Source organism: Sphingobium sp. MP9-4 (genome assembly GCF_005281675.1).
In the GTDB taxonomy this organism is placed as follows: Bacteria; Pseudomonadota; Alphaproteobacteria; order Sphingomonadales; family Sphingomonadaceae; genus Sphingobium; species Sphingobium yanoikuyae.
In genome coordinates this window covers 55654-111549 of record NZ_LUFI01000071.1, presented here as the reverse complement: position 1 = coordinate 111549, position 55896 = coordinate 55654, and the positions used below count along the sequence as shown (strand labels likewise).

The 55896-nt window shown below is 64.4% G+C and carries 54 protein-coding genes and 1 riboswitch (1 of these 55 only partly in view); of the genes, 26 read left to right on the top strand and 28 right to left on the bottom strand.

The features are described from left to right. Positions 1 to 2185 carry the 5' portion of a membrane-bound PQQ-dependent dehydrogenase, glucose/quinate/shikimate family gene (locus A0U87_RS21495; protein ID WP_048936987.1) on the bottom strand. 230 nt of this gene lie to the left of the window's left edge, so the window shows 2185 of its 2415 coding nt (coding positions 1-2185); the start codon lies at positions 2183 to 2185; its stop codon lies beyond the left edge, outside the window. Positions 2186 to 2489: 304 nt separating this feature from the next. On the opposite strand from A0U87_RS21495, the gene A0U87_RS21490 reads away from it, so the two are divergent. Next, entirely contained in the window at positions 2490 to 2948 is a 459-nt protein-coding gene (locus tag A0U87_RS21490; RefSeq protein WP_017499923.1) for an Lrp/AsnC ligand binding domain-containing protein, read from the top strand. A 42-nt stretch (positions 2949 to 2990) separates the two neighbouring features. Here the strand turns inward: A0U87_RS21490 and A0U87_RS21485 are convergent, their stop codons facing one another. The 8 genes from A0U87_RS21485 to A0U87_RS21450 all read right to left on the bottom strand — a co-directional run bounded on the left by A0U87_RS21485 (position 2991) and on the right by A0U87_RS21450 (position 13648). Continuing rightward, complete coding sequence (locus tag A0U87_RS21485) at positions 2991 to 4682, bottom strand: amidohydrolase family protein (protein ID WP_048936988.1); 1692 nt, start codon at positions 4680 to 4682, stop codon at positions 2991 to 2993. Positions 4683 to 4721: 39 nt separating this feature from the next. Then, the gene (locus A0U87_RS21480; RefSeq protein ID WP_048936989.1) at positions 4722 to 6371 is read right to left on the bottom strand and encodes an amidohydrolase family protein; all 1650 of its coding nucleotides are present in this window, start codon (positions 6369 to 6371) and stop codon (positions 4722 to 4724) included. A gap of 98 nt (positions 6372 to 6469) precedes the next feature. Next, on the bottom strand, positions 6470 to 8755 hold the full coding sequence (locus tag A0U87_RS21475) for a TonB-dependent receptor (protein ID WP_234415590.1): 2286 nt from the start codon (positions 8753 to 8755) through the stop codon (positions 6470 to 6472). Positions 8756 to 8994: 239 nt separating this feature from the next. Continuing rightward, positions 8995 to 9780: an SDR family oxidoreductase gene (locus tag A0U87_RS21470; RefSeq protein ID WP_048936991.1), complete on the bottom strand. Its 786-nt coding sequence runs from the start codon at positions 9778 to 9780 to the stop codon at positions 8995 to 8997. A gap of 19 nt (positions 9781 to 9799) precedes the next feature. Beyond that, positions 9800 to 10609 carry an NAD(P)-dependent oxidoreductase gene (locus A0U87_RS21465; RefSeq protein ID WP_048936992.1) on the bottom strand — a complete coding sequence of 270 codons (810 nt, stop codon included), beginning with the start codon at positions 10607 to 10609 and terminating at the stop codon, positions 9800 to 9802. Continuing rightward, a complete protein-coding gene (locus A0U87_RS21460) occupies positions 10606 to 11361 on the bottom strand; it encodes an SDR family oxidoreductase (RefSeq protein ID WP_048936993.1) in 756 nt (251 codons plus the stop codon). Before A0U87_RS21460 ends, A0U87_RS21465 begins: the two co-directional genes overlap by 4 nt. Beyond that, positions 11358 to 12164: a carboxymuconolactone decarboxylase family protein gene (locus A0U87_RS21455; protein WP_048936994.1), complete on the bottom strand. Its 807-nt coding sequence runs from the start codon at positions 12162 to 12164 to the stop codon at positions 11358 to 11360. The genes A0U87_RS21460 and A0U87_RS21455 overlap by 4 nt, the downstream gene beginning before the upstream one ends. Beyond that, complete coding sequence (locus A0U87_RS21450) at positions 12161 to 13648, bottom strand: aldehyde dehydrogenase family protein (RefSeq protein WP_048936995.1); 1488 nt, start codon at positions 13646 to 13648, stop codon at positions 12161 to 12163. Before A0U87_RS21450 ends, A0U87_RS21455 begins: the two co-directional genes overlap by 4 nt. Positions 13649 to 13805: 157 nt before the next feature. Between A0U87_RS21450 and A0U87_RS21445 the strand changes: the two genes are divergently transcribed. From A0U87_RS21445 to A0U87_RS21420, 6 genes are all read left to right on the top strand, one after another. Then, positions 13806 to 14528 (top strand): GntR family transcriptional regulator, encoded by a 723-nt coding sequence (locus A0U87_RS21445; RefSeq protein WP_048936996.1) that lies wholly within the window; start codon positions 13806 to 13808, stop codon positions 14526 to 14528. A gap of 230 nt (positions 14529 to 14758) precedes the next feature. Then, positions 14759 to 17158 carry a TonB-dependent receptor gene (locus A0U87_RS21440; RefSeq protein ID WP_137405980.1) on the top strand — a complete coding sequence of 800 codons (2400 nt, stop codon included), beginning with the start codon at positions 14759 to 14761 and terminating at the stop codon, positions 17156 to 17158. A gap of 141 nt (positions 17159 to 17299) precedes the next feature. Next, positions 17300 to 17689 carry a DUF4440 domain-containing protein gene (locus A0U87_RS21435; RefSeq protein WP_048937052.1) on the top strand — a complete coding sequence of 130 codons (390 nt, stop codon included), beginning with the start codon at positions 17300 to 17302 and terminating at the stop codon, positions 17687 to 17689. Positions 17690 to 17910: 221 nt separating this feature from the next. Beyond that, entirely contained in the window at positions 17911 to 18954 is a 1044-nt protein-coding gene (locus A0U87_RS21430) for a choice-of-anchor A family protein (RefSeq protein ID WP_137405979.1), read from the top strand. A gap of 144 nt (positions 18955 to 19098) precedes the next feature. Then, positions 19099 to 20136 carry a rod shape-determining protein gene (locus A0U87_RS21425; protein WP_048936999.1) on the top strand — a complete coding sequence of 346 codons (1038 nt, stop codon included), beginning with the start codon at positions 19099 to 19101 and terminating at the stop codon, positions 20134 to 20136. A 123-nt stretch (positions 20137 to 20259) separates the two neighbouring features. Next, positions 20260 to 21486, top strand: coding sequence for an FAD-dependent oxidoreductase (locus A0U87_RS21420; protein WP_048937000.1), 1227 nt, complete (start codon positions 20260 to 20262; stop codon positions 21484 to 21486). A gap of 502 nt (positions 21487 to 21988) precedes the next feature. Here A0U87_RS21420 and A0U87_RS21415 read toward each other — a convergent pair. Then, entirely contained in the window at positions 21989 to 22492 is a 504-nt protein-coding gene (locus A0U87_RS21415) for a 2'-5' RNA ligase family protein (protein WP_048937001.1), read from the bottom strand. Between the two features lie 107 nt (positions 22493 to 22599). Between A0U87_RS21415 and A0U87_RS21410 the strand changes: the two genes are divergently transcribed. Beyond that, entirely contained in the window at positions 22600 to 23019 is a 420-nt protein-coding gene (locus A0U87_RS21410; protein ID WP_048937053.1) for a hypothetical protein, read from the top strand. A 10-nt stretch (positions 23020 to 23029) separates the two neighbouring features. Here A0U87_RS21410 and metA read toward each other — a convergent pair whose 3' ends face one another. The 4 genes from metA to A0U87_RS21390 all read right to left on the bottom strand — a co-directional run bounded on the left by metA (position 23030) and on the right by A0U87_RS21390 (position 26917). Beyond that, complete coding sequence (gene metA / locus A0U87_RS21405; protein ID WP_004212101.1) at positions 23030 to 23956, bottom strand: homoserine O-succinyltransferase; 927 nt, start codon at positions 23954 to 23956, stop codon at positions 23030 to 23032. A 39-nt stretch (positions 23957 to 23995) separates the two neighbouring features. Beyond that, positions 23996 to 24104, bottom strand: a riboswitch (SAM-I-IV-variant riboswitch). A gap of 60 nt (positions 24105 to 24164) precedes the next feature. Next, positions 24165 to 25136: an endolytic transglycosylase MltG gene (mltG, locus tag A0U87_RS21400; protein WP_048937054.1), complete on the bottom strand. Its 972-nt coding sequence runs from the start codon at positions 25134 to 25136 to the stop codon at positions 24165 to 24167. A 109-nt stretch (positions 25137 to 25245) separates the two neighbouring features. Then, entirely contained in the window at positions 25246 to 26505 is a 1260-nt protein-coding gene (fabF, locus tag A0U87_RS21395; protein WP_137405978.1) for a beta-ketoacyl-ACP synthase II, read from the bottom strand. A 178-nt stretch (positions 26506 to 26683) separates the two neighbouring features. Beyond that, positions 26684 to 26917 (bottom strand): acyl carrier protein, encoded by a 234-nt coding sequence (locus tag A0U87_RS21390; protein WP_004212096.1) that lies wholly within the window; start codon positions 26915 to 26917, stop codon positions 26684 to 26686. 207 nt (positions 26918 to 27124) lie between these two features. On the opposite strand from A0U87_RS21390, the gene A0U87_RS21385 reads away from it, so the two are divergent. After that, the gene (locus A0U87_RS21385) at positions 27125 to 28348 is read left to right on the top strand and encodes a glycosyltransferase family 87 protein (RefSeq protein WP_048937003.1); all 1224 of its coding nucleotides are present in this window, start codon (positions 27125 to 27127) and stop codon (positions 28346 to 28348) included. Positions 28349 to 28365: 17 nt separating this feature from the next. Here the strand turns inward: A0U87_RS21385 and fabG are convergent, their stop codons facing one another. Genes fabG through fabD form a run of 3 tightly spaced genes read right to left on the bottom strand, consistent with a single transcriptional unit; the run spans position 28366 to position 30861 of the window. Then, a complete protein-coding gene (gene fabG, locus A0U87_RS21380; RefSeq protein WP_004212094.1) occupies positions 28366 to 29106 on the bottom strand; it encodes a 3-oxoacyl-[acyl-carrier-protein] reductase in 741 nt (246 codons plus the stop codon). Between the two features lies 1 nt (position 29107). Then, positions 29108 to 29929: a crotonase/enoyl-CoA hydratase family protein gene (locus A0U87_RS21375; protein ID WP_048937004.1), complete on the bottom strand. Its 822-nt coding sequence runs from the start codon at positions 29927 to 29929 to the stop codon at positions 29108 to 29110. Then, entirely contained in the window at positions 29926 to 30861 is a 936-nt protein-coding gene (fabD, locus tag A0U87_RS21370; protein WP_048937005.1) for an ACP S-malonyltransferase, read from the bottom strand. Before fabD ends, A0U87_RS21375 begins: the two co-directional genes overlap by 4 nt. 190 nt (positions 30862 to 31051) lie before the next feature. On the opposite strand from fabD, the gene A0U87_RS21365 reads away from it, so the two are divergent. The 7 genes from A0U87_RS21365 (at position 31052) to A0U87_RS21335 (ending at position 37547) form a co-directional block, all read left to right on the top strand. Beyond that, positions 31052 to 32503: an efflux transporter outer membrane subunit gene (locus A0U87_RS21365; protein WP_048937006.1), complete on the top strand. Its 1452-nt coding sequence runs from the start codon at positions 31052 to 31054 to the stop codon at positions 32501 to 32503. Continuing rightward, positions 32493 to 34040, top strand: a complete 1548-nt coding sequence (locus A0U87_RS21360) for an efflux RND transporter periplasmic adaptor subunit (protein ID WP_053094327.1) — start codon at positions 32493 to 32495, stop codon at positions 34038 to 34040. Before A0U87_RS21365 ends, A0U87_RS21360 begins: the two co-directional genes overlap by 11 nt. Positions 34041 to 34044: 4 nt before the next feature. Continuing rightward, positions 34045 to 34767, top strand: coding sequence for an ABC transporter ATP-binding protein (locus A0U87_RS21355; RefSeq protein WP_017501185.1), 723 nt, complete (start codon positions 34045 to 34047; stop codon positions 34765 to 34767). Beyond that, entirely contained in the window at positions 34767 to 35972 is a 1206-nt protein-coding gene (locus tag A0U87_RS21350) for an ABC transporter permease (protein ID WP_004212085.1), read from the top strand. The genes A0U87_RS21355 and A0U87_RS21350 overlap by 1 nt, the downstream gene beginning before the upstream one ends. 110 nt (positions 35973 to 36082) lie before the next feature. Then, the gene (locus tag A0U87_RS21345; protein ID WP_048937008.1) at positions 36083 to 36274 is read left to right on the top strand and encodes a hypothetical protein; all 192 of its coding nucleotides are present in this window, start codon (positions 36083 to 36085) and stop codon (positions 36272 to 36274) included. Positions 36275 to 36299: 25 nt separating this feature from the next. After that, a complete protein-coding gene (locus A0U87_RS21340) occupies positions 36300 to 37016 on the top strand; it encodes a CPBP family intramembrane glutamic endopeptidase (RefSeq protein ID WP_048937009.1) in 717 nt (238 codons plus the stop codon). A 177-nt stretch (positions 37017 to 37193) separates the two neighbouring features. After that, entirely contained in the window at positions 37194 to 37547 is a 354-nt protein-coding gene (locus tag A0U87_RS21335; RefSeq protein WP_010335400.1) for an RcnB family protein, read from the top strand. Between the two features lie 55 nt (positions 37548 to 37602). Here the strand turns inward: A0U87_RS21335 and A0U87_RS21330 are convergent, their stop codons facing one another. Then, positions 37603 to 39006, bottom strand: a complete 1404-nt coding sequence (locus A0U87_RS21330; protein WP_122928106.1) for a GntP family permease — start codon at positions 39004 to 39006, stop codon at positions 37603 to 37605. A gap of 246 nt (positions 39007 to 39252) precedes the next feature. Here A0U87_RS21330 and rpsF point away from each other — a divergent pair, with 246 nt between their 5' ends. Genes rpsF through rplI form a run of 3 tightly spaced genes read left to right on the top strand, consistent with a single transcriptional unit; the run spans position 39253 to position 40505 of the window. Then, the gene (rpsF, locus tag A0U87_RS21325) at positions 39253 to 39657 is read left to right on the top strand and encodes a 30S ribosomal protein S6 (protein ID WP_004212077.1); all 405 of its coding nucleotides are present in this window, start codon (positions 39253 to 39255) and stop codon (positions 39655 to 39657) included. 13 nt (positions 39658 to 39670) lie between these two features. After that, positions 39671 to 39895, top strand: coding sequence for a 30S ribosomal protein S18 (rpsR, locus tag A0U87_RS21320; RefSeq protein WP_004212076.1), 225 nt, complete (start codon positions 39671 to 39673; stop codon positions 39893 to 39895). Positions 39896 to 39908: 13 nt separating this feature from the next. Further along, a complete protein-coding gene (rplI, locus tag A0U87_RS21315; protein WP_004212072.1) occupies positions 39909 to 40505 on the top strand; it encodes a 50S ribosomal protein L9 in 597 nt (198 codons plus the stop codon). A gap of 78 nt (positions 40506 to 40583) precedes the next feature. On the opposite strand, the gene A0U87_RS21310 is transcribed toward rplI, so the two are convergent. Next, entirely contained in the window at positions 40584 to 41336 is a 753-nt protein-coding gene (locus A0U87_RS21310; RefSeq protein ID WP_048937055.1) for an SDR family oxidoreductase, read from the bottom strand. Positions 41337 to 41468: 132 nt separating this feature from the next. Between A0U87_RS21310 and A0U87_RS21305 the strand changes: the two genes are divergently transcribed. Continuing rightward, positions 41469 to 42365, top strand: coding sequence for a LysR family transcriptional regulator (locus A0U87_RS21305; RefSeq protein ID WP_234415593.1), 897 nt, complete (start codon positions 41469 to 41471; stop codon positions 42363 to 42365). A gap of 2 nt (positions 42366 to 42367) precedes the next feature. Here the strand turns inward: A0U87_RS21305 and A0U87_RS21300 are convergent, their stop codons facing one another. Further along, complete coding sequence (locus A0U87_RS21300; RefSeq protein ID WP_048937011.1) at positions 42368 to 42637, bottom strand: hypothetical protein; 270 nt, start codon at positions 42635 to 42637, stop codon at positions 42368 to 42370. Between the two features lie 103 nt (positions 42638 to 42740). On the opposite strand from A0U87_RS21300, the gene A0U87_RS21295 reads away from it, so the two are divergent. From A0U87_RS21295 to A0U87_RS21275, 5 genes are all read left to right on the top strand, one after another. Beyond that, entirely contained in the window at positions 42741 to 43100 is a 360-nt protein-coding gene (locus A0U87_RS21295; RefSeq protein ID WP_048937012.1) for a hypothetical protein, read from the top strand. Next, the gene (locus tag A0U87_RS21290; RefSeq protein ID WP_048937013.1) at positions 43097 to 43339 is read left to right on the top strand and encodes a hypothetical protein; all 243 of its coding nucleotides are present in this window, start codon (positions 43097 to 43099) and stop codon (positions 43337 to 43339) included. Before A0U87_RS21295 ends, A0U87_RS21290 begins: the two co-directional genes overlap by 4 nt. A 118-nt stretch (positions 43340 to 43457) precedes the next feature. Beyond that, entirely contained in the window at positions 43458 to 44387 is a 930-nt protein-coding gene (locus A0U87_RS21285) for a DUF808 domain-containing protein (protein ID WP_048937014.1), read from the top strand. A 118-nt stretch (positions 44388 to 44505) separates the two neighbouring features. Further along, on the top strand, positions 44506 to 45816 hold the full coding sequence (locus tag A0U87_RS21280) for an MATE family efflux transporter (RefSeq protein ID WP_107917692.1): 1311 nt from the start codon (positions 44506 to 44508) through the stop codon (positions 45814 to 45816). A gap of 113 nt (positions 45817 to 45929) precedes the next feature. Then, a complete protein-coding gene (locus A0U87_RS21275; protein ID WP_004212065.1) occupies positions 45930 to 46250 on the top strand; it encodes a hypothetical protein in 321 nt (106 codons plus the stop codon). A 64-nt stretch (positions 46251 to 46314) separates the two neighbouring features. Here A0U87_RS21275 and A0U87_RS21270 read toward each other — a convergent pair whose 3' ends face one another. Together A0U87_RS21270 and A0U87_RS21265 are read right to left on the bottom strand one after the other, a co-directional pair. Beyond that, complete coding sequence (locus tag A0U87_RS21270) at positions 46315 to 47085, bottom strand: ABC transporter permease (RefSeq protein WP_037518912.1); 771 nt, start codon at positions 47083 to 47085, stop codon at positions 46315 to 46317. Continuing rightward, positions 47082 to 48014, bottom strand: coding sequence for an ABC transporter ATP-binding protein (locus A0U87_RS21265; RefSeq protein ID WP_048937016.1), 933 nt, complete (start codon positions 48012 to 48014; stop codon positions 47082 to 47084). Before A0U87_RS21265 ends, A0U87_RS21270 begins: the two co-directional genes overlap by 4 nt. Positions 48015 to 48173: 159 nt before the next feature. Here A0U87_RS21265 and A0U87_RS27055 point away from each other — a divergent pair, with 159 nt between their 5' ends. Next, positions 48174 to 48806, top strand: a complete 633-nt coding sequence (locus A0U87_RS27055) for an RcnB family protein (RefSeq protein WP_048937017.1) — start codon at positions 48174 to 48176, stop codon at positions 48804 to 48806. Positions 48807 to 48860: 54 nt separating this feature from the next. On the opposite strand, the gene A0U87_RS21255 is transcribed toward A0U87_RS27055, so the two are convergent. From A0U87_RS21255 to folE, 6 genes are all read right to left on the bottom strand, one after another. Then, positions 48861 to 49490 carry a methyltransferase domain-containing protein gene (locus A0U87_RS21255; RefSeq protein ID WP_004212060.1) on the bottom strand — a complete coding sequence of 210 codons (630 nt, stop codon included), beginning with the start codon at positions 49488 to 49490 and terminating at the stop codon, positions 48861 to 48863. A 119-nt stretch (positions 49491 to 49609) separates the two neighbouring features. Continuing rightward, on the bottom strand, positions 49610 to 50839 hold the full coding sequence (locus A0U87_RS21250; protein WP_048937018.1) for a dipeptidase: 1230 nt from the start codon (positions 50837 to 50839) through the stop codon (positions 49610 to 49612). After that, positions 50839 to 53217: a TonB-dependent receptor gene (locus tag A0U87_RS21245; protein ID WP_048937019.1), complete on the bottom strand. Its 2379-nt coding sequence runs from the start codon at positions 53215 to 53217 to the stop codon at positions 50839 to 50841. Before A0U87_RS21245 ends, A0U87_RS21250 begins: the two co-directional genes overlap by 1 nt. 346 nt (positions 53218 to 53563) lie before the next feature. Next, on the bottom strand, positions 53564 to 54340 hold the full coding sequence (locus tag A0U87_RS21240) for an enoyl-CoA hydratase-related protein (protein WP_048937020.1): 777 nt from the start codon (positions 54338 to 54340) through the stop codon (positions 53564 to 53566). Between the two features lie 84 nt (positions 54341 to 54424). Beyond that, positions 54425 to 55285 carry an SDR family oxidoreductase gene (locus tag A0U87_RS21235; RefSeq protein ID WP_010335387.1) on the bottom strand — a complete coding sequence of 287 codons (861 nt, stop codon included), beginning with the start codon at positions 55283 to 55285 and terminating at the stop codon, positions 54425 to 54427. Beyond that, a complete protein-coding gene (folE, locus tag A0U87_RS21230) occupies positions 55282 to 55890 on the bottom strand; it encodes a GTP cyclohydrolase I FolE (protein ID WP_037507879.1) in 609 nt (202 codons plus the stop codon). The genes A0U87_RS21235 and folE overlap by 4 nt, the downstream gene beginning before the upstream one ends. Positions 55891 to 55896: the final 6 nt, after the last annotated feature.

The following is a 55896-nucleotide window of genomic DNA, read 5'->3' as shown; positions in this document are numbered from 1 at the left end:
TCGCCAGCGTGCCACCCAGCGTCGGCATGCCGATCGGGATTGGCAAGCCCATGCGGATGCCCATCGGCCCGGTGTCGCGCACCGTACCCACCGGCACCTGCCACTTGATGGCGCGGCTCTTGAGGTCGATCGCGGTCAGCGTGCCATAGGGCGGCGCCTGACAGGGGATGCCCAGCGCCGACAGGAAGCGGTCCTTCACCACCGAATAGGGCGTGCCCTTCAGCGGGACGCTGCCCATGCCGGTATTGACCGCCTCGCCCGCGCTGCCCGACTGGCCCTTCTGCGCCGCGGTCTGCGGGAACATCTGTACCCACAGGCCAAGACGCATGTCGTTGACGAAGATGGTGCCGCTGGTCGGATCGGTCGAGATGCCGCCCCAGTTCATGCCGCCCAGCGATCCGGGGAAGCTCAGCGACTTGTCGGTGCCCGGCGCGGTGTAGAGCCCCTCATAGCGCATGCCCTTGAAGGCGATACGGCAGAGCAGCTGGTCGAACGGAGTGGCGCCCCACATGTCCGCCTCGGTCAGCGGGCCGACGCCGATCTGCGGCATGCCGAGCGACTTGGGCTGGGTCAGCGAATAAGGCTCGCCCGGAATGTTCGCCGGCTTGACCGGCACTTCCTTCACGTCGGTGAGCGGCTTGCCGGTGGCGCGATCAAGCACATAGACCTGCCCTGCCTTGGTGCCAAAGACGAGCGCAGGCACCTTGCGGGCGGCATCGATGGGGAAGTCGACGAAGCTCGGCTGCATCGGCAGGTCGAAGTCCCAAAGGTCGTTATGGACGGTCTGGAAATGCCATTTCTCACGGCCGGTGGTGGCATCGAGCGCAAGCATCGACGCGCCATATTTATGATCGAGCGCGCTGCGGGTGACGCCATAGAGATCGACCGAGGCGCTGCCGACCGGCATGAACACGGTGTTGGACGCCGGATCATAGGACATGGCAGCCCAGACATTGGGGGTCGAGCGGGCATAGGTCTTGCCTGCCGGCGGGGTGCCGGTGATCGCCGGATTGCCCGGATCGAAAGCCCAGCGCAGCTTGCCCGTAATGACGTCGAAGCCGCGCATCACGCCGCCCGGCATATCGACCTGCACATTGTCGGCGACACGGCCGCCGACCACCACAGTCGTGCCCGCCAGGGTCGGCGCGGAGGTCAGCTGATATTGGGGATCGGGCGCATTGCCGAGGCCGGCCTTCAGGTCGACCCGGCCATTGGTGCCGAAATCGGCGCAGAACTTGCCGGTGTCGGCATCCAGCGCAATCAGTTCGGCATTGATCGTGTTCATCAGGATGCGGCGCTGGCAGGCGGCGCCCGTCGGCACCGTCACGGCGGTCACCGGCGTCGCGCCGGGCAGGCTGGGCTGCTGGATCGGCGCATGGGCGTCGAAATAGGCAAGGCCCCGGCAGCGCATCCAGACCGATGCCTTGGCATTGATCAGCGTCTTCCACTTCTCGCGCCCGGTATCGGCGTCGAGAGCGATGACATTGTTGTGCGGGGTGCAGATGAACAATGTATCGCCGACCTGCAGCGGGGTATTCTGGTCCTCGGCGCCATTGCCGTCGCTCTGCGCGACGTCGCCAGTGCGATAGGTCCAGGCGACCTTGAGCTTGTTCACATTGTCGCGGGTGATCTGGTCGAGCGCGACGAAGCGGCTGCCACCTGGCGTATTGCCATAGGCGGTCCAGTCCTTCTGCTCGCGCGCCGGATCGACCGGCACCAGCGAAGCCACCTGCCCGGCAAAGGGCACGGTCGGATGGACCATGAACATGCCGGCCGCACCGGCCGCCGAACCCAGGCCGACCAGCGTTGCCATCAGCAATGCAGGCCGCCAGGCGGGCGCAGAACCGTCGCCGCGCCGCAGCAGCGGATAGGAGAGCGCAACGACGGTCGCGCCGACACCCATCGCCAGCAAGCGGGAAATGAGCGGCCAGAAGCTGAAGCCGACTTCCCACAGCGCCCAGAGGACCGTCACCAGGAAGGTGGCGCCGAACAGCAGGCCGCCGCTGGTCTTGCGCAGGGCGATGAGGCCGCCCGCGAGGACCAGCGCGATGCCGGCGATCAGGAAATAGGGACTGCCGCCCAAGCTGACGAGCTTGCCGCCGCCGATGGCGAAAAAGAGGCCAGCGGCAAGGATCACCGCCCCCAACAGAAGCAGCCAACCGCGAACAAGCGGCTGGCCGTGCATTTTCGTGCCTGACACGCGGCACCTCCTTCATCTCTTATGGTCGTCGGAGAGCGGTGCCCACGGGTCCACAGGCCGATCGAGTCGCCCAGCCCTGACGGCTGCGACATTGTGTACCATTTAGTACACTCCTGCCTCGCTGGCAAGTTGGGCGCTAATCCCGCGAGGGACGTGCGATGCCGCTGAGGGTTTCCCACAGCGATACGTTATCCCCGGCATGAGCCCATGGGATCGCAGCCCAGCATTTTCCGCGACTTGCACAGATATCGTTGAGGTTTGGCCAACTGCTAGCGTTTTGGGGGTTTCGATGAACCTGGACGAAACTGACCGGAAGATATTGAACAAGCTTCAGATCGATGGTCGCATAACCAACCAGGATCTGGCCAAGCATTGCAACCTCTCGCCATCGGCCTGTTTCGACCGGACCCGCAAGCTGCGGGACAATGGCTATATCTCTTCCTATGTCGCGCTGCTCGATCCGCACCTCAACCAGCGGCCGCTGCTGATCTTCATCGAAGTGCTGCTCAACCGCACCACCGGCGACATCTTCCGCCAGTTTGCCGAAGCGACACGGCGGCAGCGGGACATATTGGAATGCCATATGGTGGCCGGCGGTTTCGACTATCTGATCAAGGTCCGGATGAAGGACATGGCCGCCTATCGAAAATTCCTGGCCGAGGAATTGGTCGACATGCCGGGTGTGCGCGAGACGCGGACCTATGCGGTGCTGGAAGAGGTCAAGTCGACGACGGCGCTGCCGCTATGACATGAAAGCGGCGCCCTTCCCCAGAGCGCCGCTTTCGATCCATTACATGGCGTTGGGATTGGCCGGGCCGGCGCCGGTCTGGCCGGTGCGCGCCTTTTCCGCCTTCACCATCTCGGCCACTTCGGCCAGCAGCTTCTTGGCATCATAGACGATGCCGTCCTTGATCGTGTAGCTGACGCCGCCGACCATTTCCTGCTTGTTGGTTTCCGGGTTCAGACGCGAATGACCGGTGCCATAGAGCGTCTTGAGATTGGCCAGCGGGTTTTCCCTGGTGATGACCATGTCGGCCAGCATGCCGACGCGCAGCACGCCAGTCGGCGGCGCCATGCCCTTGGGCTCATAGAGGGTCTGCGAACCCCACATGGTGGCCGAGCGCATGATCTCCAGCGGCGAGAAGCCGGCTTCGCGCAGCAGTTCCAGCTCCTCGATATAGGCGAAGCCATAGACTTTGTAGATGAAGCCGGAATCAGTGCCGACCGTCACCCGGCCGCCGATATTCTTATAGTCGTTGACCAGCTTGAAATAGTTGTTGTAGAATTTCTTCCACGCAAACTCGTTCTCGGTGCCCCAGTCGTAGAAATAGGAACCGTGATTGTCGCGGGTCGACTGGAAATAGGCCCAGAGCTGCGGCGTGGTGTAGAGATTCTGCCAGTCGGCATTGCGCGCCCGCATCAGGTCGCGGGATGCCGCATAGATGTTCATCGTCGGGTCGAAGGTGACATGCTTCTCCTTCTGATGCTTCAGATAATCCCACCAGCGTTCGGATTCCGGCTCGACCGTCTGGTTCCAGATTTCCGCCACCTCGCCGAAGCGATGCTGTTCGTTATTATAGTCATAGTCGGACGGAAAGCGCTGGATCGTCCCGTCCTTCAGCAGGGATTCGAAATGGCCATAATAATGGGTGACGGTATCCAGCCCCGCCTCGGCCGCGTCATAGGCGTTGAAATTGGCGACGCCGGTCTGTGACAGATGGGCCGTGGTGCCCATCTTGTTCTTGTGCGCCTCGTCAATGGCGGCGGCGATGATCTGCGGCGTCTCCTCGGGCCGATTGAAGAATTTGATGCCGTCGATATTGTGCGCGGCAGCCCATTTGACCCAGGCGCGCGCCTTGTCCGGGCTGTCGATCGGCCCGCCGTCCCAGCCGGCGCCCAACGTCTGGTAGTTGAAGATACGCGGTGCCGCGATCTCGTTGGCGGCGGAGCGGTTCTTTTCCGAACTGGCGACGACCGGATCGGCCAGCGGCACGCCGCGCACCGTGGTGACGCCATGGGCCAGCCACAGCTTGTAGGCATAGCTCATATCCGGCGCCTTGTCGCTGGCGGGGGTGTGGACATGCATGTCGTTGAAGCCGGGCATCACATACATGCCGGTCGCGTCGATCTCATAATCGGCGTCGGTCGGCGCACGCCCCTTCGCCTGTGGCAGGCCGGGCCAGCCGGCCTGGGTGATGGCGGTGATCTTGTTCCCTTCCACGACAATGTCATAGGGGCCGCGCGGCGGTGCGCCGGTGCCGTCGATCAGGGTCGCGCCACGGATCACCAGCTTGCGGAAGGGGCCGACATTGTCAGCGCTGCCACGCGCCGGCGCGGGCACGAAGGTCGGCTTCTTGCCATTGACGATGCCGGCAGCGCCGCCGACATACCATTCGTCCGGATCATGCGCATGAGAGGCGCTGGCGACCGTCATGAGGGCGAGCGCAGCAAGGCCCGACCGGATCAGCATCTTGTTCTTCATTCTTTTCCCGTCCCTGTTGAATTATCAAGCCCCGCCCCGTCAGGGATGGGGCAGCCCCTGTTCCGGCATGCCCATGCGCCGCTTTTCCGCAACGACCATGTCCGCGACATCCGCCAGCAATTTCTTCGCGTCATAGACGATGCCGTCCTTGACCGTGTAGCTGACGCCGCCCACCCGTTCGAGCCGCTGGGTCTGCTCGTTCAGGCGCAGCGTGCCGGTGCCGTAGAGCGTCTTGAAATTCTGCAGCGGATTTTCCTTGAGGATGACGAGGTCCGCCAGCTTGCCGACGCGGACCGTGCCGATCGGTGGCACTTCACCCCTGGGATCATAGAGTGTCAGCGCGCCGTTCAGCGTCGCCGACTGGATCACCTGTGACGGATTGAAGCCCGCTTCCTGCAGCAGCTCCAGTTCCTGGATATAGCCAAAGCCATAGGGCTTGAAGATGAAGCCGGAGTCCGACCCGGTGGTGACGCGACCGCCGATATTCTTGTAGTCGTTAATCAGGCGCATATATTTGTGGTAGAAATTCCGCCACTTCACCTCGATCGCGGTGGTCCAGTCATAGAAATAGGAGCCGTGGTTCTCGCGCGAGGACATGTAGAAATTCCACAGCTGCGGCATGGTATATTTGTCGTGCCAGTCGGCGTTACGCGCCAACATCAGATCGCGGCCGGCGGCATAGATGGTCATGGTGGGGTCGAAGGTGACATGATTGGCCTTCTGATGCTCCAGATAGGCCCACCAGCGGTCCGATCCCGGCTCGACGCTTTCTTCCGCCAGATTGGCGACATTGCCGAACCGATCCTGCTCGTCGGCATAATTATAGTCGACCGGCCAGTTCTGGACCGGGCCATTCTTCAGCAGGGATTCGAAATGGCCGTAGAAATGGGTGACGGTGCCAAGGCCCGCATCGCCCGCCTGTTCGGCGTTCATGCGGCCCACACCGATCTGGGACAGATGCGCCGTGGTGCCGAGCTTCAGCTTCTTCGCCTCATCCATGATGGCGGCCATCACTTCGGGCGGCTGGTCCGGATCATCCAGCAACTTGATGCCGTCGATCCCCTGCTTGGCCGCCCATTGCACCCAGGCACGCGCCTTTTCCGGCGTGTTGGTGCGACCGCCTGTCCAGCCCTTGCCTTGCCCCGGCCGCTGATAGGCGAAGATGCGCGGCGCGACGATCTCGTTACGGGCGGAGCGCGCGCGTTCGCTCAGGGACACTTCCATGGGTGCGAGGTCGACGCCGCGCACCGTGGTGACGCCGTGGGCCAGCCACAGCTTGTAGGAATAGGACAGGTCCGGCGCCTTGTCGTCGGTGGAGCCATGGACATGCATGTCGATGAAGCCGGGCGTCACGAACATGCCGGTCGCGTCCAGTTCATAATCGGCGTCGGTCGGCGCGCGTCCCTGCTTGAACGGCAGGCCGGGCGTTCCGGCCGGCAGGATGTCAGCGATGACGTCATTTTCGATCACGATGTCGACCGGCCCGCGCGGCGGCGCGCCGCTGCCGTCGATCAGGGTGACGCCGCGTATCACCATCTTGCGGAACGGGCCAGCGCCTTCGCCGGCAGCGCGCGCCGGTGCGGGATTGGCGCCGGCGCGGGGCTTGACCGCTTCCACCGGCGCCTTGGCGGGCTGGGCGATCGCCCCTCCGGCAGCCAGCGCGAGCAGTGAAAGGCCGGCGAAACACATGTGTCGCTTGAACATATCATCCCCCTGTATCGATCATGGGGCCGCCATAAGGCCCCCAAAAAGGGAGGCGACCGACAGGCCGCCCCCGTGCCAGGCGATCAGAACTTCTTGGTGAGGTTGATGCCGTAGGTGCGCGGCGGCGCGGTAAACACCACCGTCTTGCCGCCGGTGTTGCTGCTGGAGCTGGAACTGACCACTGCCAGTTCGTTGAACAGATTGTTCACGAAGAAATGGGCGCCCCAGTTGTTGTCGCTGGCCTGCACGCCCAGGCGCAGGTTGGTCAGCGTATAATCGTCCAGCCGGCGCCGATAGGTGTCGGTCGGGCTGATCGTGCTGTAGGAACTGCCATTATAGGTGACATCGGTGCGGATGACGGCATCCATCGCATCGGTCAGCATATGCTTATATTCGGCCGATCCGCCGAAATTCCATTTCGGCACATTGGCGATCCGGTCGCCCTTGCGACCCGATGCCACGACGATGGTGCTGACCTGATCCTCGGTCAGCTTGGCATCGGTGTAGGAACCGTTGGCGCTGAAGCTGATGCCGGCAATCTCGGTGGAGAATTCCGCCTCGACGCCGCGAATGCGGGCCGCGCCGACGTTGGAGATGAGGCCGAAGACCGAGCCGGTGCCCGCCGTGCGGGCCGACACCTGCATGTTGCTCCAGTCGATCTGGTAGGTCGCCATGTTGAGATAGGTGCGCGGCAGGATCTTGCTCTTGAAGCCCAGTTCATAGTTCCACAGGCTGTCCGATGTGTAGGCGGCCAGCGCCGCCGACAGGCCAATCACCTGGTTGACGCCGCCCGGCCTGAAGCCCTGCGCCGCCTGGGCATAGACCATCACATCAGGGGTCGCCTGATAGGAGATGTTGAACTTGGTAAGGACGCCGTCCTCGGACGACTTGGCTTCGGTATAGGGCGTCACGACCGACGCATAATGTTCCTGGCCCATGTCGATCCGGCCGCCGACCGTCTTCTTATAATCATAATAGCGCGCGCCTGCGGTCAGCGTCAGCTTGTCGAACAGCTTGTAGGAGATTTCGGCGAAGACCGCCTTCTGCTTCAGCTTGTCGTTGATGGTGCGGTCATAAGCGAGATTGGCGATATCGTCCGGATCGTAGAGGAAGCCAGTGTCCGGATCGGCCTTGAGCAGGGTCGAGCGCACCACCGTCTTGCGGTCCTCGCTGAACAGGCCGACGGTCCAGTTGAGCGGGCCATCCCCGGTCGAACTCAGGCGGATTTCGTTGAGCCAGTTCTTGACCGATTGCGGCTGATACAGGCTGGACGACAGCAGGGCGCGGGTGTCCGACAGATAATCGGCCAGCACGTCAGCGGAGCAGGCGGCGCCATTGCCGCGATAGGTCTGGCAGCGGGCCGCCGTGTCGCGGCCGTTGAACGTATCGCTGACATCGCCGACGACGATGCGGTCGCGATCGGTGTACGTGGTGATGGCGGTCAGCACGACCGGGCCGAAATCATAGTTGAGCGTCGCATTATAGATGCGGTTGGTGTCGTAATTGCCCGATTCCGCGCGCGCGTCGGTGGTCCAGCGCTTGCCGGTTTCGGCATACCAGCGCGGCGATTCACCGGCCGCCTTCTCGTAATTGGCGCTCAGGTCCAGCGTCAGCGCCTCTGTCGGCGTGAAGCGCAGCATGATGCGCCCGCCATAGGTGTAGGGATCGTTGATATTCTTGTAGCCATAATAGCTGTTGTCGACATAGCCCGCGACCTGGGTGGCGTTGCCGACGATGCGGATGGCCAGCTTGTCCTCGATCAGCGGGACGTTCAGCATCCCGTCGAAGGACGCGCCCATCGATCCGCCCTCGACCGCCGACATGGTGCTGGCAAAGGCCGCCTCAATCTTGTCGGTCCTGGGCTTGTTGAAGATGATGCGCAGCGTGCCGCCCATCGAACCGGAGCCGTAGAGCGTGCCCTGGGGCCCGCGCAGCACTTCGGCGCGTTCGACGTCGAAAATGCGGAAGTCGGGCGTGGCGCCAGCAGCATCGCTGGTGGTGCCGACCGAGCCGGACACCGGCGCTTCGTCATAATAGACGCCGACCGTCGGTTCACCGGCTGCCGTGACACCGCGCAGGATGACGCGCCGATTGCCGGGGCCGCCATCGACGATGCGCAGGCTGGGCGTATCGCGGGTCAGTTCGGTGAAGCTGCTGGTGCCCGCCGCTTCCAGGCTGGCGCCCGTCACGGCGGTGATCGCGATCGGGGTATCCTGAACGCGGGTGTTGCGCTTGAGCGCGGTAACGACGATTTCGCCCTGATCCTGTTCCTGGGCCTGTGCAACGCCGCCAGCCATGGCGACCATGCAGGATAATGCACTGCCGGCCTGCAACAGCTTGAGAAGGCGGCCCTTGTGAGATGACAACATAAAAACCCCCTGTTTTTATTTGTTTTCCTCGCCACATTTCTGTTCTTTTCTGGAGGAAACGGTATCAAGGGGGCAGCCGAATGTGTTTCGTAACATTTGACGATTTTGGAGATAATACGCAGATTATTCGGCGATTACGGTAAAATGCCGATGATCCTGCGAACGGGAATCGCGGACGCTGATCCGGCAGCGGGCATCATGGCCTGACCGCAATTTGTGCCATGACGCCCCGCCTCCGTTCAAGGCCGCAGCACCCATCCGCCATCGACATGGATCGTCTGGCCTGTAATCCAGCGCCCCGCGTCCGAACAGAGCAGCAGCGCCGTGCCGACCAGTTCATCCGGCTCGCCACGCGGGCGCAGGGCACAGCTCATCTGCAGGAACTGGATGAACGGGGAATCGTCGGGCACCAGCATCTTGCCGGCATCCGACGTGACATTGCCCGGCGCGATCGCGTTGCTGGTGATATTGTCCTTGCCCAGTTGCTTTGCGAGCGTCGTCGTGAGGCCCACCAGCGCCAGCTTGGAAATGCCGTAGAGGCCCGTCGCTGGAAATGCCCCGCCCGACGTCTGGTTGATGATCCGTCCGCCACCACGCGCCCGCATCGAAGGGATCACCGCGCGGGCACAGAGCAGCGCACCATTGAGATTGACCGCAAAGGCCCGGTTCCAGGCGTCGAGGCTGACGGCTTCGATATTGTCGTAGCTGATATCGACCATCAGCGCGGCATTGTTGATGAGGATGTCGACGCCGCCAAAGGCATCACTGGCCGCCGTCGCCATGGCCAGCGTTGATGCCTCATCAGCCACATCGACCTTGACGGCAATGGCGCGGCTGCCGCTGGCGATGATCTCGTCAGCCACCGCCTGGGCGCCTTCCCCATTGAGGTCAGCAACGACGATGGCGGCACCGGCCGCCGCCAGCCCCAGTGCATAGGCCCGGCCGATGGAATTGCCGCGTCCGCCGGCGCCCGTGACGATCGCGACTTTATCGTCGAGGCGGAACTGGTCGAGAGTGAAGGACATGGATCGGTCTCCTGAAAAGTCAGTCGCCGCAGGCGGCGGAGAGAAGGGGCGTGGCGGCGCGGGACAAGGCTTCGGCACTGGCATCATCAGGCAGGCTGGCCATCAGCAGACCGACATCCTTGCGCAGCAGCGGCGCGCCATGGGCAAAGGCGCCGGGCGTCGGCAGGCGGGCATAAACCTCGAAACCGAAGCTGCGGCCGCTGCTCGCCTTGATGAGGTCGCGCAGGGCCGTGCCATCCAGATCCAGCGCCCTGCCCGCCTCCATCGCGGCGTGGGCCAGACCCATATTGGCCGCCATCAGCGCATTGTTGACGATCTTGGCGCGCTGCCCCGCGCCGACATCACCCATTCGCACGATCAGGCCGCCAAAGCTTTCCAGCACCGGCCGGGCCGCCTTGAAGACATCGACCGCACCGCCACACATCAGGGTCAAGGTGCCGGCCGCCGCGGCCGGGCCACCGCCACTGACCGGCGCATCGAGGAAGGCAATGCCGCGTTCCCCGCAGCGTTCGGCCAATGCGACGCAATGGTCGGGCAATATCGTCGAATGGATGACGATCCGGCTGCCCGGTCGCATCGCCGGCAGCAATTGCCCGACGATCTCGGCCACGCCGGCGTCATCGACGACGCAGATGCCGACATGATCGCAGGTCGCCCCCAAAGTCGCGATGTCCGGCGCTGCCGTGGCGCCCTTTTCGAGGAAGGGCGCCAGCGCATCCGCACGGCGGGCCCAGAGCATGAGCGGATAGCCAGCGGCAGCGATCCGTTCAGCCATGGGACCACCCTGGCTACCCAGGCCGATGAAGCCGATCCGTTCCATCCCGCTCATCCTGCGGTGATCCCGGCATCGATCGAGATGCAATTGCCGTGGAAGCCACGCCCGGCCGGCGAGGCGAGCAGCGCGACCATGTCGGCGACATCATCGACCTCGACCGTGCCGCGCATCCCGGAAAAACGCTTGAGCAATTCGAAGTCGCAACCTGCGGGCGGCCGGAAATTGGTGGCGATATTGGTCATCATGCCACCGGGCGCAACGGCGTTGATGCGGATCGGCTGCTTCTGATACTCCATCGCCATGGCCTTGGTGAGGTTGAGAAGGCCGGCTTTCGACGCGCAATAGGCGGCGGCATAGGCCTCGCCGATGAACGCGGCCGAAGAGACGACATTCACGATCGCGCCATTGACCTTCAGCAGATGCGGGATTGCCGCCTGTGACCGCAGGAAGGGCGCGGTAAGGTTGACCGCCAGCGTCTTGTCCCAAAGCAGCCGGGGCATGTCGGGCGAATTGGCGAGATAGATGAGGCCAGCGACATTGCACAGCGCATCGAGCTGGCTGAAATGGGCGACAGCCGCATCGACGGTGGCACGGCAAGCGTCAGGATCGGCCAGATCGACAACCGCCGTCTGATGCTCGCCCTCAGCAAGCAGGCTCAGCGTTTCGGCCAACCCTTGTGCATTGACGTCTACCAAACACAGCCCGGCGCCGGCCTGTGCCAGTTTCACCGCCGTCGCGCGGCCAAGGCCTGAAGCCGCGCCAGTCACCAACGCCACCTTGCCGCGCATGTCGATCGCGATGCTCATCGCCCTTCCTCCCGCGCGTTCCAGGCCAGGCCCTTGGCGACCTTCCCGGCCATTTCCAGCACCACGCCCTGGATCACCGACGCCTTGGGCCAGCCGGCATGGACCGCATATTGGAGGACAAATTCGTTGAGTTCGGCGGCGGTGCAATTGCCGCTCGCCATGGCTGCGTGGAAATGGCTGGCGATCGGCACGGTGGCCGCGGAATCTGCGACGCCCACCAGCGTGAGGAAGCGGCGCGACCGCTGATCGATGCCTGGCCGGCACCACATTTCGCCGAACACGAAGTTCAATATGCCATCCTGCAGATAGGGGAGGCCATTGCCGACGCGCGGGCCGTCAAAAGTCATCACCGCACGAAATTCAGCAAAGCCCTGCTCCATGCGCTGCTGCGCATCCCAGGGTTCGGCCCGGATCGGTGCCAGCAGAACCGGCGCCAGCCCCTGCTCCGCTTCGACCCGATCGATCGCAGCATCGATCGCGCCCCCTTTATCCCAGCCGGAATAGACCGCGACATGCAGCGCCGCCTCGCGCAATTCGGCCTGGGTCAGCGCGCCGGTCGCCAGTGCCCCACGGACATAGCCGTCCAGCCGGTCGGCGGGCGCATCGGCGCCGGCCGCCGAAGCCAGCGCGATCAGGAAGCGCGCGCGTCGATCGAGCCCCGGACGAGACCAGATTTCGGCATAGATGAAATCGCGCCAGCTCTCCGCCACCGGTGATTGCGGCGCGGGATCATCCCGCCCCGTCAGTTCCGCCTGAAGCCCGCTGCCGAGAGCGCTGCGCGCTGCGGGATCACACAGGCTCATTGCCCACCCTCCGGCGCGGCCATGCTCATCCAGACATTCTTGGGCTGGAGGAACTCATGCAGCCCCTCGACCCCGCCCAGCCGGCCATGCCCGCTCTGCTTGAAGCCGCCGAACGGGCAATTGGGCTGCATCGCCTCACCCGAACCGTTCACATGGATCATGCCCGCCTGCAGCTCGCGCGCCATATGATGGGCGCAGCGCAAATTCTGGGTGTGGACATAGGCACCCAGGCCATAGTCGGTGCCGTTGGCGAGCGCGATCGCCTCCTCCTCATCCTCGAACGGCGTCACGACCAGCACCGGCCCGAACACCTCATTCTGGGCGATCTCGCACTGGTCGGGCACGTCCGCCAGGATCGTCACCGGCAGGAAGAAGCCATCGGCAAAATCGCCGGCCAGCCGCTGGCCGCCCGCGATGATCCGGCCGCCATCGGCGACGCCGCGCGCCACCATGCCGCTGATCCGGTCGAGCGCATTCTGGCTGATCACCGGCCCCAGCACCGTCGCGTGATCGAACGGGTCGCCTGATTGCACATGGCCGGCCATCGCCCCGATCAGGTCGAGATAGCGATCATAAATGCCCCGCTGGACCAGCAGCCGCGTGCCATTGATGCACCCCTGCCCGTTGGAGGAAATCGCCCCGGTCAGCCCCTTCTTCGCGGCGAGCATCAGGTCGGCATCATCGAACACGACCACGGCCGACTTGCCGCCCAGTTCCAGGCCAACCGGCTTGAGCGACTGGGCCGCATTGGCCAGCACCTGGCGCGCGGTCGCGCCCGATCCGATGAACTCGATCTTGTCGATGCCGGGATGGCTGACCATCGCCGCGCCGACATCGGCGCCGCCCGTGACCAGATTGACGACGCCATCCGGCAGGCCGGCCTCATGCAGCAGTTCGACCAGTTGCATGACGCTGTAGGGAGCGAGTTCGGGCGCCTTGATGACCACGCAATTTCCCGCTGCCAGCACCGGCGCCAGCACCATGGTCGCGGCGAAAATCGGCCCGTTCCACGGTACGATGATGCCGATCACGCCATAGGGATCATAGCTGACATAATCATGGGCCGGCGCGCCCCACATCGGGATGGTGCGCCCGTGCAGCTTGTCGCACCAGCCACCGAAATAGCGGAACTTCTGGGCGGCATCATAGCCCATATAGGGTGCCACCATCGCCACCGATCCATTTTCGGCGATCAGGCTCGGCGCGAAATCCGCCGACTTGGCCTCCAGCAGGGCGGCGATGCGGAACATGAGGTCGCGCCTCTTGTCGCCGGGCATCGCGCGCCATGCGGGGAAAGCCTTGCGCGCGGCGGCCGTGGCCCGGTCGACATCCTCTGCATCTGCCAACGCCAGTTCCTGCGTCACCTTGCCGGTGCCGGGATAGACATGGGCGTGGCGCGCCGGGCCGGTGGGCACTTCGCGCTGTCCGCCAATGATGATGGGGTGACGCGGCAATGCGTCGATCACGGGATCCCTGAACGCCATGGCTCTCTCCTTCCGGCGCGGCAAGCGCAGCGGCACCGCTCCAGGACGGGGCGGCGACTCTTAGAATTGATATTAATGTGCATATTATTAGATCATCAAGGCGATCGCGCTCAGTATCGCCCTTGCGAAATATCAATCAATATGCACATTAATTCATATGAGCCTCATCCAGCAAAATGACCTGACCGAACCGGCGATCGGCAAGCGGCAGATCGTCCGCCATACCGCCGACGCCCTGCGCCGGCGCATCCTCGCTGCACCGGCCGGCGAGCAGATTGGTTCGCTGCAAACCCTTGCCCGCGAGTTGGAGGTCGGCATCGTCACGGTCCAGCAGGCAGCACGCATCCTGGAGCATGAGGGCTTGCTGGAGGTCCGGCGCGGGCCAGGCGGCGGCTATTATGGCCGGCGACCGCAAATGGCCGATCTGGAACGGATGCTGGGCGCCTATCTGTGCGGCGAACCGGGTTCCTGGCGCGAGATACTCGACATCACCTCGCTGTTGTTCAACCGGCTCTGCGCCGCTGCCGCGCGATGCGACGACCAGGCCCTTCACAGGGAATTACTCGATCTGCGCAGTCAGATCGATGCATGCGATAGCATGGACGGGCTCGGCCAGTTGGAAGGCCGGCTGCAGGACATATTGTTCAAAATGGTCAGCCAGCCCCTGTTCGAGCTGTTGACCCGTGTCGCGCTGGGGAGCGCGCGCGATGTGGAGCGCGACGGCACCGGGGCCGACATGTTCGACCTCGGCATATGGCGCCACGGTCGTCTGCGCATCATCGACGCGATCGCCGATCGCGACCCTGCCCTCGCCCATTTCGAGGCCGACCGCCAAAATCGGCAGGTTTTGGCCGCCTTGTGCGCATTCGACCGCGTATGAAGCGACATCGCACGCGATAAAGCAATGCCTTCGGGTGCCACTGACAGGCACGCGCCGCTGATGGGCCGTTATGATCCATATGTTGGCCATTTAGCCACTTTTCCAACTGTGCGACTTTTACATCATTTAGCAAAAAAGCATCGTCGAACAGATATCCACTCGCAATAGCATTGACAATGCGAATAGGTCGCAATAGCAGCCCTGCAACAATCGAAAGGGGTTCTGAAACAATGGCGAAATATGGAAACACTCCATCCTTCCTTGCACTGAGCTGCGTCGGCGCAATGGCCTTCGCATCCGGCGCACACGCGCAGGATAATGGCCAGGGCCAGGCACTGGGTGGCGTCACGGTCACCGACACGGCGATCGACGACAGTTCCATCAAGGTGGAAAAGCCCGAATCGCCCAAATATGTTCGCCCCCTGCTCGACACGCCGCAGACCATCACGGTGATCGGCAACCAGACCATCCAGAAGCAGAACCTCCTCACCCTGCGCGACGTGCTGTCCACCGTTCCGGGCATCACCTTCGGCGCGGGCGAAGGCGGCGGCGGCTATGGCGACAGCATCAACCTGCGTGGCCAGAGCGCCAACACCGACATCAGCATCGATGGCGTGCGCGACAGCGCCCAATATAGCCGCACCGACCCGTTCAACCTGGAGCAGATCGAGGTCACCAACGGCGCCAACTCCGTCTATGGTGGTTCGGGCGCGATCGGCGGCAACATCAACCTGGTGACCAAGCGCCCCAAGGCCGACAGCGAAACGCTGGTGCAGGGCGGCATCGGCACGTCCGATTATTATCGCGCGACCATCGACAGCAATGTCCGCGTCAACGAGCAAATCGCCGTGCGCCTCAACGCCATGTATCATGAAAATGACGTCGCCCGGCGCGATGTCGACAGCTACAAGCGCTGGGGCGTGGCCCCCTCGGTCAAGCTGGACGTGGAAGGGCCGACCTCGCTGACCCTGCTCTACACCCATCAGGAAGACGAGAATACGCCGCTTTACGGCATCCCCTATTACAAGAATGCGATCTATGACGGGCCACTGCCCGGCGTGCCCTATAGCGGCTATTATGGCTACAAGAATCTCGACAAGCAGGATCAGACGATCGACCAGGCGACGGCGATCTTCGACCATCGTTTCAGCGACCTGCTGTCGGTCCGCAACCTGTCGCGCTGGCAGCGCGTCGAGCAAAATCTGGTCGTCAACCCGCCACAGGGCGCCTATTGCCTCGCCAACGGCACACTGCCGACCGGTGCGGCCTGCGCCGCCGGCCAGGTGCCGGGCATGTATTATCCCAGCGGCCCGCGTGGCGGCTTCCGGGACTCGGTCAACCAGACGCTCTACAATCAGCTCGACCTGACCTTCAACATTCCGGGCGGCCATACGCTGGTCATCGGCACCTCGATGCTGCAGGAAGATTACACGCTGGACAATGGCAACGTCCTGCGCAACGCCAACGGCGCCACGCCGAACCCCACGCTCGATCCGATCAGCATCAGCGATCCGAACGGCATCTATACCGGCCCGGTCAACAAGATCCGGTCCGGCCACCAGATGGGCGACCTGTTCAACATCGCGACCTATGCCTTTGCTGCGGCCAAGATCGTCGATGGGCTCGAACTGAATGGCGGCGTCCGCTGGGAGCATAACCGCGCCCGCTTCCGCTCCGACACGATCGCGACCCCCGCCACCGGGGGCGCCTACACCACCGGCCCGCAGCAGAATGCGAGCGACGATCTCTTCTCCTACCGCATCGGCCTGGTCTACAAGCCGGCCGACAATGCCAGCCTCTATGTCGCCTATTCCAACAGCAAGACGCCGACGGCCACCACGGTGCGATCGGGCTGCGGCCTGATCATCACCGGAACCAATGGCTCCAACGACGCCTGCGACGCCAATCCGGAACAAGCAGTCAATTACGAGATCGGCGGCAAGATCGACCTGTTCGATGGCGGCCTTCAGTTGACCGCCGCCCTGTTCCGCAACGAGCGCAAAAATTATCGCGTCACCAGCAATGATCCGTTTGTCGGCACGCTGCCCGTCAATGATGGCCGCAACCGCGTGAACGGTGTCACCCTGGGCGCCAGCGGCAACATCACCGAAGCCTGGACGATCTTCGCAAACTACACCTATCTCGAAAGCAAGGTCATCCAGAGCGTGTCCAATGCATGCCTTGCGAGCCCGTGGACGGGCACTGCATCCGGGATCGGATCGGCTACGTCCAACCCGTGCGGCAACAATGTTCTGATCCCCGATGTGCAGAAGGGTCAGGACATGACCAATACGCCCAAGCATTCGGGCAGCCTGTTCACCACCTATACCCTGCCCTTCGGGCTGCAACTGGGCTATGGCCTGACCTACCAGGGCAGCTTCGCGCTCAACAATCGTGCCCTGGTCACGCCGCTGGTGGCCGGCAGCACGACGATCGTCCCGATCTATCACTCGGACGATTATCTCGTTCACCGGGCGATGCTGTCCTACACCTTCGACGAGAAGCTAACGGCGCAGCTCAACGTCCAGAACTTCACCAACGAAAAATATTATACCAGCATCCGTAACAATGGCTGGGCCAATCCGGGCGAAGGCCGCTCCTGGGTGCTGACCCTGGGCTACAAGCTCTAACCCCCCTCTCCCCGCCGGGCCGGCCATGCCCTCCTCGACATGGCCCGGTCTGGCGAACGGAACGCCCGCAGCCCGCTGCGGGCGTTCTTTTTTTGCCTGACGGGCATGGCGACGGCAGCGCCGCCTGCTAAGGGAAGCGCCATGACCGCCACCGCCGATCTTGCCATCCGCCTGCGCCGCGCCAGCTTCAACCGGGCGCTCGCCGATGCCGACCTGGCCGCCATCGGGCCGATCCTGGCGCAGGATGTGGTGATGGTGACCGGCACCGACAGCGGCGTCATCGCCGGGCGCAAGGCGCAGCTGATGGCCTGGAAGCGCGAATTTGCCGCGCCCGATCGCAGCATCTACACCCGCACGCCCGACACGATCCTCGTCTCGCCCGTCGAACCGATCGCCTTCGAACATGGCCAGTGGCAGGGCGCCGCCGCATCGTCCGGCATCCTCATCGCCTCGGGCGCCTACACCGCCAAATGGCGGCAGATTGGCAGCGAGTGGCTGATCGAGGCGGAACTTTACCTGACCCTGGCCTGAAAAGTCCGCACCTTCCCTCGCCAAGACGAGCTGCCACGCTCTTCGTGCAATAGTTAATAAAATATTGCCGCACTGGTCCGACAGGACTATGGCGCCCCCACCCTGTCCTTGGCGCTCCGGCGTCGGAGTCGGGGCCGACAATCCAGAGAGCGGAAGGGGGGACTTCGCCACGCGTCACGCAATCCATTGTGACGACATGCGAAGACTTGGCGTTATCTATTATGAAAAAGACCGGTTTCATGGTTTCGGCGTCGCTGGCGCTGCTGGCTGCCGCCCCCGCTCATGCCTCACCCGTAACCGGCACCGACGCGCTGCGCGAATGGAATCTAATCGTGCTGGGCGACCTCAGTTCCTCTTCCGAAGTGGAGGGCCGCACCTTCGTTGGCGGCGACCTCACCGGCACATCCTCCAGCTACCAGATCAGCACCCCCGCCACGTCCACGACCGGACAGGCGGGCCTCACCGTGGTCGGCAATGTCACCGGCGGCATCAAGAATTTGAACAACGGGTCGGGCGCGCTGGTCGGCGGTAATGTCGAAAGCGGCTTCAACCTCAATGGCGCGGCCCAGACGGTGAAGGTCGGCGGCACCATCAGCAACACCAATATCAACCAGAATAGCGTCCAGTCCGGCCTGGCCACGTCGGACCCCGGCTTCGCATCCAGCCTGGCGACGCAGGGCACGGTACTGGCCGGCAGCATGAAGCAATTGTCGACCAACCTGTCGGGCCTGGCCGCCAACAGCGACATGGTGATCAGCGGCAATCGCGCAACCTTCAACGCCAGCCCCGACGCCAACGGCCTGGCCGTCTTCTCGATCAGCGCCGCCGATCTCGACAAGGTGGGCGAGATCGCCTTCAACCTGAACGGCGCCGACACCGCGATCGTCAATGTCAGCGGCAGCGCGGTCAGCCTCAACGACAATTTCCTGGGCGGCACCGCCAATCTTGGCGAACATGTGATCTGGAATTTCGGCGACGCCCAGTCGCTCGACCTCACCAATAGCTGGGGCGGATCGCTGCTCGCGCCCTGGGCCGATGCGACCACCGCCAACTATATCCAGGGATCGGCCGTGTTCGGCTACCTGACCCAGAATGGCGAGATGCATCTGGGCACCTATACGGGCGGCTATACCCCGCCGATCGATCCGCCGACCGGCAGCAGCTCGGGCGGCACGCCGGTGCCCGAAGCGCCGGGCTGGACCCTGTTCCTGCTCGGCATCGTCGGCGTGCTGCTGGGGCGCCGCCTGATCCGCAAGACCGCCTGAACCGCCCTTTATCGCGCTTTTCCGTCCCTTCAGCCTCGGCCAGACGCGGGAAACGGACGGACTGGCGCAGCGCCCTTCTGATCGCCGCCGGGCGGCGGCACAGGGAGCCATTGTTTCACAATCTTTGCAGATCGCCGCTTTCCCATGAAAATGCCCCGCTTCTTCTCCTCGACCGCCTGCGACATGGCGATCGATCTTGGCACCGTGAATACCGTCATCCACGCCCGCGACCGCGGCATCGTGCTGAACGAACCCTCCGTCATCGCGATCGAGACCATTCGTGGCATCCGCAAGGTCAAGGTGGTGGGCAATGAAGCCAAGCTGATGATGGGCAAGACCCCGGCCAATATCCAGGCGATCCGCCCGCTGCGCGACGGCGTGATCGCCGACATCGACGTGGCCGAACAGATGATCAAGCATTTCGTCGAAAAGGCGCAGGATGGCGGGCGTTTCGGCCGCCGCTATGATGTGGTGATCTGCGTGCCGACCGGCTCCACCATGGTCGAGCGCCGGGCGCTGCGCGATGCGGCTTCCAACGCCGGCGCGGCGCGGGTGCAGTTGATCGAGGAGCCGATGGCCGCGGCGATCGGCGCCGGCCTGCCCGTCACCGAACCGCGCGGCGCGATGGTGGTCGATATCGGCGGCGGCACGACCGAAGTGGCCGTGCTGTCGCTCAACGGCATCGCCTACAGCAATTCGGCGCGCGTCGGCGGCGACAAGCTGGACGACGCGATCGCCTCGCACATCCGCCGCGTCCATAATCTGATGATCGGCGAAGCCACCGCCGAACGGGTCAAATGCGCGATCGGCTGCGCCACCCCGCCCGATGGCGAGGGCGAGCGGATCATCGTCAAGGGCCGCGACCTGGTAAATGGTCGCCCGGCCGAAATGACCATCAGCGAAACGGAAATCTGCGACGCCCTGTCCGAACCGGTCGGTCAGATCGTGATGGCGGTGATGACTGCGCTGGAACAGACCGCGCCCGAACTCTCGTCGGACATCATCGACGAGGGCATCACCCTGACCGGCGGCGGCGCGCTGCTGCGCCGGCTGGATGAGGCGCTGTCCGAAGCCACCGGCCTGCCCGTGCGGATCGCCGACACGCCCCTGATGTGCGTCGCCATGGGCGCCGGCAAGGCGCTGGAAGACCGTGCCTATGAAGGCGTTCTGACCATGTCCTGACCGGCGCGCACCGCCCCGACGATGGTTGGCGGGCATCGCTTGCCCGCCCCGCCACATCGGCGCTTGCCAGCATCGCCAAATGCCGCCAAGCAAAGCCCCGGATAAAAGAGGATGAGCGGGCGGATGAGCTATTATGACGTTCTGATCGTGGGGGCCGGCCATGCCGGCGCGCAGGCGGCGATCTCGCTGCGGCAGCACGGTTTCGAAGGCTCGGTCGGCATGATCGGCGACGAGAAGGATCCGCCCTATGAGCGCCCGCCTTTGTCCAAGGAATATTTCGCCGGCGACAAGAGCTTCGACCGTATCCTGATCCGCCCCGCCGCCTTCTGGGACGAGCGCAAGATCGACATGTTGCTGGGCAAGCGGGTCAAGAGCGTCGATCCGGTCGGCAAGTTCGTCACCGTCGGCGAGGCGGAAATCGGCTATGACAAGCTGATCTGGTGTACCGGCGGCAGCCCCCGGATGCTGACCTGCAGCGGCGCTGAAGCCGCCAATGTCCATGCCGTGCGCCGCCGCGACGATGTCGACGCGATGATGGCGAAGATCGACAGCGTGAACCATGTCACCATCATCGGCGGCGGCTATATCGGGCTGGAGGCGGCCGCCGTCCTCTCCAAATTCGGCAAGACCGTCGTCCTGCTCGAAGCGCTCGACCGGGTGCTGGCCCGCGTCGCGGGTGAGGATCTCTCGCGCTTCTACGAGGCGGAGCATCGCGCCCATGGCGTCGATCTGCGCACCGGCGCGAAGATGGACTGTATCGCGGTCGAGGACGGCCGGGCCACTGCGGTGCTGATGCAGGATGGCGAGCGGATCGAGACCGACATGGTGATCGTGGGCATCGGCATCGTGCCCGAAACCGGCCCATTGATCGCGGCCGGCGCGGCCGGCGGCAATGGCGTCGATGTCGACGAATATTGCCGCACCTCGCTCCCCGACATCTATGCCGTGGGCGATTGTGCATCCCATGCCAACCGCTTTGCCGGCGGCGCGCAGATGCGCCTCGAATCCGTCCAGAACGCCAATGACCAGGCCAAGACCGCCGTGGCGCACATCCTCGGCAAGGAAGAGGCCTATGACGCGGTGCCCTGGTTCTGGTCGAACCAATATGATCTCAAGCTCCAGACGGTGGGCCTCTCGACCGGCTTCGACCAGACCGTGCTGCGCGGCGATCCCGCCACCCGCAGTTTCTCGGTCGTCTATCTGAAGGGCGGCAAGCTGATCGCGCTCGATTGCGTCAATGCGGTCAAGGACTATGTCCAGGGCCGCGCCCATGTGCTGTCGGGCGCCCATCTCGACCCGGCGCAACTGGCCGATGCCGGCATTCCGCTCAAGGAAGTGGGCCTCGCCTGACCGGTCGGCGACGACGCGACAATCGGATTTTCCTACGAAGTTCACAGTGTCGTCGCCCCGTTTTGCGCCATTTTCCCCGCATAGGGTCATCGGAAAGCGACGGCGGCGCGACAATCGCGCGCCTGTGAAGCGACACCGACGCGCCAGCGAAGCGACGATCAGGCGACCAGGACGCGACAGACTTGTTGCGGCAGGGCGCTGCAGCAAGGTCGATATCGGGGCAATGGGAGCGGCCAATTCCATCCCACAGGGTGGACCAGAAATATGCTGAGTAGGAAAGACGGCCGGGAAGCGAGCGAACCCCGCCATTGCAAGCGTAGCGAAGCAATGACGATATCGGGTTTTGACGGCTGACGACCAGTTTTGGCCATTCCATCATCGTCACCCTGAACTTGTTTCAGGGTCCATTCCTCCCAATAGACCAATGGTTTGTTAGGCTTGATGGATGCTGAAACAAGTTCAGCATGACGTTGGTGGGATGGCCGCAATCCACCCAAATCCCCTACCCCCGAAACCGGGTCTCGCTTGCCAGTTCCCATGGTCCGCCGCGATAGTGCCAGGCAGCCAGGCCTGCGATTGCGATCGGGCGGGGATGGAAATCGGCGCGCAATCGGTCGGCCAGCGCCCGCGCGACCCTGGGCTCCACCTTGTTCTGCACGGTCAGATGCGGGCGAAAGCCGGCCTGGTCCTGCGGCGTCAGCAGGCCGGTGAAGGCGTCCGCCAATTCGCCACGCAACGCCGCCAGATCGGGACTGTCGATGCGATAGGCGACCCCCTGCCCCAATAGCAGCACATCGCCCAGCCGCGCCCGTGGCGCCGGGCCGGCGCATATCTGCTTCATCCGCGTCCTGAGTTCGGGCAGCAGCGAAGGCGGCAGATGATGGAACAGGGTGACATGCGCCGGCACCTGATTGCGTTCGGGCGGAAAATGGGCGCCGCGCAAGCCATCCGCCCAGGCGAAATCGGCGGCGCCCAGCAGCGCGGTGACAATGATCGGATCAGCCAGGACCGCCTCCCTGCAACGCGATGGCGGACTTTCGCCCGGCCGGGACAGGCTATATGATGACAGATGCCGCGCCCGGCAAGCAGGCGCGGCCCAGGAGGGGAAGCATCATGCGCGCACCGGCATCCTTCGTCATCATCGCCGTCATCCTGCTGCTATGGAACCTGATGGGGGTCGCTGCCTTCGTCATGCAATATGGCGCCGACCTCGGCGAACTCGCCAAAACCGATCCCGACACCGCCCGCGCCTTTGCCCAGATGCCCGGCTGGGCCTGGGCCGTCTATGCGGTGGCGGTGGGCGCTGGCACGCTGGGCGCGATCGCCCTGCTGCTGCGCCGCCGCGTCGCGGTGCCGCTGTTCCTGCTGTCGCTGCTCGCGGTGATCGTCCAGTTCGGACACACGTTCCTTGGCACCGACCTGCTGGCGGTGAAGGGCGCGGGCGCAGCGATCTTCCCGGCCGTCATCATCCTGATCGGCATCGGCCAGTGGCTCTACGCCCGCAGTCAGGCGGCCAAGGGCCTGCTGCGCTGATCGGCGCCGATCAGGCCGCGCTCTGCAATATCTCCTGGCCGATCATGTCCACGTCGAACGGCGCGGTCTGGTAGAGATCGTTGATCCAGTTGCCGAACAGCAGATGGGCATGGCTGCGCCAGCGATTTTCCGGCGGGCGGGTCGGGTCGTCGTCGGGGAAATAATGGGCCGGCATCTGGCGGCCGCCGTCGCGCGCATATTCGTCGCCCAGTGTGCGCGTGTCATATTCGACATGGTTGAACATGTGCAGGAAGCCATGGCGCGGATCATGGACCAGGCAAGGCCCGGTCTCCGCGCTGTCGGCCAGCAATTGCAGCCCGCGATCGACCGGCAGCGATTCCCGCCGCACTTCCGACCAGCGCGACACCGGGATCGAGAAATCGTCCGAAAAGCCCCGCAGATAGGGCGAGGCCGGGGCATGGTTGCGATGGCGGAACACGCCGAACGCCTTGCGCTCCAGCGCATGTTTCTCGACCCCGTGGAAATGATGGAGCGCCGCCTGCGCCGCCCAGCAGATGCTGAGCGAACGATGCACATGGGTCTGGGTCCAGTCGAAGATGGCGCGCAGTTCCTGCCAGTAGCTCACCTCCTCGAACGGCAGATGCTCGACCGGCGCGCCGGTGATCAGGAAGCCGTCGAACCGCTCGTCGCGCACATCGGTCCAGGCGCGATAGAAGGACTGCATATGATCGGCCGAGGTGTTGCGCGACACATGGTCGCTGATCCGCACCAGCGTCAGTTCCACCTGCAACGGCGAGGCGCCAAGCAGCCGCGCAAGCTGCGTCTCGGTATCGATCTTGTTGGGCATCAGGTTCAGCAGCGCGATCCGCAGCGGGCGGATATCCTGCCGCACCGCATCCGCCTCGCCCATCACGGCAACGCCCTCGGCTTCCAGCGTGCGGCGGGCGGGCAGGTCATCGGCAATCTTGATCGGCACGTCTCGTCAGTCCTTCCTGGCGGGGCGACGATCGGTGGCTGAGGTCCGCTTTGTTGCCGGATCGGCCACATCCTCCCGGATCGGGAGTGCCACCTTGCCCGGAACGGCAGGTTGGCGTTGGGCGTCGCCCCAACTCTTGATGCTGGACTATCCCTAGCGCGCGCCGGACCATGTGGCAAGCCCGGCTATATATCGGCCAAGCCGGGCTTTACAGCTCGCCCCGCGCGCGGCGGATCTCGAACCACTTCCGCACATTCTCATTATGCTGCTGATAGGTGTCGGCAAAGATATGGCCGCCCTTCCCGTCCGCGACGAAATAGAGCGCATTCGTCTCCGCCGGGTGCAGCACCGCCAGGATCGACAGCCGGCCCGGATTGGCGATCGGCCCCTTGGGCAGGCCGGTCATCGCATAGGTGTTGTAGTCGTTGACGTCGGCGATCTCGGACTTCTTGATCCGGCGGCCGAGCGGCTTGCCCCTGGTGATCGGATAGATGATCGTCGGATCGGCCTGCAGCATCATGTTCTTGCGCAGGCGGTTGCTGTAGACGCCCGCGACCATCGGCCGCTCCTTGGCGATCGCGGTTTCCTTCTCGACGATCGAGGCGAGGATGATCGCCTCCTGGGGCGACTTGGCGATCGTATTGGGCGCGCGTTCGGCCCAGAGCTTCGCCAGCGCCTTGTCCATCGCCGCCTGCATCCGCTTCAGCACGGCGGCGCGCGGCTCGCCCTTGTCGAAGGCATAGCTGTCGGGCAGCACGCTGCCCTCTTGCGGCACCGCGACATCGCCGGTCAGCTCGTCATTGGCCATCAGCCGTTCCTGCACCAGGATCGACGGCATGCCTTCGGGGATGGTGACCAGCCGGGTCAGCGTCTTGCCGCCCTGCAGGATCGACAATATCTCGCGGTTGCTGGCGCCCTTGGGCACCACGAACTCGCCGGCCTTGATCGGCTTGGCGCCGCCAAAGACCTTCGCGCGGGTCAGGAAGGCATCGGCCGAACGCACCGCGCCAGCCGATTTCAGCAGCACCGCGGCATCGGACAGGGTCGATCCCTCCGGCACGACGATGCTGATATTCTGGGTGGCCGGCCCCGTCTCGGTCCAGCCATGGACGAAGCGGAAACCGACAAAGGCGACAACGGCCAGGCCGATCAGAAGGATGATGCAGCCCAGTCGCCGCACCGGATTTGCGCCGGATCGTCTTGCCATCATCCCAACTGCCCGACCCAAATAATGCCCAACCGGCTATGGCTTACATGATCCTCCCCTTTTCAGGGGAGGATCAGGCGTATCAGATCGCCTTCATGATGAGCGAGGCGTTGGTGCCGCCGAAGCCGAACGAGTTGTTCAGCACCGCGCGCACCTTGCGCTCCTTGGCGACGTGCGGGACCAGGTCGACGCCCTTGCAGCTTTCGCTCGGTTCGTCGAGGTTGAGCGTCGGCGGCACGATCTGGTCGCGCATGGCGAGGATGCAGAAGATGCTCTCCACCGCGCCCGCGCCGCCCAGCAGGTGGCCGATCGCCGACTTGGTCGAGGACATCGACATGCTGCCCAGATGATCGCCAAACAGACGCTTGACTGCGCCCAGCTCCAGCTCGTCGCCCAGCGGGGTCGACGTGCCATGCGCGTTCACATAGTCGATATATTCCAGCGCCAGGCCCGAACGCTTGAGCGCCATCTGCATCGAACGGAAACCGCCATTGCCTTCCGGGTGCGGCGCCGTGACATGATAGGCGTCGCCGGTCAGGCCATAGCCGATGACTTCGGCGTAAATTTTCGCGCCGCGCTTCTTGGCATGCTCATATTCTTCCAGCACGACCACGCCCGCGCCTTCGCCCATGACGAAGCCGTCACGGTTGACGTCATAAGGGCGGCTCGCCTTTTCCGGCGTGTCGTTGAAGCCGGTCGAGAGCGCACGCGCCTGGGCGAAGCCGGCGATGCCGATCGGGCAGATCGCGCTTTCCGCGCCGCCCGCCAGCATCACGTCGGCATCGTCCATCGCGATCATGCGCGCAGCGTCGCCGATCGAGTGGGCGCCGGTCGAGCAGGCGGTGACGACGGCATGGTTCGGACCCATCAGGCCGTACTTGATCGAGACCTGGCCCGAGATCAGGTTGATCAGGCGGCCATGGACGAAGTGCGGCGAAACCCGGTTGGGGCCCTTGTTGGCCAGCACCAGCGATTCGCTTTCGATGCCCGGCAGGCCGCCGATGCCCGAACCGATCGAGCAGCCGGCGCGCAGGCGCTCTTCTTCCGACATATTGTCCAGGCCCGCGTCGCGCAGCGCCTGGCTGGCGGCGGAAATGCCATAGACGATGAACGGATCGACCTGGCGCTGGATCTTGTGGTCGACGTCCAGCGAGGCGTCATAGCCATATTCATGATCCGCCGGCTTCACTTCGCAGGCGATGCGGCACTTGTAATCGGTGGCGTCGAAGCGGGTGATCGTCGCCGCGCCGGATTTCGACGCGATGATGTTCTTCCAGGTGGTTTCGACATCCCCGCCAAGCGGGCTTACCATGCCAAGGCCGGTTACGACGACGCGACGCATATGCTTGCTCCGAAATTCCAATTTTTGGTTCCGTGCCGCTCATCTAGGCGTTCCACACGCACTTGTGAACGGCAGGCCAGATACGAAAAGGCTCCCCAAGCTCCGGGATCACCGGACAGGAGGAGCCAATCCTTGTGCAAGGAGGGCGGCCCGCCACTGAGGGCAGGCCGCGAAGCCCTTAGGCCTTGCTGTCGATATAGTCGATCGCGTCCTTGACGGTGGCGATCTTCTCAGCCGCATCGTCCGGGATTTCGACGCCGAATTCTTCTTCGAACGCCATCACCAGTTCAACGATGTCCAGGCTGTCTGCGCCCAGATCGTCGATGAAGCTGGCGTCCTCGGTCACCTTCTCGGCTTCGACGCCCAGATGCTCGACGACGATTTTCTTTACGCGATCCGCGGTCTCACTCATGAGTGGTCCTTCTTACTGGGTATCGTTGGTGGTTCTGAATAACCGTTAAGGCATTGCCCTAGTGCCAAGCCCCGATAGAGGCAAGAGGGAAGGCCGCCAAGCCCCTAGATGGAGGGACAGGTGCGTTTCGGCAATAAAAAGCCGGAAAAAACCCGGAAACAACGGGTTGTTTACCAAAATTTCAGCCGCTTGTGCCAGTCAACAGCGATGATCGACCGCCTGTGCCCCGACCAGTTCATCACCCCGGAACGGGCAAGAATGACCGCCTGGCTGATGCTGGCAGCAACGCTGATCGGCCTTGCCCACCTGTTCGCGACGGCCCATGGCACGGTAGATTCGCTTGGCCGACCGCTTGGCACCGACTTTTCAAACGTCTGGACGGCGGGATGGATGGCCGACCATGGCCAGGCCGCCCAGGCATGGAACTGGCCCGCCCATCATGAAGTGCAGAAGGCGATCCATCATGATCCCGCCATCCCTTTCTATGGCTGGCACTATCCCCCGCCCTTCCTGATCCTGGCCACGTTGCTGGCGCAAATCCCCTACACCCCTGCCCTGCTGCTGTGGCAGGGACTGACGCTGGCCGGCGCGCTGATGGTCGTCCGCCATGTCCTGCTGGGTAAGCGCGACGCGCTGCTCATCGCGCTCGGTGCGCCGGTGGTGATGGTGTGCCTGGGCCATGGCCAGAATGCGTTCATGACCGCCGGCCTGCTGGGCGGCGGCATGGCCCTGCTCGACCGACGTCCCTGGATCGCCGGCATGCTGCTGGGCGCATTGGTCTACAAACCGCAATTTGCGGTGCTGATCCCTGTGCTGATCATCGCACGCGGCAATGCCCGCGCCTTCCTGGCCGCCGGTCTGACCTCGGCCGGCCTGTGCCTGCTGACATTGCTGATCTGGGGCTGGCCGGTGTGGCAGGCGTTCATCGATTCTCTGCCCCTGACGCAGCATATCATCATCGAAAATGGTGCCACCGGCTGGGAAAAGATCCAAAGCCCCTTTGCCGCCATTCGCCAATGGGGCGGCAGCATTCCAGCCGCCTATGTGGTGCAGGGCCTGGTGACAGCCATCGCCATCGGCATCGCCGCGCTGGTCGCCCGCCGTGGGACGATGGAAGTGCGGGGCGCCGCTGCGCTCAGCGCCGCCCTGCTCTGCACACCCTATGTGCTCGATTATGACTATGTGCTGCTGGGGATGGCGATCGCCTTCGTCGCCGCCGACATGGGCAAGCGCGGCGTGCTTGGCTGGGAACGAAGCTGGCTGGCCTATGCCTGGATGGCGCCTTTGTTCGGCCGGGCCGTGTCGGAATGGACCCATGTGCCGGTCAACCTGATCGCCGCGATCGCGGTGCTGGCGCTGGCGATGCGACGCGCCATCCTGCTGGACGGCGCGCTCGCTTATAGTCTGCCCGGCCGGACGAAGATCGCCTGACCGCCCCTGCCGGTCGGTCAGATCATCGCCATGCCGCCATTGACGTGCAGGGTCTGGCCGTTGACATAGCCTGCTTCCTTGCTCGCCAGATAGGCGACCGCCGCACCGATATCGTCGCCATCGCCCAGATCGCCAGCGGGGATCTTGGCCAGGATCGTGCCCTTCTGCGCATCGTTCAGCGCATCGGTCATGGCCGACCGGATGAAGCCGGGGGCCACGCAGTTCACGGTGATGCCGCGGCTCGCCAGTTCCTGGCCCAGCGACTTTGACATGCCGATGATGCCGGCCTTCGACGCGCAATAGTTGGACTGGCCCGGATTGCCGGTGACGCCCACGACCGAGGTGATCGAGATGATGCGGCCAAAGCGCGCCTTCATCATCGGCTTGGCGGCGGCGCGGCACAGGCGGAAGGCAGCTTCCAGATTGACCGCGATCACCTGCGACCATTCCTCGTCCTTCATGCGCAGGATCAAATTGTCGCGGGTGATGCCGGCATTGTTGACCAGGATGTCGATCTTGCCGCCCAGCGCTTCCACCGCCTGCGGCACCAGCGCGTCGACGGCGGCCGGGTCGGACAGGTTGCAGACCAAGGTCTTGTGGTCGCCGCCCAGTTCGGCCGCAAAGGCCTTGAGCTTCTCCTCATTGCTGCCCGACAGCGCCAGCGTGGCGCCCTGCGCGGCCAGCGCCTTGGCGATGGAGGAACCGATGCCCCCCGAAGCGCCAGTCACCAGCGCGGTCATTCCCGTCAGATCGAACATTCTAGTCTCCCTTAAAGTGCGGCGGCCGGCGGTCGAAGAAGGCGGTGATCGCCTCGTCATGATCCGCGGTCGCGTGGGCCAGCGCCTGCATGGCGCCCGCCATTTCCAGTATCTGTGATAGTTCGGCCGTCTGCGCCGCGCGCAGCAGCCGCTTGGTCATCCGTGTCGCATGCGGCGGGTTGGCGGCAATCGCATCGGCCTGCGCCCGCGCCACCGTCATCAGCTCCGCATCGGGCACAACCTCGCCGACCAGCCCGATCCGCAGTGCCTCGCCCGCGTCGATCGTCTCGCCGGTCAGCGACAGCTGCGACGCCTTGGAAAAGCCGATGATGCGCGGCAGCAACCAGGCCCCGCCATCGCCCGACACCAGGCCTAGCTTCACGAAGCTTTCGGCGAAACGCGCGCTTTGCCCCGCGATGCGCAGGTCGCACATGCAGGCCAGGTCCAGCCCCGCGCCGATCGCCGGGCCATTGACCGCCGCGATCACCGGCAGCTCGATCGCCTGGAAAAGCAGAGGCAGGCGCTGGATGCCCGCGCGATAATTGCGCCGCGTCTGCGCCGGCAGGCTGGAGCGCAGCCCGCCGGCATCCGGCCGCATCGCGTTGAGATCGCCGCCCGAGGAGAAGGCACTGCCCGCCCCGGTCAGGATCGCGACATGGATGCTCGCATCCCGGTCCGCCGCCTCGAACACGTCGCACAGCGCATCCACCATCGCCGGATCGGAGATGGGATTGCGCCGGTCGGGCAGGTTCAGCGTGACCGTCAGGACGGCCCCGTCGCGCTGGGTTAGAACGGGGGGGCTAAGGACCGGGCTCTCGCTCACAGCGCGCCCAGCACCGCCTCGATATCGTCCATCGTCACCACGCTGCGCACGGTGGCGTCGGGCGCGATGCGCTTGACCATCGGGCCAAGCACCTTGCCGCCCAGTTCGACGAAATCGGTGACGCCCGCGTCCCACATCGCGCCGATCGACTCGCGCCAGCGGACGCGGCCGGTGACCTGCTCGACCAGACGCTCGCGAATGTCGGTCGTGTCGCTGATCGGCGCGGCCAGCACATTGGCATAGACCGGCAGCAGCGGCGCGTTGATCGTCGCTTTCGCCAGCGCTTCCGCCATAGCATCGGCGGCCGGCTGCATCAGCGGACAGTGGAAGGGCGCCGACACCGGCAGCAGCACGCCGCGCTTGATGCCATAATCCTTGACCAGCGAGACGGCGCGCTCGATCGCGCCCTTGTGACCGGAAATGACAACCTGGCTGGGATCATTGTCGTTGGCGACGGTGCAGACTTCGCCTTCGGCCGCGGCATCGGCCAGCGCCTGCGCCTTTTCGATGTCGGCGCCCAGCAGCGCCGCCATCGCACCCTCGCCTACCGGCACGGCGGCCTGCATCGCCTGACCGCGCAGCTTGAGCAGGCGGGCGGTGGTGCCAAGGTCGAACGCCTCGACCGCGCAGAGCGCGCTATATTCGCCCAGCGAGTGACCCGCGACATAATCACCCTTGTCAGCCAAGCTGAAGCCGCCTTCCTTCTGCATCACGCGCAGCGTGGCGAGCGCGTTGGCCATGATCGCCGGCTGGGCGTTCTCGGTCAGGGTCAGGTCGCTCTCGGGGCCTTCCACCATGATCCGGAACAGATGCTGCGACAGGGCGTCATCGACTTCCTGGAACAGTTCCTTTGCCGCCGGGCTTGCCTCGGCCAGCGCCTTGCCCATGCCGACCGACTGGCTACCCTGGCCCGGGAAAAGAAATGCCCTCATCTTCCATCCTCTGATCTACTGGTGTCTTTCCTGGGAAAAACACGGGAATTCACGCACGTTACACTTTGAGACATATATGGCATTGAGGCGTACATTGCTTTTCGGCACGTAACGACCTGACATACCTGCCCCCTGTCTCTCCGGGGGAATATTGCTGGCCCCTTTAACGACGACGGAGTGCAAGGAAAAGGTGCGATATCGCATTGCATGGCTCACGGGATCGGTGCTTGCCCTGTCCGCCTGCGCGGCGGGACCGAACTATCACGCGCCGCAATCCGCCGCGCTGGGCGTGCCTGCCGGCTATAGCCAGGGCAGCGGCGCCGCGCTGGACGACGCCACCCTCGCCACCTGGTGGACGCGGCTCAACGATCCGACGCTGACCGGCCTGATCGATCAGGCGATCGCCGGCAACCTGGACATCGTCCAGGCGCAGGCACGGCTGCGGCAGGCGCGGGAATCCCTGCGCCAGGCCAATGCCGCCTTCCTGCCGCAGGTGAACGGATCGGCCAGCGGCGGCAAGAATTACCGCAGCCAGGCCGGCGGCACCCGTGTCGACGACAGCGGCAACGTCATCTCCACCGGCGCCAGCAACTGGTCCAGCAGCTATTCGGCCGGCGCCAATGCCAGCTGGCAGATCGACCTGTTCGGCGAATTGTCGCGATCGGCCGAAGCCGCGCGGGCCGATCTTGCCGCGTCCGGCTATGACCTCGCCAATGTGCGGATGACCATCATTTCCGAACTGGTCACCAACTATGTCCAGGCGCGCGCATCACAGGAACAGCTGCGCATCGCCCGCGAGACGCAGAAGGTGCAGCAGGACAATTACGACATCGCCCGCTGGCGGTTGCAGGCCGGGCTGGTCTCCTCGCTCGACGAGCAGCAGGCCAGAGCCCAGCTCGCCCAGACCAACGCCACCATCCCCCAGCTCGAAGCCAGCCTGAAGGGCAGCCTCAACCGCATCGCCGTGCTGACCGGCCAGGCGCCGGGCGACGCGACCCGCGCGCTCGAAACGCCGGCACCGATCCCCACCGCCGCAACCGACATCGCCACCGGCATTCCGGCCGATACGCTGCGCCAGCGGCCCGATGTGCGGTCCGCCGAACGGGCGCTGGCCGCCGCCACCGCACGGATCGGCGTCGCCCAAGCGCAGCTCTATCCCTCGCTCGGCATCAGCGGCAACATCGGCACCACGTCGAACGCCTTCAAGGATTTGTTCGACCTCATCACCGGCGGCGTCTTTGCCAATGTCGCCCAGACCATCTTCGATGGTGGCCGCCTCGCCTCGCAGGTTCGCGCGCAGAAGGCGGCGACCGACGGCGCCTTCGCCGCCTACAAGCAGAGCGTCCTCGGCGCGCTGGAGGATGTCGAAAATGGCATGGCCTCGCTCGACAGCGCCCGCCGGCGCAAGATCGAGTTCGCCACCGCTTACGAAGCGTCGAACAATGCCGCAATCCTGGCGCGCAGCCAGTATCAGTCCGGCCTGATCGACTTCCAGACCCTGTCCAGCAGCGAAACCACGTTGCTGAACGCCCGCAACAGCCTTGCCAGCGCCCAATCGGACGAGATCCTGGCCATCGCCCAGCTCTATAATGCGCTGGGTGGCGGCTGGCAGAATATGGATGACCGCCCCCATGAGCAATGACGCCAGCCCCGATCAGGATCTCAACGACTTTCTGGGCGCCAAGCCGGAAAAGCCGCATCGCAAATGGCTTATCCGCGGCGCCATCGGCGTCGTGCTGCTGATCCTCGTCCTGCTTGTCGCCCGCTGCTTTGCCGGCGATGACAAGCCCAATTATGCGACCCGCGAGGCGCGCCAGGGCGACCTGACAGTCAGCGTGTCGGCGACCGGCAATTTGAAGCCGATCAACCAGGTCGATGTGGGGTCCGAACAGTCGGGCAAGATCACCGCCGTCTATGTCGACGTCAATGATCGCGTGACCAAGGGGCAGAAGCTCGCCGAACTGGACACCCGCCGCCTGGTCGACACGATCAACCAGACGCAGGCCCAGGTCGCCTCCTCCCAGGCCGGCGTCGCCCAGGCGCAGGCGCAGGTCGCGCTGGCCAAGGCGACACTGGACCGCCAGCTCAACGTCTATCAGCTTTCCGGTGGCAAGGTGCCGGCCAAGACCGAACTGGATTCGGCCCGCGCCGACTATAATGGCGCGCTCGCCAACCTTCGTTCGGCCCAGGCGCAGGTGAATGTCTCGCGCGCCCAGCTGTCGACCGCCCAGACCAACCTTTCGATCGCCCAGATCGTCTCGCCGGTAACCGGCGTGGTCCTGTCGCGCGACATCGAGCCGGGCCAGACCGTCGCCGCCTCGCTCAATGCGCCGGTGCTGTTCACCATCGCCGAGGATCTCACCAAGATGGAGGTCGAGGTATCGGTGGACGAAGCTGATGTCGGCCAGGTCAAGGAAGGCCAGACCGCCAATTTCGCCGTCGACGCCTTCCCCGGCCGCACCTTCCCGGCAAAGGTCACGCGGGTGAATGTCGGGTCGAACAGCTCCAGCAGCAGTTCGTCCTCCTCGTCCTCGACCAGCACGACCAGCAGCTCGACCGGCACGGTCGTCGCCTATACCGCCGTGCTGTCGGTCGATAATGCGGACGAAACCCTGCGTCCGGGCATGACCGCGACCGCCGACATCGTGACCCAGGAACTGCATGACGTGCTGCTCGTCCCCAACAGCGCGCTTCGCTTCAAGCCCAGCAGCGGTGCCGGATCAGGCGGCGGCATCACCAGCGTCCTGCCCGGCCCCGGCCGCATGCGCCGCAGCGGTGCCAACCGCCAGGTCAATTTCGGCGCGGGCAGCAGCCAGACCCTCTATGTCCTCGACGAAAAGGGCGATCCCAAGGCGATCCAGGTGACCGTCGGCGCCAGCGACGGATCGCGCACCGTCATCACCGGCGGCGACCTGAAGCCCGGCATGAAGGTCATCACCGGCCAGCTTGCCGCCGGCGCGCAGCAGCCCGCCGAGGACCAGAAGGCAGACCCCGCCGCTGGCGACACGAAGGATCGCCCGCGCAATCCCGCCGCCGACGGCAGCCCCGCCAGCGTCAAGTCGCTTGGCAATTCGGGCGATGCCGCGCCCCAGACCGCCCCGGTCGCCTCGACGCCCGCCGACCCGCAGGGCAGCAGCGGCGCGGAAAGCCGGGGCACCGGCCGGCAGAGCGGAACCTGATCCCATGGCCGCCGATCCCATCATCTCGCTGCGGGGGATCACCAAGATCTTCGGCAGCGGCCCCACCGCCTTTCAGGCACTCAAGGGCATAGACCTCGACATCGAGCAGGGTGATTTCGTCGCCGTCATGGGGCCTTCGGGCTCGGGCAAGTCGACGACGATGAACATATTGGGCTGCCTCGACGTGCCATCGGGCGGGCAGTTCCTGTTCAAGGGCCGCCATGTCGAGACGCTGGACCGCGATCAGCGCGCGCTGCTGCGCCGCCGCTATCTCGGATTCGTGTTCCAGGGCTTCAACCTGCTCGCCCGCACCAGCGCGCTCGAAAATGTCGAGCTGCCCCTGCTTTATCGCGGCGAGGACAAGAAGACCCGTTACGACATGGGCATGGCCGCGCTCGACAAGGTGGGCCTCAAGGACTGGTGGGACCATACGCCGGCCGAACTGTCCGGCGGCCAGCAACAGCGCGTTGCCATTGCCCGCGCCATCGTCACCCAGCCCGATGTGCTGCTGGCCGACGAACCGACCGGCAATCTCGATTCCGAACGGTCGGTGGAAATCATGCAATTGCTGACCGACCTCAACCAGAATAGCGGCATCACCGTGCTGATGGTGACGCACGAACCCGACATGGCCGAATTTGCCCGCACCATCGTCCATTTCAAGGATGGTCTGGTCGAGCGGATCGAAAAGGGCCTGGGCGGACCGCAGAAGGGAGCCGTGGGCTGATGCTGGGGACCACCGTCATCCTCGCCTTCCGGGCGATCAACCGGCACAAGATGCGCAGCTTCCTCACGACGCTCGGCATCATCATCGGCGTCGCCGCCGTCGTCACCATGGTGACGCTGGGCAATGGCGCGACCGCCGCCGTGCGCGAACAGATTAGCTCGCTCGGCGCCAATGTGCTGCAACTGCGACCCGGCCAGGGCTTTGGCCGTGGCGGCGGCGGGCCGCGCCCGCCCAATTTCAAGGAAGCGGACCTGACCGCGATCGAGAACCAGCTGACCGGCGTGCGCGCCGTGGCGCCGGTGGTCCAGTCGAGCGGCACCGCCATCTATGAAGGCAATAACTGGTCGACCACCGTCTATGGCACGACCTCCGCCTATTCGCAGGTCCAGTCCTGGAATGTGTCGGAAGGCCGGCTGTTCATGCCGGACGAGGAAGAGGCCGGCAAATCGGTCTGCATCATCGGCAATACGGTGCGCACCAACCTGTTCCAGGGCAATGACCCGATCGGCAAGCGGATGCGGATCAAGGGCGTCAGCTGTCAGGTGGTGGGCGTGCTTGCGACCCGCGGCCAGGGCGGCTTTGGCGACCAGGACGATGTCGTCGTCATGCCGATCAAGTTCGTCCAGCGCCGCTTCACCGGCGATCGCGACATCAGCCAGATCATGGTCGCGGTCGACGACGCCTATGACAGCGCGACCGTGCAGGACAGCCTGGAACAGCTGATGCGCGAACGCCGCAAGATCAAGGCTGGCGCGGAGGATAATTTCAACGTCTTCGACACCAAGCAGATCAGCGACACGCTGACCGGCACCACCACCATCCTGACCCAGATCGTCGCGGCGGTGGCCGCCATATCCCTGCTGGTCGGCGGCATCGGCATCATGAACATCATGCTGGTGTCGGTGACCGAACGCACCCGCGAGATCGGCATCCGCCTCGCCATCGGTGCGGTCGCGCGCGAAGTGCTGATGCAGTTTCTGGTGGAGGCGATCGTGCTATCGTGCATGGGCGGCCTGATCGGCCTGGTCATTGCGCTCATCGCATCGGTCGGCATCGCGCCGCTGATGAAGGTGCCCTTCACCTTCGATCCGCAGGTCAATCTGATCGCCTTCCTCTTTTCGGCGGCGATCGGCGTGGTGTTCGGCTATTTCCCCGCCCGCCGGGCGGCCAGCCTGAACCCGATCGACGCGCTGCGGCACGAATAGGCTGATACATTTTCCGACAAAAGGGCGGTTATCCGGGATAATGCTGCGACATCTTCTGCCTGATCCCTCCTTCCATGGCGCCGCCCCGGCGCTGTGGAAGGGATGCCTCCATGAAGATGATCGCCGCCAGCCTCATCAGCAGTGCTCTGCTGCTCGGGGTCAGCCTCACACCCTTTGCCGACGCGCAGGCACCGCAGACGGCACAATTGCTGGAGGGCAAGGATCATCCCATCCTGCTCGCCCGCATGACCGTCACCGCCACGCCCCTGCCCCCCGTCTCTCTGCCCACTTCCACCGACTGAACCGCCGCGCGCCGGAGCGGCGCGCATGAACGGCGTCATCGGCCTGCTCGGCACGCTGGCGCTGCTGCTGGCCGCGGGCGGTGCGATCGGCCTGATCGATCGGCGCGGCTTTCGGCCTGGCTGGCTGCTGGTTGCCGTCGCCCTGGTCGCTGCCAATGACGCGCTGCTGACCCGCGCCTATCGCCATATCCCCGACCTCATCCCTGCTGCCGACTGGAACTGGCAGGGCAAGCTGCTAGCCCTCGCCCTCACTTTGCTGGTCGCATCCCTGCCCGCCTTCGGCTGGAAGCGGGTCGGCCTCACCCTCCGGCAAGCACGCGGCAGCCTGACCGCTGCCCTGCCCGTGGCTCTCCTCTATTGCGCCTTCTTCACCGCGCTCGCGCTCTATTTCCCCGACGATCCCAGCAGCGCAGAGGAAATCGCCTTCCAGCTCACCATGCCGGGGCTGGAGGAAGAACCCTTTTATCGCGGCATTCTGCTTTTCGCGCTCGATCGCGCCTTTACCCGGCGGGTTCGCTTTCTCGGCGTCGACTGGGGCTGGGGCGCCCTGCTTTCCTGCGGCCTGTTTGGCCTCGCCCATGCGTTCAGCTATTCGGGCGGCCATTTCAGCTTTGACCCGATGGTGATGGCGCTTACTGCCATCCCCTCGCTACTCGCCGTCTGGCTGCGCCTGCGTACCGGCAGCCTGCTGCTGCCGATCCTGCTGCACAATTTCGGCAATGCCATCTCGCTGATGTTGTGAGTCGAACAAGGCATTGAAAAATCGCCATTTCTGAACCGATATTCAGCTTAAATCGGGTTTTGATACAATTTCCGACAAAACTGCCCCACCCTTGGGACAGGCTTGCGACAAGCGCGGCCTATCTCTGTCTTCGACGCCGGAAGCGGCGCCCTCGATTGAAACAAGAGGAGTGAAGACATGTTCAAGAAGATCATCCTGGCCCTGACCGCCACCGCCGTTGCCGCCAGCCCGATCGTCACCGCCCAGGCCCAGGCCGCGCCCCATCGCGAGACCGTCCGGGTCGTGAAGGAAGGTCCGCACCGCACCGTCGTCCAGAAGAAGACGGTGGTGCGCAACGATCGCCACTGGGCCAAGGGCCAGCGCTTCGATCGCCGCTATGCGACCAATTACCGGGTCGTCGACAATTATCGCGGCTATCGCCTGTCGGCCCCGCCGCGCGGTTATCACTGGGTCCGCTCGGGCAATGACGCGGTGCTGGTCGCGATCACCAGCGGGATCATCGGCGCGGTCGTCGCCGGCGCCATCCGCTAAGCGCCCCACTTCCTGAAAAGCGCCCTGGAGCCACCGCTCCGGGGCGCTTTCGCGTTCACACCAGCCCGGTCAGATAATAGACGGCGATCACGACGAAGACGGTCATCGTCTTGATGAGCGTCAGCGCGAATATGTCCTTATAGGCCTGACGATGGGTGAGGCCCGTCACCGCCAGCAGGGTGATGACCGCGCCATTGTGCGGCAGGCTGTCCATGCCCCCCGATGCCATCGACGCGACCCGATGCAGCACCTCTCTTGGGATACCCGCCGCATCGCCCGCCGCCACGAACTGGTCCGCCATCGCCGCCAGCGCGATCGACAGGCCGCCCGACGCCGACCCGGTAATGCCGGCCAGGGTCGTCACCGTAATGGCTTCGTTGATCAGCGGGTTGGGCACCGCCTTCAGCGCGTCCTTGACGACCAGGAAGCCGGGCAGCGCCGCGATCACTCCGCCAAAGCCATATTCGACCGCCGTGTTCATCCCCGCCAGCAAGGCGCCGCCGACCGCCGCCTTCGACCCTTCCGCAAAGCGCCGTGACACGATCGGGAAAGCGAAGATCAGGATGGTGGCGATGCCCAGCAGCAGCGCCCCCTCCACCGCCCACAGCGCCGCCTGTTGTGTCACCTTCGCTGTCACCGGACCGGGCAGACCCGCCAGCCGAATACTCACCTCTTCCGCCCCGCCGGTGATGCGCGGGATCAGCAGCGTCAACGCCAGATTGCCAAGCCCCACCACCAGCAGTGGCAGTAGGGCGACCAGCGGGTGGACGGTCACCGCCTCCTCCTGCCGATCGGGTTCGTTGACCAGCGTTTCGGGCGCGCCATAGCCCTCCCCCGCCGCCGCCATCGACCGACGGCGCCAGTTGAGATAGGCAAGGCCCGCCGCCGCGATCACCACCGATCCGATCATGCCCAGCACCGGCGCCGCCCAGGCAGTGGTGCCAAAGAAGCTGGCCGGAATGACATTCTGGATCTGCGGCGTGCCCGGCAGCGCATCCATGGTAAAGGTCAGCGCGCCAAGGCCGATGGTCGCGGGTACCAGCCGCTTGGGAATATCGGCGCGGCGAAACATCTCGGCGGCGAAGGGGTAGACGGCGAACACCGCCACGAAGACCGAGACCCCGCCATAGGTCAGCAGCGCCGTCACGATCATGATCGCCGGGATCGCCCGCCCCGCGCCGACGAAACCGATCACCGCCGTCACGATCGCGCGGGAAAAACCCGATATCTCGACCAGCTTGCCGAACAGCGCGCCAAGCAGGAAGACCGGAAAATAGAGCTTCAGGAAGGTGGCGACCTTGTCCATGAACAGGCCGGAAAAGGCGGTGGGCACTGTCGCCGGATCGGTCAGGAACACCGCCAGCATGGCGAGCAAAGGCGCCATCAGTATGACGCTCATGCCGCGATAGGCCGCCAGCATCAGCAAGATCAGCGCCAGTGCCGCGATCGCGACCGCCATCCGTCTCTCCTTCTCATTTTCTGAAGCGCAGGATAGAGACAGGTGAAGCCTGACTGCAAGCAGGGCCGCTGCCGCCCATGGCTGCACCGATGCCGCTTGCCTTTCCCCCGCTTTTCCGTCATAGGCGCGCCTTCGCTCGGCCCCGGATTCGGACGTCGGACGATTTCGAATGCTTGAGACGACAGCCGGAGGGGCGTTCCACATGGGGTGGGCGTCAGCGATCGGCCAACAGATGAGGCAATACCCATGGCTCTTTACGAGCATGTGTTCCTTGCGCGCCAGGATCTGGCACAGGCGCAGGTGGACGCTCTGGCGGAAACCGCCACCAAGATCGTCGAGGAAAATGAAGGCAAGGTGACCAAGGTCGAGACCTGGGGCCTGCGTTCGCTCGCGTACAAGATCGCCAAGAACCGCAAGGCGCACTACGTCATGCTGAACATCGACGCACCGGGCAACGTGATTGCCGAGCTGGAGCGTCAGACCCAGATCAACGAAGACATCATCCGCTACATGACCATCAAGGTCGAAGAGCTGGAAGCCGGTCCGTCGGTGATGATGCGCAAGCAGGAACGCGCCGAACGCGGCGACCGTGCCCCCCGTGGTGACCGTGGCCCGCGCCGTGAGCGCGAAGAAGCCCCGGCTGCCGAATAAGGAGATCTGAAACATGGCACGCCCGTTTTTCCGCCGCCGCAAGAGCTGCCCCTTCGCCGCCAAGGATGCGCCGAAGATCGATTACAAGGACGTCCGTCTGCTGCAGGGCTTCGTGTCCGAGCGCGGCAAGATCGTCCCCAGCCGCATCACCGCGGTGTCCGCCAAGAAGCAGCGTGAGCTGGCCCAGGCCATCAAGCGCGCCCGTCACCTGGGCCTGCTGCCCTACATCGTGAAGTAAGGGAGAAAGACCCATGGAAATCATTCTCCTTGAGCGCATCGAAAAGCTGGGCGCGATCGGCGACGTCGTCACCGTGAAGGATGGTTACGCTCGTAACTTCCTGCTGCCCAACAAGAAGGCTCTTCGTTCGAACGCCGCCAACAAGGCCGTGTTCGAAGCCAACCGCGCGAAGATCGAAGCCGACAACGCCGCTCGTCGTTCGGACGCCGAAAAGGCTGCCGAAGGCGTCAACGGCAAGCAGATCGTCCTGATCCGCCAGTCGTCGAACGCCGGCCACCTGTACGGCTCGGTCGCCGTCCGTGACGTCGTCGACGCGCTGCACGCCGATGGCGTGACCAACGTCTCCAAGGCGATGGTCGTGCTGGAGCGTCCGATCAAGACCTTGGGCGTCTTCGACGTCAAGGTCGCGCTGCACCCGGAAGTGGCCGTTACCATCACGGTGAACGTTGCCCGCTCGCCGGAAGAAGCCGAACTGCAGGCGCAGGGCGTCGACGTGATGGCCGACCTGTTCGAGAAGGACGAAGCCGGCTTCACCGAGGATTACGATCCGAACGCCGAGCCGGGCGAAATCGCCGTCGAGGCGGAAGAAGCCCCGGCCGAAGAAGCCTGAGCCTCTTCGCTCTGACAAACGAGAAAGCCGCCCGTCACCGGGCGGCTTTTTTGTTGTCCTGAAGAGAGCGGCTGTGGCTCAAATCTGCGCGAAGCCGCCATCGACGAACAGTTCGACGCCGTTGACATAGCTGGCGTCATCGGAGGCGAGGAACAGCGCCGCCTTGCCGATCTCGCGCGGGTCGGCCAGCCGGCCGAGCGGGATTTGCGAGGCCAGACCACCTTCCAGCGCCTGCCATTCGGCATCATCGGCGGTCAGGCCCTGCAGCCCCGGCGTGCGGGTCGCACCCGGCGCGATCGTGTTGACCCGGATATGGCGGTCCTTGAGGTCAAGGATCCAGTGCCGCGCAAAATTTCGGATCGCCGCCTTGGTCGCACCATAGACACTGAAGGCCGGCAAGGCGCGCACCGACTCGGTCGATCCGGTCAGGATGATCGATGCCCCGTCGCGCAGCAGCGGCAGCGCCTTCTGCACCGTGAACAGCGTGGCTTTCACATTCAGGCCGAAGGTCCGGTCGAATTCCTCCTCGGTAATGGCGCCGATCGGCTGGAAGCTGCCGCCGCCGGCATTGGCGACCAATATGTCGATCTGTGCGCCATGCTGCTGCACGACATCATAGAGGCGATCGAGATCGGCGAACCGGGTCACGTCGCCCTGCACGCCGACGGCGCCATGGCCGATGGTGCGGACCGCCGCGTCGAGTTCCTCCTGCCGCCGTCCGGTGATGAACAGCCTGGCCCCGGCTTCGGCCAGTTCCTGCGCGATTCCCAGGCCGATGCCGGTCGTGCCGCCGGTCACCACGGCCACCTTGTTTTCCAATTTGCGTGCCATGATCATTTCCTTTCTGTCCGGCGATACACCCTGCACCGCCTGTGGCATTGGAAATAATCCTGGAACGATTTTCGCTTTAGACGGCAAAATTGACATCCTTCGTTCCATAATTAGAACGATGGCATGCAGGATATGAATGATCTTCGTCTGTTTGCGGCGGTTGTGACCCACGGTGGATTTGCCGCTGCCGGCCGCGCGTTGCGCCTGCCCAAGTCGAAACTCAGCCGCCGGGTTGCGGAGCTGGAACAGCGACTGGGCGTGCGGTTGATCGAACGCTCATCCCGCCGTTTCCGGGTCACCGAGCTTGGCCTGTCGGTCTATGACCAGTGCCGTATCGCCGTCGCCGCTGCCGAGCGCGCCGAAGCTCTGGTCGAGGCCAGCCTCAGCGAACCCAAGGGCACCGTCCGCTTTTCCTGCCCGACCGGCCTCACCCCGTTCGTGGCCGCCATATTGCCCGATTTCCTGACGCTCTATCCCAAGGGCCATGTGCAGATCGTCGCGGTCGATCGGCCCGTCGACCTGATCGGCGAGCGGATCGATGTCGCCCTGCGCGTGCGCACCCGGCTGGACACCGACGCGGAACTGACGATGCGCACGCTGGCGCGCAGCCGCCGCATCTTGGTCGCCAGCCCCGCGCTTGCCAATCAGGTCGCCGGCAAGGATATTGATGCCCTGCCAACCCTGCCAACGCTCAGTTCATCGGGGGAGGATGGCGCGGTGAGCTGGCAGTTGGAAGGCCTCGATTGTGCGACACGGTCGATCGAGCATCATCCGCGCCTGAACTGCGGCGATTTCGAGACCATCCGCCGTGCCGCCATTGCCGGGTTGGGCGTAGCGCTACTGCCCGATCATGTCTGCATGGCCGACCTGCGCTCGGGCGCCCTGGCGCTGCCGTTCCCGGAATGGCAGGCACAGGAGGGGATCGTCCATCTCGTCTTCACCACCCGCACCGGGCTGCCGCCGCTGGTCCGCGCCTGGATCGATCATCTCGCCGCGCATTTCAGCAACGGCGATATCTTCTCACCCTGATTTCAGCCCTGCGCCCGTCGGCGGCGGGTTTCCCAGCCCTTCTTCGCCGCCGCCGATCGATCGGCCGTCTTACGCCGTTCGGCGGCATGACTGTCGGGCTTGCCCCGCCCCGATCCCGACAGGTTGCCGCCGCCCGAATCCTTGTTCACGGTCGCCCAGGCCCGCGCCTCCGCCTCGTCATGCGAAATGCCGCGCTCTTCATAGCTTTGCGCGATATGCGCGGCTTTGCGCTTCTGCTTGTCAGTATAGCGGCGCTTATCGCCTATGGGCATGTCTGCCTCCTTTTTTGTCCCATATCGGTTCAAATACCGACAGGCATTTCCCGAGGATTGCCATTAAGTTGCATGGCGAGAAAATGAGGAACGGAGAGTCGCCATGAACGTTCCAGATACCATGGATCAACGTACCCTGCTTGAGCGCCTCGCCCGGCACCTCGCCGCCGGGGCAACGCATAATTGGCCCTACTGGGTCGAGGATGCCGCCAGCATATTGGCGATGCTCAAGGAGCCCGATCCGGCAATGCGCGAGACGGGGGACGTCACCGCCTGGCAGGCAATGATCGATACCGCCTTGCAGCAGCGCTGGACCATCTTTCCGCCCGGCATGACTGGCGCGGACGAGGATCATCCCGGCAGCGCGGACGAGGAGGGCGAAATTCGCCTGCCTCCCGAAGGCATCGACCAGGACGCTGCCAAGTGGGTCCATCTTCACAGTTCACCGAAGGAGACACCATGAGGGGATTGCTGAAACTGGCCTTCCTGACCGGCCTAGGCGCCGTTGCCTGGAAGAGCCTGAAGGAACGCGCCAGCAAAGATGATGGTGCCGCCGCCGATGATCTGGACGATCGCGGCCCGGTCGGCTCGTCCGGCATCGTCCGCGACGCCGGGCCGCAGGCGAACGACAGCAATTGGGACATGGTCGATGAACAGTCCGACGAGTCCTTCCCCGCCAGCGATCCGCCCGGCAATTACTGATATCGCCGACGCCTGGTCACGAACCGGCAATCATCGCTCCATTGCCCCCACCCTGCCCGCGCATTAAGAAGCGCGCACGGATGATATCCATCCGTTTCAACAGGGGAATTATTCAACCATGCCTTCGGGTCTGATCGCGCTGCTCGACGATGTTGCCGGTATCGCCAAGATGGCGGCCACGTCGCTGGACGATGTCGCCGCTGCCGCCGGCAAGGCCGGCACCAAGGCCGCCGGCGTCGTTATCGACGATACCGCCGTGACGCCCAACTATGTCATGGGCCTATCGCCCGACCGCGAACTGCCGATCATCTGGAAGATCGCGCGCGGATCGTTGCGCAACAAATTGCTGTTCCTGCTGCCGGCGGCACTGGCGCTCAGCGCCTTTGCCCCCTGGCTGCTGCCGCCGCTGCTGATGCTGGGCGGCGCCTTCCTCTGCTTCGAGGCGGCGGAGAAGCTGATGGAGGCGATCCAGGGCGGCCATGACGAGGTGGCGGATGCCGCCGCGACCCTGACTTCCAAGGAACTGGAGGACCAGAAGGTCTCCAGCGCGATCCGCACCGACTTCATCCTGTCGGGCGAGATCATGGCGATTGCGCTCGGCACTGTCGCCAGCGAACCGATCTGGGAACAGGCGATCATCCTGGTCGTCGTCGCCATCGCGATCACCGCCGGCGTCTATGGTGTGGTCGGCTTCATCGTGAAGATGGACGATATCGGCCTGCACCTCGCCCAACGCAGCGGCGCGGCAACGCGCGCCATCGGCCGCGGCCTGGTAAAGGCGATGCCGGTCGTGATGAGCGTGCTGGGCGTGGTCGGCACGGCGGCGATGCTGTGGGTCGGCGGCGGCCTGATCGTTCATGGCCTGCACGAATTCCATTGGGATCTGATCCCCGGCACGATCCATCATCTGGCCGAGGGCGCCGCCCATGCCGTGCCCGCGATCGCGCCAGTGATCGACTGGCTGGTGAACGCGATCGGCGCGGGCATTGTCGGCCTGGTGATCGGCGGCATCATCGTTGCCGTGCTGCATCTGTTCAAGAAGCACTGAGGCGATTAAGGGGAGCGCCCGCGCCTTTGCCGGCGTTCCCTCGCTCCGGACCTTCCAAGTGACCCAATCTTCCCCCTGGCGCATCGAGGCGCGCGCGCTCGTCACGCTCGCCATTCCCATGATCGCGGGCAATGTCGCCTGGTCGGGGATCGCAGCGACCGATCTGCTGCTCGTCGGACGACTGGGCGCGGAAGCGGTCGCCGCCGGGGCGCTGGCGATCAACCTGTTCAACGCGCTGCTGATCTTCGGCCTCGGCCTTGTCACCGCCGCCGCGCCGCTGATCGCCAGCGAACGCGGCCGTCGCCGCCATTCGGTGCGCGACGTGCGCCGCACGGTCCACCAGACGCTGCGCGCCGCCGCCTTCTTCGTGCTGCCGGCCTGGCTGATCCTGTGGCATTGCGAGGCGATATTGCGCGCCATGGGGCAGGAGCCAGACCTGGCGCGCGAAGCCGGCCATCTGATGCGCGGCATGCAATGGGCGCTGCTGCCCTTCCTCTGCTTCACCACGCTACGCAACTTCATCTCGGCACTGGAGCGCCCGCTCTGGGGCCTCATCATCATGCTGCTCGCCATCCCGTTCAACGTGCTGGTCGGCTGGGCTCTGATCTTCGGCCATCTGGGCCTGCCCGCGCTCGGCCTGCTGGGCGCCGGCATCGCCAGCACCCTGTCCTCGACCTTCCTGTTCCTCGGCCTGCTGACCGTCATCCTGGTCGATCGCCGATTCCGCCGTTATCGGCTGATGGGCCGCTTCTGGACGCGTGACCGCGACCGGCAGCGCGCCGTCTGGACGCTGGGCCTGCCGATCGCGATCACGCTGGGGTTGGAAGTCACGGTGTTCAATGCCTCTGCCTTCCTGATGGGGCTGATCGACCGGGAATCGCTCGCCGCCCATGCCGTGGCGATCCAGATCGCCTCGCTGGTCTTCATGGTGCCGATGGGCATTGGTCAGGCCGCGACCGTGCGCGTCGGCGTCGCCTATGGCCGATCCGATCCCGCCGCGATCGGTCGGGCCGGCTGGCTGGCGCTGATCGTCGGCACCGGCTTCGCCATGGCGGCTGCGCTGATGCTGGTCCTGATCCCGCGACCGCTGGTGTCGATCTTCCTCGACGTCCATGATCCGGCCAATCTCGCCACCGCCAATCTGGCGGTCAGCTTCCTGGCGGTCGCCGCGCTGTTCCAGCTGGTCGATGCGGCCCAGGCCGTCGGCGCCGGCGTGCTGCGCGGTATCCAGGATACCAAGGTACCGATGATCTTCGCGCTTTTCGGCTACTGGATCATCGGTATCGGCGTCGGCGCCCTGCTCGCTTTCCCGATGGGACTGCATGGCGTGGGCATCTGGTTCGGCCTGGCTGCAGGCCTCGGCACGGTGGCGATCCTGCTGATCGCGCGCTGGTCGCTGCGCGATCGGCTGGGCCTGGTTCTGCGCTAGTAAAACGGCCGCACAATTCGTCGTGAAAATCCGGCCGGTTGCACGGCAGGCACATGGTGCGACGCACAAAGCAATTGAAACAGGGCCGTGTTTCTTGATATGGGCGGCCCATCATGGACTCTCCGACCCCTATCTTCGAAGCGATCGCGCTTCAGAAGTGCCTCAAGGCGACCTATAACAAGATGGTCGTCACGTTGGCCCCGCACATCCTCTACACGCGCCATGACGAGATGTTCATGGACGCCGTGACCACCGACCGCGACGGCCGCCCGCCGCGCGAGCTGAAGCTGGGCACGTTCAAGCTGGCGGGCCTGAGCGACGTCGAGATTCTGGACGAGACGTTCGAGGCGATGCACGGCCTCTATGACCAGGGCGACGACAAATATAAGGGCGTGACCCTGTTCGCGGTCGATCCGCAGAGCGCCGCCGCCTGATCGGCATTGGCATCGCATCGACCCGAATGAAGAAGGGCGGCCATTGGCCGCCCTTTTCGTATCCTTACTTCTTGAGCCGATAGCCGGTGCGGAACACCCAGGCGATGATGCCGAGGCACAGCGCCAGCATGCCGCCCACGAACAACAGGCTGAATTCGATCCCGACATCGCCCTTGCCGAAGAAGGTCCAGCGAAAGCCCGAGATCAGATAGACGATCGGGTTGAACAGAGTGATGGTGCGCCACGGCTCGGCCAGCATGTGGATCGAGTAGAAGGCGCCGCCCAGGAAGGTCATCGGCGTGATGATCAGCAGCGGGATCACCTGCAACTGCTCGAACCCCTGCGCCCAGATGCCCAGGATAAAGCCGAACAGGCAGAAGCTCACGGCAATCAGCAGCATGAAGCCGACCATGGCAAAGGGGTGGGCCACCGGCAGATCGACGAACAGATGGGCCGTGGCAAAGATGATGAAGCCGACGATCAGCGCCTTGGTCGCCGCCGCCCCGACATAGGCGATCACCGTCTCCATCGCCGACACCGGCGCCGATAGCAGCTCATAGATGGTGCCGGTGAATTTGGGCATGTAGATGCCAAAGCTGGCGTTGAAGATGCTCTCCGTGAACATCGACATCATGATGAGGCCCGGCACGATGAAGGCGGCATAGGGAATGCCGTCGATCTGCGTCATGCGTGATCCGATCGCCCCGCCGAACACGATGAAATAGAGCGAGGTGGTGATGACCGGCACCAGCAGGCCGGTCAGCCAGGTGCGTCGGAACCGGTGCAGCTCGAACTTGTAGATGGCGGCGACCGCGCGCAGATTCGGGCCGTTCATGCCGTTTTCTCCTGATGGACCAGGCTCACGAAAATATCCTCCAGGCTGCTCTGCCGCGTGTTGAGATCCTTGTATCCGATGCCGAGATCGCCCAGCTTGCGTAGCAGCGAAGAGACGCCGGTGCGTTCGGCGCGGGTGTCGAACAGATATTCGATCTCCTGCCCCTGCGCCTTGAGCGCCACATCCCATTCGGCCAGTTCGGGCGGCAGCGCCTCGATCGGCTCGGCCAGCATGATCGACAGCGTCTTCTTGCCCAGCTTCTCCATCAGCGCGGTCTTGTCCTCGACCAGCATCAACTGGCCATGGTTGATGACGCCCACCCGGTCAGCCATTTCCTCGGCCTCCTCGATATAATGGGTGGTTAGGATGATGGTGACGCCGGTCTGGCGCAGTTCGCCGATCAGCTTCCACATGTCACGGCGCAATTCGACGTCGACGCCGGCGGTCGGCTCGTCCAGGAACAGCACGCGCGGCTCATGGCTCAGCGCCTTGGCGATCATCACCCGGCGCTTCATGCCGCCGGACAGTTCGCGGATCTTGTTGTGGCGCTTGTCCCATAACGACAGGTCGCGCAGCACCTTTTCGACATAGGCGTCGTTGCGCGGCTTGCCGAACAGGCCACGACTGAAGGTGACGGTATCGATGACCCGCTCGAACTGGTCGGTATTCAGCTCCTGCGGCACCAGTCCGATCGCAGCGCGCGCGCCCCGATAGTCGCGGATGATGTCATGGCCGGCGACCGTCACGGTGCCGCCAGAGGGGCGGACATTGGCGCAGATGATCGAGATCATCGTCGTCTTGCCCGCGCCATTGGGGCCGAGCAGCGCGAAAATCTCGCCCTCCTCGATATTCAGGTCGACGCCCTTGAGCGCCTGAAAGCCCGACGCATAGCTTTTCGTCAGGCCCTTGATTTCGATGATGGATGCCATGCGGCAGCGCCCCCTTTCCTTGTGTCGGCAAGATAGGAGGCGGACCGCGCCATGCAACCGGCTGCGCGGCAAATAGCGAAGCGGAGCAACATATTGGAAAAAGATTGAAGCCGGTAATGAGCGGGCATAGGCTTGACGCCCCACCATGTGGAGAAGGCTATGAAAAAGGCAGTTCTCTATCTGTCGATCGCGTTGATCGTCGTTCCCGATATCGCCATTGCCCAGCAGGGCGGCCGACCGCCATCCGGCGGCGGCGCTCGACCATCTCCGTCCACGCGCCCTGCCCCCGCCCCCTCACGCCCCGGCGGATCAGTGCAGCCTTCCCGCCCCGGCGGTCCGTCGACACAGCCGTCCCGGCCCGGTGCCTCTCGCCCGCAACCGCCCCGCCCCGGACAGCCTTCGCCCGGTCCGGGCCAGCCAGGTGGACCGGCGGTTCAACCACCCCGACCGGGTGGCCCTTCACCGCAGCCGCCCCGTCCCGGTGGTCCCGGCGTCCAGCCACCACGGCCAGGCCAGCCGCATCGCCCCGGCGCCGGCCGTCCGCCCAATTTCCGGCCGATCCCCGGCCCGGCCTTCCGCTATCCCCATGGCTATCGCTATCGCCGCTGGACGGTCGGCCTGTTCCTGCCGGCGGTCTTCTTCTCCAGCTATTATTATTACAACGACTATTGGCGCCTGGGCCTGGGCGCGCCGCCCTATGGCTATCGCTGGGTGCGCTATGGCCCCGACCTGCTGCTGGTCGAGGTCCGATCGCGCCGCGTGGTCGATGTCGTCTACGGCGCCTTCTACTGAGGCAGAAACAGGAAGGGCCGCATCATCCGATGCGGCCCTTTTCTCTTGCCCCGATCATTCACCCCGTCGGGTGAAGCGGAAGACCGTCGCTGGCGGGAAATTGCGCACCGTATGGCCGGCGCGGACAACTTCCAGGCCTAGCTGGTCCAGCACCGCACGGCTGACCGGCGGTCGCGTTGAATAGGTGAACTGCACCAGGCTACCGCCCGGCTTCAGCATGCGGAAGGCTTCGGACAATATGTCGATGTGCATCGCGCGGTCCATCGCCAGCAGCGGCAGGCCGCTGACCACGGTCTGATAGTCGCCGGGGCCACCGGCGGCGGCGACCGAGACGATCTGCGCCGGCGTCTCCAGGATCGAAACATGCGGGAAATGACGCCGCAGTCCGCGCGCGAAGGCGGGGTTGATCTCCACCACCTCCAGCCGGTCGGCCGGCAGGCCGGTCTCCAGAATGGCGCGGGTGAAGACGCCCGTGCCCCCGCCCAGTTCCAGCACGCGGCCGCCCTGCGGATCGATGTCGGCCACCATCAGCCGCGCCAGATAGCGACTGCTGGGCACGACAGAGGCGGTCTGCCGGGGCTTCTTCACCCAGGCGGCAAGGAAATCGAGATATTCGGTGGCGCGGGCGCGAAACTCGCTGTTCGGCAGGGCGATTGCCCGGCTGCGCTTCGGCTTGTGCTGCATGGGCGAAATGCGACCGCTCCTTTCTGGTGCCGACTCCCCTTAGCGGGCCGGAACGCCCCCGTCGATTGGCTTAACAAGATTTCATGCCGGACCAGCAACGGCCGGTCCGGCACAAGCCCTTATTTCTGCTTGCCCGCTTCAGCCGCGGCCAGCACGCGCAACACATTGCCGGACCAGATTTTCTGTACGTCAGCCTCGCTATAGCCGGCCTTCAGCAGCGCGTCGGTGATCTTGGGCAGATCAACCACATCCTCCATGCCGACGACACCGCCGCCACCGTCCCAATCCAGGCCGATGCCGACATGATCGGGGCCGACGACCTTCAGCGCATGCAGCATATGCGCCATGAAATCGTCGAAGGTCGGCCGGTCGGTGTCGGGATAGAGTCGGTCGATCTCCTGCCGCTTGGCGAGCATCGCGGCCCGCGCCTCGGGCGAAACCCTGGCGTCCTCCCGCATCTGGCTGTAGAGTGCCATCAGCGCCTTCTGCCGTTCCGGATTGGGCTTGGACGCGCGTAGATAGGCGCCATAGGCATTCATCTGGATCACGCCGCCCTTGGCCGCCAGCGCCTTCAGATGATCGTCATCGATGTTGCGGGGATGGTCATAGACCGCCTTGCAGCCCGAATGGGTCAGCAGCACCGGCGTGGTCGACAGCGCCAGCAGATCGTCCAGCACCTGGTCTGAGCTGTGCGAGGCGTCGGGGACGATGCCGAGGCGATTCATTTCCTTCAGCAATTCCTTGCCGAGCGGGCTGAGGCCGCCATAGCGCGGCTTCTTCGACGGATCGGTCGAGCTGTCGGCGAACTGGTTATGCGCGAAATGGGCAAAGCCCGACACGCGCACGCCCATGTCGTAGAATGTCTTGATCAGCGAGACATCCTCGCCGAGCGGATAGGCATTTTCGATCGACATATAGACGATACGCTTGCCCGCCGCGGCGATTGGCGCCGCGTCCTTCGCCTCCAGCGCCAGCGTGAAATTGTCCGGGTCGGCCGCCACCATCGATCGGATCGACATGCCACGCAACAACGCGAAATCGCGCGCCTTGCGAAAGCCCTCGATCGTCAGCGGCCCCTGGCCGGTGTAGATCGCCCAGAAGCCGCCATCCAGGCCGCCCTTCTTCATCCGCGGCAGGTCGACCTGGGTGTAGTCGCTATGGACGCCATGCTCCTCGTCGATCGACCAGTCCGGCAGGTCGAGCGAGGCCGGGGTATCGAGATGGCTGTCGAGCGTGATCAGCTTCTGGTGCAGCTGATAGACCTGTTTCGACACGGTTTTTGGCTGGGCCTGCGCCGCAATCGGGAGCAGCGCGACCAGCGCTGCCCCCATCAGATAAGCATTCCGCATCAGATCTCGCCCGAAATGGTGAACTGGAAGGTGCGTGGGGACAACGGCCGGAAGGAACCGTCGCCCGTCACCGAGGAGGAGATGTAGGACAGCGTGTCCTTGTCGAAGATATTGTCGACGTTGAAGCGCGCCTTGATGCTCTTCACCGGGCCGAAGCTCCAGCCGTCGCCAATATCCACATAACCGCTGAACACGGTGTAAGCCGGTACGCTGGAGCCTGCCGTGTTGGTAAAGGTCGACCAGCGCTTCGACGTATATTTGCCGCTGATGTTCGCAACCAGCCAGCTTGCAGGCTCGATCGTGACGCCACCGCTGACGATCCACTTGGCGCTGTCCGGGATATATTTGCCGGAGGTCGCATAGGTGACCGACGCGACGATATCATCCTGGAACTTGGCGTTATTGTAGGTGACGTTGGCGTTGGCATAGGCCAGGCCGTTGAGGAAGGCCGGCTTGTAGGTGCCACTGGCTTCCACGCCGTAGGATTCGACACGGCCGACATTCTGGTAGAAGGTTTCGGTGGTGCTGCCGCCGCCTTCCTGGAAAGTGGTGATCGACTGGATGCGGTTCTTGAACTTGGTGTAGTAGCCCGCGATCGAGGCGTAGAGCTGCCCCTGGTTGGTACGGAAGCCGATTTCCATATTCTGCGCGCGTTCCGCCTTGGGCTGGGGCACCAGCGCCGACGTGCCGGTGCGCGTCACGGCATAAATGTCATCCATGCCCTTGGGCAGTGCCATCGTCTCGGCATAGGAGGCGAAGATCTGGCTGCGCTCGTTGATCTTGAACAGCAGGCCCGCCATCGGGAGGAACATGTCGCGATAATGGGCCGTATTATACTGCGCCCCCCAGCCTGCGACCGCCGTGCCGCCCACGACACGATAATAGTCGTCGAAATCGCGATAGCCGCCCAGGCTGTAGTCCAGCATCAGCCCCTTGAAGCCGGCATCCAGAATCAGCCGGTCATCCATCAGCTTGAGCGTGTCCTTCAGGAAGATCTGCAGCGTGTCGCGCTTGGACCGATAGTCGCGGCGCAGATAGACCAGTTCGTCCAGATTGGGCTCGCCATCGGGGGCGCCATCCATCGTGTTGTAGCGCGCCTGGGTACGGTGATATTTGTCGACTTCAGCCCAGATGCCGCCTTCCACGACATTATTGCCGCTTTCCCAATGCAGCTTGGTGGTCACGCCATAGCGATCGCCGCCGACGCCCGAACGGCCATATTGCACGCCCTTGGGGGCGGTGACGTCCAGCCCCGCAGCCGCTTGTGCCGTGTAGCGGGTCAGCGAGTTGGAATAGCTGTCGGGCGAGACGCCATAGCCATTCTTGTCTTCATAATAGAGGGTCGATTCCGCCCACACGCCGTCGGCGATACCCAGGTGGAAGGTGCCGCCATAGAGCTTGTCCTTCCGCACGTTGATCGCGAGGTTGTAGACATTGGTGTAGTTGGAATTGGAATAATAGACGCCCGCCGCCGTCGGCGCGAAGCCGGTCGTGGTATTGGGCACATTCTCGATATAGGCGAAGTCGCGGCCGCAGGCGCCGACCACGCTGGTGGCGGTGCAATTATACTGGGCGCGGGTGATCGTCGGCGAGTCATAGTCGAAGAAGTCGTTCGACACGAACTTGAAGCGCGCCCAGCTGTCGCCGCCCAGATCGGCATGGATCTGGCCTTCCCAATGTTCGCGATCGACCGAACCGGGGCCGCGCCACAGGTCGCTGTCCAGCTTGGTGCGGCTGACATAGGCCCGGAACGGCCCCACCCGGCCCGTGCTGGCGCGGATGAAGGTGCGCTTCATATTATTGTCGCCAAAGCTCTGCGACACGAACAGGCCCATCTCCTCCTGCGGGGCGATGCTGTTATACTGCACCACCGGGCCGAGGCTGGAATAGCTGGGCAGGCCGACATCGGCGGCGCCGACGGAGGCTTCCACCACGCCCAGATTTTCATTGTCGACATAGCGGAAGACAGGGCTGCCACCGAAGGCGTCGCTGCGGCCGGTCGGAATGCCGTCGACCACGAAGCCGATCTGGTCGAGGTTGAAGGCGCGGGTCTGGACGCTGTTGCCGAATTCATAGAGGCCCAGTGCACCGTCGGTCTGGACGTTGAAGCCGGGCAGTTGCTCCAGCATCTTCAGGCCCGAAATACCCGACGGCGCCGACAGCAGCGCCTCGCGCGTGACGGCGACGACATTGTTGATCTTGTCTTCGCCGATCGCTTCCGACGATTGCGAGATACGACGACCGGTCACCGTGATGCTGTCATTTTCGTCCGTTGGAGCAGCCTCCTGCGCCCAGGCAGCAGAGGATAAGGCACCCGCGCAGCAGGCAAGCAGCAGCGCAGCGCGAGACACGCGACGAACAGACGAAATCGAAGGCATAGAGGCTCCCTGTAGGCCCTGCAAAAGGGCAGTTCGCGCCAATCAGGAGCGCCCGCCCCTTCGGGCTATCGCGCCGTTCCTCCCCGGACCCTGGCCTGTCGATCGCCGCTTGAGGCGAGCGCAGCCATGTCATCCATTTGTCATCTGAAACGAGCCCTACGGGAAAATCCACCACACGCTTATGATGATTTCTCAAGCGGAACGAGGTGCCTCAAAGCATTGAGATTTCGCAATCAATGCCCGCTTCCTCGCACGCGCGCACAAAAAATCCTCCCCAGGTCAAGCCTGGAGAGGATCACAAAATCGCCTGCCCTCTCTTCGTCGGAGAGGATCGTTCCTGAAGGCCTTATCGCCCCTTCCAGACGCCCGGACGCTTCTCGACGAAGGCGGTCATGCCTTCCTTCTTGTCTTCGGTTGCAGTCAGGATCTGGAACAGGCGGCGCTCGGTCAAAATGCCCTGCGCCAGGTTGGTCTCGAACGCGATATTGACCATTTCCTTGTTCACCATCGCCGCCATCGGCGGCATCGCGGCGATCGCGGCGGCGGTCTTGAGCGCATCGTCCAGCAGTTCAGCGGCCGGCACGATCCGCGCGACCAGGCCAGCGCGCTCGGCCTCCTCGGCGCCCATCATCCGGCCGGTCAGGCACATTTCCATCGCCTTGGCCTTGCCCACGGCGCGGGTCAGCCGCTGCGACCCGCCCATGCCCGGCGCCACGCCCAGCTTCACCTCGGGCTGACCGAACTTGGCGGTGTCGGCTGCCAGGATGAAGTCCGCCATCATCGCCAGTTCGCAGCCACCGCCCAGCGCAAAGCCGGCAACCGCCGCGATCCACGGCTTGCGAGTGGCGACCACCTTGGTCTGCCAGTCGGAGAAGAAATCCTGCAGGAAGAAATCGGCCGCTTCCTTGTCGACCATCTCCTTGATGTCGGCGCCGGCGGCAAAGGCCTTTTCGCTGCCGGTCAGCACCGCACAATGCTGGGTCGGGTCGGCATCATAGGCGGCAAAGGCCGCGCCCAGATCCGCGAGCACCTGGCTGTTGAGCGCATTGAGCGCCTGCGGCCGGTTGAGCGTGATGAGCGTCACCGCGCCCTGCTGTTCCACCAGGATCGTTTCATATGCCATTGCCGTCTCCCTAAGCTGTCAGCGCCGATCTATGTCGGCCAAAAACGGATCGCCAGCCTTTGCGGGGCGGCGATTTTACCGATCCTATCGGCAAAGATGCATGAAATCCTGATCATAGCTGCGCATATGGGCGCCGCCATCGACATAGAGGGTCTGGCCCGTCACCGCCGTCGCGCCGGCGAGATAGAGAACGGCCTGCGCGATCTGCTCCGCCTGCGGCAGGCGACCGAGCGGCATCAGTTGCTCCAGCCGCGCCATCTGCTCCGCATCATAGTCGGGCGTGGCGATGGTAAGGCCGGGCGCCACCGCATTGACCCGCACCTGCGGCGCCAGGCTGCTGGCCGCCGTCTTCGTCAGGCCGGCCAGCGCCAGCTTGGACAGCGTATAGGCCAGCTGATCGCCATGGGGATGGTCGATCCGCTGGTCGAGGATATTGACGATGCAGCGATCGCCGGTCCCGGCCGGCACCGTCGCGAACGCCTTAGTCAGCATCGCGGGCGCCGCGCAATTGACCGCATAATGGCGCATCAGATCGTCGGCGGTGACGCTGTCGATCCGGTCCTGGCCGAAGATCGCCGCACTGTTGACCAGCAGGTCGGGCGGCCGGCCGAAGCGTTCGGCAACCTGCGCGACCAGTTCCTCGGCAGCTTCGGGATCGGCGAAGTCGACGACGAAACCTTCCCACTCGGCGCCGTTCTCCTCCAGCGCGATCGCCAGATGAGAGTCCAGCCGCGTGTCATGGCTGCCATGGATGGCGAGCGAATAGCCGGCCTGCGCCAGCGCCGCCGAAATGATGCCGCCCAGCCGGCGATGGCCGCCGGTCACGAGCGCCAGCCGGCGCGAGGCCAGCGGCAAGGGGCCGGTCGGCCCGGCATCCTTCTTCGCGCCGCCGATCGGGCGATAGGCGGGCTCGGCGCCCTCCCCCTCTCCGGTCACATCATTCACGAGGCGATGAGCTTCAGCACTTCCTCGCGCGACTTTTCATCGTCGCGGAAGACGCCGAGCATGCGGCTGGTCTTCATGATGACATTGGGGGTGCGCACGCCGCGGCCGGTCATGCAGCCATGGGTCGCCTCGATCACCACGGCGACGCCCTGGGGCTTGAGATTTTCCCAGATGCAGTTGGCGACTTCGGAGGTCAGCCGTTCCTGCACCTGCAGCCGGTTGGCATAGGCGTGCAGCACGCGAGCCAGCTTGGAAATGCCGACCACATAATCGCCGGGCAGATAGGCGATGTGCGCGCGCCCGACGATCGGCGCCATATGATGTTCGCAATGCGACTGGAACGGGATGTCCTTCAGCAGCACGACATCGTCATAGCCGCCCACCTCATGGAAGATGCGCGAGAGATGATAGGCCGGATCATCATTATAGCCGCGGCAATATTCGCGCCAGGCGCGGGCCACCCGCTCGGGCGTTTCCACCAGCCCCTCGCGCTCAGGCGCATCGCCCGACCAACGGATGAGGGTGCGGATCGCCTCCGACACTTCGGCCGGGACCGGCTCCTTCGAGCCTTCGCCTACGGTTTCCGCATCGGGATCATATGCCATGAACTG

Excerpts from the sequence above, each read along its gene's own strand:
- A0U87_RS21440 (WP_137405980.1), top strand. The coding sequence starts at position 14,759 with ATGGCGAAATATGGAAACACTCCATCCTTCCTTGCACTGAGCTGCGTC.
- A0U87_RS21355 (WP_017501185.1), top strand. The coding sequence starts at position 34,045 with ATGGCCGCCGATCCCATCATCTCGCTGCGGGGGATCACCAAGATCTTC.
- A0U87_RS21270 (WP_037518912.1), bottom strand. The coding sequence starts at position 47,085 with ATGAACGGCCCGAATCTGCGCGCGGTCGCCGCCATCTACAAGTTCGAG.
- A0U87_RS21300 (WP_048937011.1), bottom strand. The coding sequence starts at position 42,637 with ATGCCCATAGGCGATAAGCGCCGCTATACTGACAAGCAGAAGCGCAAA.
- fabG (WP_004212094.1), bottom strand. The coding sequence starts at position 29,106 with ATGTTCGATCTGACGGGAATGACCGCGCTGGTGACTGGCGCTTCGGGG.
- A0U87_RS21240 (WP_048937020.1), bottom strand. The coding sequence starts at position 54,340 with ATGGCATATGAAACGATCCTGGTGGAACAGCAGGGCGCGGTGACGCTC.
- A0U87_RS21310 (WP_048937055.1), bottom strand. The coding sequence starts at position 41,336 with ATGGCACGCAAATTGGAAAACAAGGTGGCCGTGGTGACCGGCGGCACG.
- A0U87_RS21485 (WP_048936988.1), bottom strand. The coding sequence starts at position 4,682 with ATGAAGAACAAGATGCTGATCCGGTCGGGCCTTGCTGCGCTCGCCCTC.
- rpsR (WP_004212076.1), top strand. The coding sequence starts at position 39,671 with ATGGCACGCCCGTTTTTCCGCCGCCGCAAGAGCTGCCCCTTCGCCGCC.
- A0U87_RS21480 (WP_048936989.1), bottom strand. The coding sequence starts at position 6,371 with ATGTGTTTCGCCGGCCTTTCACTGCTCGCGCTGGCTGCCGGAGGGGCG.
- A0U87_RS21490 (WP_017499923.1), top strand. The coding sequence starts at position 2,490 with ATGAACCTGGACGAAACTGACCGGAAGATATTGAACAAGCTTCAGATC.
- rplI (WP_004212072.1), top strand. The coding sequence starts at position 39,909 with ATGGAAATCATTCTCCTTGAGCGCATCGAAAAGCTGGGCGCGATCGGC.
- A0U87_RS21360 (WP_053094327.1), top strand. The coding sequence starts at position 32,493 with ATGAGCAATGACGCCAGCCCCGATCAGGATCTCAACGACTTTCTGGGC.
- A0U87_RS21475 (WP_234415590.1), bottom strand. The coding sequence starts at position 8,755 with ATGTTGTCATCTCACAAGGGCCGCCTTCTCAAGCTGTTGCAGGCCGGC.
- A0U87_RS21430 (WP_137405979.1), top strand. The coding sequence starts at position 17,911 with ATGAAAAAGACCGGTTTCATGGTTTCGGCGTCGCTGGCGCTGCTGGCT.
- A0U87_RS21290 (WP_048937013.1), top strand. The coding sequence starts at position 43,097 with ATGAGGGGATTGCTGAAACTGGCCTTCCTGACCGGCCTAGGCGCCGTT.
- A0U87_RS21340 (WP_048937009.1), top strand. The coding sequence starts at position 36,300 with ATGAACGGCGTCATCGGCCTGCTCGGCACGCTGGCGCTGCTGCTGGCC.
- fabD (WP_048937005.1), bottom strand. The coding sequence starts at position 30,861 with ATGAGGGCATTTCTTTTCCCGGGCCAGGGTAGCCAGTCGGTCGGCATG.
- A0U87_RS21275 (WP_004212065.1), top strand. The coding sequence starts at position 45,930 with ATGGACTCTCCGACCCCTATCTTCGAAGCGATCGCGCTTCAGAAGTGC.
- A0U87_RS21435 (WP_048937052.1), top strand. The coding sequence starts at position 17,300 with ATGACCGCCACCGCCGATCTTGCCATCCGCCTGCGCCGCGCCAGCTTC.
- A0U87_RS21280 (WP_107917692.1), top strand. The coding sequence starts at position 44,506 with ATGATCGCGGGCAATGTCGCCTGGTCGGGGATCGCAGCGACCGATCTG.
- A0U87_RS21285 (WP_048937014.1), top strand. The coding sequence starts at position 43,458 with ATGCCTTCGGGTCTGATCGCGCTGCTCGACGATGTTGCCGGTATCGCC.
- A0U87_RS21385 (WP_048937003.1), top strand. The coding sequence starts at position 27,125 with ATGATCGACCGCCTGTGCCCCGACCAGTTCATCACCCCGGAACGGGCA.
- A0U87_RS21335 (WP_010335400.1), top strand. The coding sequence starts at position 37,194 with ATGTTCAAGAAGATCATCCTGGCCCTGACCGCCACCGCCGTTGCCGCC.
- A0U87_RS21295 (WP_048937012.1), top strand. The coding sequence starts at position 42,741 with ATGAACGTTCCAGATACCATGGATCAACGTACCCTGCTTGAGCGCCTC.
- A0U87_RS21330 (WP_122928106.1), bottom strand. The coding sequence starts at position 39,006 with ATGGCGGTCGCGATCGCGGCACTGGCGCTGATCTTGCTGATGCTGGCG.
- A0U87_RS21255 (WP_004212060.1), bottom strand. The coding sequence starts at position 49,490 with ATGCAGCACAAGCCGAAGCGCAGCCGGGCAATCGCCCTGCCGAACAGC.
- A0U87_RS21420 (WP_048937000.1), top strand. The coding sequence starts at position 20,260 with ATGAGCTATTATGACGTTCTGATCGTGGGGGCCGGCCATGCCGGCGCG.
- A0U87_RS21245 (WP_048937019.1), bottom strand. The coding sequence starts at position 53,217 with ATGCCTTCGATTTCGTCTGTTCGTCGCGTGTCTCGCGCTGCGCTGCTG.
- A0U87_RS21265 (WP_048937016.1), bottom strand. The coding sequence starts at position 48,014 with ATGGCATCCATCATCGAAATCAAGGGCCTGACGAAAAGCTATGCGTCG.
- folE (WP_037507879.1), bottom strand. The coding sequence starts at position 55,890 with ATGGCATATGATCCCGATGCGGAAACCGTAGGCGAAGGCTCGAAGGAG.
- A0U87_RS21465 (WP_048936992.1), bottom strand. The coding sequence starts at position 10,609 with ATGAGCGGGATGGAACGGATCGGCTTCATCGGCCTGGGTAGCCAGGGT.
- A0U87_RS21350 (WP_004212085.1), top strand. The coding sequence starts at position 34,767 with ATGCTGGGGACCACCGTCATCCTCGCCTTCCGGGCGATCAACCGGCAC.
- A0U87_RS21345 (WP_048937008.1), top strand. The coding sequence starts at position 36,083 with ATGAAGATGATCGCCGCCAGCCTCATCAGCAGTGCTCTGCTGCTCGGG.
- A0U87_RS21410 (WP_048937053.1), top strand. The coding sequence starts at position 22,600 with ATGCGCGCACCGGCATCCTTCGTCATCATCGCCGTCATCCTGCTGCTA.
- A0U87_RS27055 (WP_048937017.1), top strand. The coding sequence starts at position 48,174 with ATGAAAAAGGCAGTTCTCTATCTGTCGATCGCGTTGATCGTCGTTCCC.
- A0U87_RS21305 (WP_234415593.1), top strand. The coding sequence starts at position 41,469 with ATGAATGATCTTCGTCTGTTTGCGGCGGTTGTGACCCACGGTGGATTT.
- A0U87_RS21470 (WP_048936991.1), bottom strand. The coding sequence starts at position 9,780 with ATGTCCTTCACTCTCGACCAGTTCCGCCTCGACGATAAAGTCGCGATC.
- A0U87_RS21390 (WP_004212096.1), bottom strand. The coding sequence starts at position 26,917 with ATGAGTGAGACCGCGGATCGCGTAAAGAAAATCGTCGTCGAGCATCTG.
- A0U87_RS21445 (WP_048936996.1), top strand. The coding sequence starts at position 13,806 with ATGAGCCTCATCCAGCAAAATGACCTGACCGAACCGGCGATCGGCAAG.
- A0U87_RS21450 (WP_048936995.1), bottom strand. The coding sequence starts at position 13,648 with ATGGCGTTCAGGGATCCCGTGATCGACGCATTGCCGCGTCACCCCATC.
- fabF (WP_137405978.1), bottom strand. The coding sequence starts at position 26,505 with ATGCGTCGCGTCGTCGTAACCGGCCTTGGCATGGTAAGCCCGCTTGGC.
- A0U87_RS21455 (WP_048936994.1), bottom strand. The coding sequence starts at position 12,164 with ATGAGCCTGTGTGATCCCGCAGCGCGCAGCGCTCTCGGCAGCGGGCTT.
- A0U87_RS21425 (WP_048936999.1), top strand. The coding sequence starts at position 19,099 with ATGAAAATGCCCCGCTTCTTCTCCTCGACCGCCTGCGACATGGCGATC.
- rpsF (WP_004212077.1), top strand. The coding sequence starts at position 39,253 with ATGGCTCTTTACGAGCATGTGTTCCTTGCGCGCCAGGATCTGGCACAG.
- A0U87_RS21460 (WP_048936993.1), bottom strand. The coding sequence starts at position 11,361 with ATGAGCATCGCGATCGACATGCGCGGCAAGGTGGCGTTGGTGACTGGC.
- A0U87_RS21250 (WP_048937018.1), bottom strand. The coding sequence starts at position 50,839 with ATGCGGAATGCTTATCTGATGGGGGCAGCGCTGGTCGCGCTGCTCCCG.